This window comes from Micromonospora sp. WMMD736 (assembly GCF_049179015.1).
Classification (GTDB): Bacteria; Actinomycetota; Actinomycetes; order Mycobacteriales; family Micromonosporaceae; genus Micromonospora.
This window is the reverse complement of the sequence record NZ_JBMHMI010000001.1, coordinates 5,520,556-5,576,050: the sequence shown is the minus strand read 5'-3', so window position 1 is coordinate 5,576,050 and position 55,495 is coordinate 5,520,556. Positions and strand designations below refer to the sequence as shown.

57 protein-coding genes and 1 pseudogene (2 of these 58 running past the window's edge) are annotated in these 55,495 nt (G+C 71.8%); 29 read left to right on the top strand and 29 right to left on the bottom strand.

The window, feature by feature from the left end:
- Positions 1–375, bottom strand: the start of a protein-coding gene (locus tag ACN269_RS25220; RefSeq protein ID WP_421474741.1) for a sulfotransferase domain-containing protein. The gene continues 519 nt to the left of window position 1, outside the view; 375 of the gene's 894 nt are visible here — the first part of the coding sequence; the start codon lies at positions 373–375; its stop codon lies off the left edge, out of view.
- A 92-nt stretch (positions 376–467) separates the two neighbouring features.
- Between ACN269_RS25220 and ACN269_RS25215 the strand changes: the two genes are divergently transcribed.
- Entirely contained in the window at positions 468–1,538 is a 1,071-nt protein-coding gene (locus ACN269_RS25215) for a beta family protein (protein ID WP_421474740.1), read from the top strand.
- 6 nt (positions 1,539–1,544) lie between these two features.
- Here the strand turns inward: ACN269_RS25215 and ACN269_RS25210 are convergent, their stop codons facing one another.
- Positions 1,545–1,826 (bottom strand): adhesin, encoded by a 282-nt coding sequence (locus ACN269_RS25210; protein WP_421474739.1) that lies wholly within the window; start codon positions 1,824–1,826, stop codon positions 1,545–1,547.
- 275 nt (positions 1,827–2,101) lie between these two features.
- On the opposite strand from ACN269_RS25210, the gene ACN269_RS25205 reads away from it, so the two are divergent.
- A complete protein-coding gene (locus ACN269_RS25205) occupies positions 2,102–2,836 on the top strand; it encodes an MIP/aquaporin family protein (RefSeq protein ID WP_421474738.1) in 735 nt (244 codons plus the stop codon).
- 16 nt (positions 2,837–2,852) lie between these two features.
- On the opposite strand, the gene ACN269_RS25200 is transcribed toward ACN269_RS25205, so the two are convergent.
- The 3 genes from ACN269_RS25200 to ACN269_RS25190 form a co-directional block, all read right to left on the bottom strand.
- Positions 2,853–3,176, bottom strand: coding sequence for a hypothetical protein (locus tag ACN269_RS25200; protein ID WP_421474737.1), 324 nt, complete (start codon positions 3,174–3,176; stop codon positions 2,853–2,855).
- Positions 3,177–3,262: 86 nt separating this feature from the next.
- Positions 3,263–4,228 carry a hypothetical protein gene (locus ACN269_RS25195; protein WP_421474736.1) on the bottom strand — a complete coding sequence of 322 codons (966 nt, stop codon included), beginning with the start codon at positions 4,226–4,228 and terminating at the stop codon, positions 3,263–3,265.
- Positions 4,229–4,393: 165 nt separating this feature from the next.
- Complete coding sequence (locus ACN269_RS25190) at positions 4,394–4,987, bottom strand: pentapeptide repeat-containing protein (protein ID WP_421474735.1); 594 nt, start codon at positions 4,985–4,987, stop codon at positions 4,394–4,396.
- Positions 4,988–5,070: 83 nt separating this feature from the next.
- On the opposite strand from ACN269_RS25190, the gene ACN269_RS25185 reads away from it, so the two are divergent.
- Positions 5,071–6,303 (top strand): serine hydrolase domain-containing protein, encoded by a 1,233-nt coding sequence (locus tag ACN269_RS25185; RefSeq protein ID WP_421474734.1) that lies wholly within the window; start codon positions 5,071–5,073, stop codon positions 6,301–6,303.
- Between the two features lie 38 nt (positions 6,304–6,341).
- On the opposite strand, the gene ACN269_RS25180 is transcribed toward ACN269_RS25185, so the two are convergent.
- A complete protein-coding gene (locus ACN269_RS25180) occupies positions 6,342–7,388 on the bottom strand; it encodes a hypothetical protein (RefSeq protein ID WP_421474733.1) in 1,047 nt (348 codons plus the stop codon).
- 138 nt (positions 7,389–7,526) lie between these two features.
- Here ACN269_RS25180 and ACN269_RS25175 point away from each other — a divergent pair, with 138 nt between their 5' ends.
- Positions 7,527–8,168 carry an NAD(P)-dependent oxidoreductase gene (locus tag ACN269_RS25175; RefSeq protein ID WP_421474732.1) on the top strand — a complete coding sequence of 214 codons (642 nt, stop codon included), beginning with the start codon at positions 7,527–7,529 and terminating at the stop codon, positions 8,166–8,168.
- Between the two features lie 391 nt (positions 8,169–8,559).
- Here ACN269_RS25175 and ACN269_RS25170 read toward each other — a convergent pair whose 3' ends face one another.
- Both ACN269_RS25170 and ACN269_RS25165 read right to left on the bottom strand, forming a co-directional pair.
- The gene (locus tag ACN269_RS25170; RefSeq protein ID WP_421474731.1) at positions 8,560–9,024 is read right to left on the bottom strand and encodes a PPOX class F420-dependent oxidoreductase; all 465 of its coding nucleotides are present in this window, start codon (positions 9,022–9,024) and stop codon (positions 8,560–8,562) included.
- Between the two features lie 45 nt (positions 9,025–9,069).
- Positions 9,070–9,708, bottom strand: a complete 639-nt coding sequence (locus ACN269_RS25165) for a DUF6642 family protein (protein WP_007456059.1) — start codon at positions 9,706–9,708, stop codon at positions 9,070–9,072.
- Between the two features lie 304 nt (positions 9,709–10,012).
- On the opposite strand from ACN269_RS25165, the gene ACN269_RS25160 reads away from it, so the two are divergent.
- Positions 10,013–10,801, top strand: a complete 789-nt coding sequence (locus tag ACN269_RS25160; RefSeq protein WP_421474730.1) for a D-Ala-D-Ala carboxypeptidase family metallohydrolase — start codon at positions 10,013–10,015, stop codon at positions 10,799–10,801.
- A 103-nt stretch (positions 10,802–10,904) separates the two neighbouring features.
- Here ACN269_RS25160 and ACN269_RS25155 read toward each other — a convergent pair whose 3' ends face one another.
- From ACN269_RS25155 to ACN269_RS25145, 3 genes are all read right to left on the bottom strand, one after another.
- Positions 10,905–11,393 (bottom strand): hypothetical protein, encoded by a 489-nt coding sequence (locus tag ACN269_RS25155; protein WP_421474729.1) that lies wholly within the window; start codon positions 11,391–11,393, stop codon positions 10,905–10,907.
- 144 nt (positions 11,394–11,537) lie between these two features.
- A complete protein-coding gene (locus tag ACN269_RS25150) occupies positions 11,538–12,302 on the bottom strand; it encodes a response regulator transcription factor (RefSeq protein ID WP_421476556.1) in 765 nt (254 codons plus the stop codon).
- Positions 12,281–13,534 (bottom strand): sensor histidine kinase, encoded by a 1,254-nt coding sequence (locus tag ACN269_RS25145; RefSeq protein ID WP_421474728.1) that lies wholly within the window; start codon positions 13,532–13,534, stop codon positions 12,281–12,283. Before ACN269_RS25145 ends, ACN269_RS25150 begins: the two co-directional genes overlap by 22 nt.
- Positions 13,535–13,667: 133 nt before the next feature.
- On the opposite strand from ACN269_RS25145, the gene ACN269_RS25140 reads away from it, so the two are divergent.
- From ACN269_RS25140 to ACN269_RS25115, 6 genes are all read left to right on the top strand, one after another.
- Positions 13,668–14,564: an ABC transporter ATP-binding protein gene (locus ACN269_RS25140; protein WP_421474727.1), complete on the top strand. Its 897-nt coding sequence runs from the start codon at positions 13,668–13,670 to the stop codon at positions 14,562–14,564.
- Positions 14,561–15,358: an ABC transporter permease gene (locus ACN269_RS25135; RefSeq protein WP_421474726.1), complete on the top strand. Its 798-nt coding sequence runs from the start codon at positions 14,561–14,563 to the stop codon at positions 15,356–15,358. Before ACN269_RS25140 ends, ACN269_RS25135 begins: the two co-directional genes overlap by 4 nt.
- Before the next feature lie 2 nt (positions 15,359–15,360).
- Complete coding sequence (locus ACN269_RS25130; RefSeq protein ID WP_421474725.1) at positions 15,361–16,098, top strand: YqeB family protein; 738 nt, start codon at positions 15,361–15,363, stop codon at positions 16,096–16,098.
- A gap of 31 nt (positions 16,099–16,129) precedes the next feature.
- Entirely contained in the window at positions 16,130–16,693 is a 564-nt protein-coding gene (locus tag ACN269_RS25125; RefSeq protein ID WP_421474724.1) for an SOUL family heme-binding protein, read from the top strand.
- 88 nt (positions 16,694–16,781) lie between these two features.
- Positions 16,782–17,321, top strand: a complete 540-nt coding sequence (locus ACN269_RS25120; protein WP_421474723.1) for a DUF1697 domain-containing protein — start codon at positions 16,782–16,784, stop codon at positions 17,319–17,321.
- Between the two features lie 110 nt (positions 17,322–17,431).
- Positions 17,432–18,283: an aldo/keto reductase gene (locus tag ACN269_RS25115; RefSeq protein WP_421474722.1), complete on the top strand. Its 852-nt coding sequence runs from the start codon at positions 17,432–17,434 to the stop codon at positions 18,281–18,283.
- Between the two features lie 60 nt (positions 18,284–18,343).
- Here ACN269_RS25115 and ACN269_RS25110 read toward each other — a convergent pair whose 3' ends face one another.
- On the bottom strand, positions 18,344–19,186 hold the full coding sequence (locus ACN269_RS25110; protein ID WP_421474721.1) for a helix-turn-helix transcriptional regulator: 843 nt from the start codon (positions 19,184–19,186) through the stop codon (positions 18,344–18,346).
- A 103-nt stretch (positions 19,187–19,289) separates the two neighbouring features.
- Here ACN269_RS25110 and ACN269_RS25105 point away from each other — a divergent pair, with 103 nt between their 5' ends.
- Positions 19,290–20,042, top strand: a complete 753-nt coding sequence (locus ACN269_RS25105) for an SDR family oxidoreductase (protein WP_421474720.1) — start codon at positions 19,290–19,292, stop codon at positions 20,040–20,042.
- A gap of 24 nt (positions 20,043–20,066) precedes the next feature.
- On the opposite strand, the gene ACN269_RS25100 is transcribed toward ACN269_RS25105, so the two are convergent.
- Entirely contained in the window at positions 20,067–20,582 is a 516-nt protein-coding gene (locus ACN269_RS25100) for a GNAT family N-acetyltransferase (RefSeq protein ID WP_421474719.1), read from the bottom strand.
- 174 nt (positions 20,583–20,756) lie between these two features.
- On the opposite strand from ACN269_RS25100, the gene ACN269_RS25095 reads away from it, so the two are divergent.
- Both ACN269_RS25095 and ACN269_RS25090 read left to right on the top strand, forming a co-directional pair.
- A complete protein-coding gene (locus ACN269_RS25095; protein WP_421474718.1) occupies positions 20,757–21,770 on the top strand; it encodes an ATP-binding cassette domain-containing protein in 1,014 nt (337 codons plus the stop codon).
- Positions 21,767–22,630 carry an ABC transporter permease gene (locus ACN269_RS25090; RefSeq protein ID WP_421474717.1) on the top strand — a complete coding sequence of 288 codons (864 nt, stop codon included), beginning with the start codon at positions 21,767–21,769 and terminating at the stop codon, positions 22,628–22,630. Before ACN269_RS25095 ends, ACN269_RS25090 begins: the two co-directional genes overlap by 4 nt.
- A gap of 168 nt (positions 22,631–22,798) precedes the next feature.
- Here the strand turns inward: ACN269_RS25090 and ACN269_RS25085 are convergent, their stop codons facing one another.
- Complete coding sequence (locus ACN269_RS25085; protein WP_421474716.1) at positions 22,799–26,047, bottom strand: ATP-binding protein; 3,249 nt, start codon at positions 26,045–26,047, stop codon at positions 22,799–22,801.
- A 100-nt stretch (positions 26,048–26,147) separates the two neighbouring features.
- Between ACN269_RS25085 and ACN269_RS25080 the strand changes: the two genes are divergently transcribed.
- Together ACN269_RS25080 and ACN269_RS25075 are read left to right on the top strand one after the other, a co-directional pair.
- Positions 26,148–26,612, top strand: a complete 465-nt coding sequence (locus ACN269_RS25080; protein WP_421474715.1) for a helix-turn-helix domain-containing protein — start codon at positions 26,148–26,150, stop codon at positions 26,610–26,612.
- Complete coding sequence (locus ACN269_RS25075; protein WP_421474714.1) at positions 26,605–26,973, top strand: DUF4180 domain-containing protein; 369 nt, start codon at positions 26,605–26,607, stop codon at positions 26,971–26,973. The genes ACN269_RS25080 and ACN269_RS25075 overlap by 8 nt, the downstream gene beginning before the upstream one ends.
- 5 nt (positions 26,974–26,978) lie before the next feature.
- Here the strand turns inward: ACN269_RS25075 and ACN269_RS25070 are convergent, their stop codons facing one another.
- On the bottom strand, positions 26,979–27,593 hold the full coding sequence (locus tag ACN269_RS25070; RefSeq protein ID WP_421474713.1) for a hypothetical protein: 615 nt from the start codon (positions 27,591–27,593) through the stop codon (positions 26,979–26,981).
- Positions 27,594–27,950: 357 nt separating this feature from the next.
- Here ACN269_RS25070 and ACN269_RS25065 point away from each other — a divergent pair, with 357 nt between their 5' ends.
- The 6 genes from ACN269_RS25065 (at position 27,951) to ACN269_RS25040 (ending at position 34,172) form a co-directional block, all read left to right on the top strand.
- Entirely contained in the window at positions 27,951–28,394 is a 444-nt protein-coding gene (locus tag ACN269_RS25065; RefSeq protein WP_421474712.1) for a hypothetical protein, read from the top strand.
- A 206-nt stretch (positions 28,395–28,600) separates the two neighbouring features.
- On the top strand, positions 28,601–29,461 hold the full coding sequence (locus ACN269_RS25060) for a cellulose binding domain-containing protein (RefSeq protein WP_421474711.1): 861 nt from the start codon (positions 28,601–28,603) through the stop codon (positions 29,459–29,461).
- 177 nt (positions 29,462–29,638) lie between these two features.
- Positions 29,639–30,157, top strand: a complete 519-nt coding sequence (locus ACN269_RS25055; RefSeq protein ID WP_421474710.1) for a flavoprotein — start codon at positions 29,639–29,641, stop codon at positions 30,155–30,157.
- 67 nt (positions 30,158–30,224) lie between these two features.
- Positions 30,225–33,311, top strand: a complete 3,087-nt coding sequence (locus tag ACN269_RS25050; RefSeq protein ID WP_421474709.1) for a DUF3427 domain-containing protein — start codon at positions 30,225–30,227, stop codon at positions 33,309–33,311.
- Between the two features lie 27 nt (positions 33,312–33,338).
- Positions 33,339–33,776 carry a VOC family protein gene (locus ACN269_RS25045; RefSeq protein ID WP_421474708.1) on the top strand — a complete coding sequence of 146 codons (438 nt, stop codon included), beginning with the start codon at positions 33,339–33,341 and terminating at the stop codon, positions 33,774–33,776.
- A 138-nt stretch (positions 33,777–33,914) separates the two neighbouring features.
- A complete protein-coding gene (locus tag ACN269_RS25040) occupies positions 33,915–34,172 on the top strand; it encodes a hypothetical protein (protein WP_421474707.1) in 258 nt (85 codons plus the stop codon).
- A gap of 74 nt (positions 34,173–34,246) precedes the next feature.
- Here ACN269_RS25040 and ACN269_RS25035 read toward each other — a convergent pair whose 3' ends face one another.
- The 3 genes from ACN269_RS25035 to ACN269_RS25025 form a co-directional block, all read right to left on the bottom strand.
- Complete coding sequence (locus tag ACN269_RS25035) at positions 34,247–35,455, bottom strand: hypothetical protein (protein ID WP_421474706.1); 1,209 nt, start codon at positions 35,453–35,455, stop codon at positions 34,247–34,249.
- A gap of 94 nt (positions 35,456–35,549) precedes the next feature.
- Positions 35,550–36,095: a WapI family immunity protein gene (locus ACN269_RS25030; RefSeq protein ID WP_421474705.1), complete on the bottom strand. Its 546-nt coding sequence runs from the start codon at positions 36,093–36,095 to the stop codon at positions 35,550–35,552.
- A gap of 45 nt (positions 36,096–36,140) precedes the next feature.
- Positions 36,141–37,277 (bottom strand): hypothetical protein, encoded by a 1,137-nt coding sequence (locus tag ACN269_RS25025; RefSeq protein WP_421474704.1) that lies wholly within the window; start codon positions 37,275–37,277, stop codon positions 36,141–36,143.
- 138 nt (positions 37,278–37,415) lie between these two features.
- Between ACN269_RS25025 and ACN269_RS25020 the strand changes: the two genes are divergently transcribed.
- Both ACN269_RS25020 and ACN269_RS25015 read left to right on the top strand, forming a co-directional pair.
- The gene (locus tag ACN269_RS25020; protein WP_421474703.1) at positions 37,416–38,975 is read left to right on the top strand and encodes a gluconokinase; all 1,560 of its coding nucleotides are present in this window, start codon (positions 37,416–37,418) and stop codon (positions 38,973–38,975) included.
- A 187-nt stretch (positions 38,976–39,162) separates the two neighbouring features.
- Positions 39,163–40,524: a serine hydrolase gene (locus ACN269_RS25015; RefSeq protein WP_421474702.1), complete on the top strand. Its 1,362-nt coding sequence runs from the start codon at positions 39,163–39,165 to the stop codon at positions 40,522–40,524.
- A gap of 6 nt (positions 40,525–40,530) precedes the next feature.
- Here the strand turns inward: ACN269_RS25015 and ACN269_RS25010 are convergent, their stop codons facing one another.
- The 4 genes from ACN269_RS25010 to ACN269_RS24995 form a co-directional block, all read right to left on the bottom strand.
- Positions 40,531–41,289: a MerR family transcriptional regulator gene (locus ACN269_RS25010; protein ID WP_421474701.1), complete on the bottom strand. Its 759-nt coding sequence runs from the start codon at positions 41,287–41,289 to the stop codon at positions 40,531–40,533.
- A gap of 50 nt (positions 41,290–41,339) precedes the next feature.
- Entirely contained in the window at positions 41,340–43,595 is a 2,256-nt protein-coding gene (locus tag ACN269_RS25005) for a putative bifunctional diguanylate cyclase/phosphodiesterase (RefSeq protein ID WP_421474700.1), read from the bottom strand.
- A gap of 169 nt (positions 43,596–43,764) precedes the next feature.
- A complete protein-coding gene (locus ACN269_RS25000; RefSeq protein WP_421474699.1) occupies positions 43,765–43,938 on the bottom strand; it encodes a hypothetical protein in 174 nt (57 codons plus the stop codon).
- Positions 43,938–44,171: a zinc-ribbon domain-containing protein gene (locus ACN269_RS24995; protein ID WP_421474698.1), complete on the bottom strand. Its 234-nt coding sequence runs from the start codon at positions 44,169–44,171 to the stop codon at positions 43,938–43,940. The genes ACN269_RS25000 and ACN269_RS24995 overlap by 1 nt, the downstream gene beginning before the upstream one ends.
- Positions 44,172–44,273: 102 nt before the next feature.
- Between ACN269_RS24995 and ACN269_RS24990 the strand changes: the two are divergent.
- Both ACN269_RS24990 and ACN269_RS24985 read left to right on the top strand, forming a co-directional pair.
- A pseudogene (locus ACN269_RS24990) lies at positions 44,274–44,624 on the top strand (type II toxin-antitoxin system RelE/ParE family toxin); the annotation flags it as partial.
- 10 nt (positions 44,625–44,634) lie between these two features.
- The gene (locus tag ACN269_RS24985; protein ID WP_421474697.1) at positions 44,635–44,952 is read left to right on the top strand and encodes a helix-turn-helix domain-containing protein; all 318 of its coding nucleotides are present in this window, start codon (positions 44,635–44,637) and stop codon (positions 44,950–44,952) included.
- A 111-nt stretch (positions 44,953–45,063) separates the two neighbouring features.
- On the opposite strand, the gene ACN269_RS24980 is transcribed toward ACN269_RS24985, so the two are convergent.
- The 4 genes from ACN269_RS24980 to ACN269_RS24965 form a co-directional block, all read right to left on the bottom strand.
- Positions 45,064–45,933 carry an SRPBCC family protein gene (locus ACN269_RS24980; RefSeq protein ID WP_421474696.1) on the bottom strand — a complete coding sequence of 290 codons (870 nt, stop codon included), beginning with the start codon at positions 45,931–45,933 and terminating at the stop codon, positions 45,064–45,066.
- Positions 45,926–46,483, bottom strand: coding sequence for a helix-turn-helix domain-containing protein (locus tag ACN269_RS24975; protein WP_421474695.1), 558 nt, complete (start codon positions 46,481–46,483; stop codon positions 45,926–45,928). The genes ACN269_RS24980 and ACN269_RS24975 overlap by 8 nt, the downstream gene beginning before the upstream one ends.
- A gap of 102 nt (positions 46,484–46,585) precedes the next feature.
- Positions 46,586–47,932, bottom strand: a complete 1,347-nt coding sequence (locus ACN269_RS24970) for a class I SAM-dependent methyltransferase (protein ID WP_421474694.1) — start codon at positions 47,930–47,932, stop codon at positions 46,586–46,588.
- Positions 47,929–49,326, bottom strand: coding sequence for an FAD-binding oxidoreductase (locus ACN269_RS24965; protein WP_421474693.1), 1,398 nt, complete (start codon positions 49,324–49,326; stop codon positions 47,929–47,931). The genes ACN269_RS24970 and ACN269_RS24965 overlap by 4 nt, the downstream gene beginning before the upstream one ends.
- A 93-nt stretch (positions 49,327–49,419) precedes the next feature.
- On the opposite strand from ACN269_RS24965, the gene ACN269_RS24960 reads away from it, so the two are divergent.
- On the top strand, positions 49,420–49,890 hold the full coding sequence (locus ACN269_RS24960; protein ID WP_421474692.1) for an aminoacyl-tRNA deacylase: 471 nt from the start codon (positions 49,420–49,422) through the stop codon (positions 49,888–49,890).
- A gap of 61 nt (positions 49,891–49,951) precedes the next feature.
- On the top strand, positions 49,952–50,662 hold the full coding sequence (locus ACN269_RS24955) for an RICIN domain-containing protein (RefSeq protein ID WP_421474691.1): 711 nt from the start codon (positions 49,952–49,954) through the stop codon (positions 50,660–50,662).
- Here ACN269_RS24955 and ACN269_RS24950 read toward each other — a convergent pair.
- The gene (locus tag ACN269_RS24950; protein ID WP_421474690.1) at positions 50,659–52,014 is read right to left on the bottom strand and encodes an MFS transporter; all 1,356 of its coding nucleotides are present in this window, start codon (positions 52,012–52,014) and stop codon (positions 50,659–50,661) included. The genes ACN269_RS24955 and ACN269_RS24950 overlap by 4 nt on opposite strands.
- A gap of 19 nt (positions 52,015–52,033) precedes the next feature.
- Here ACN269_RS24950 and ACN269_RS24945 point away from each other — a divergent pair, with 19 nt between their 5' ends.
- Positions 52,034–53,023 (top strand): GlxA family transcriptional regulator, encoded by a 990-nt coding sequence (locus tag ACN269_RS24945; protein WP_421474689.1) that lies wholly within the window; start codon positions 52,034–52,036, stop codon positions 53,021–53,023.
- Between the two features lie 99 nt (positions 53,024–53,122).
- On the opposite strand, the gene ACN269_RS24940 is transcribed toward ACN269_RS24945, so the two are convergent.
- Both ACN269_RS24940 and ACN269_RS24935 read right to left on the bottom strand, forming a co-directional pair.
- Positions 53,123–53,590 carry a hypothetical protein gene (locus ACN269_RS24940; protein ID WP_421474688.1) on the bottom strand — a complete coding sequence of 156 codons (468 nt, stop codon included), beginning with the start codon at positions 53,588–53,590 and terminating at the stop codon, positions 53,123–53,125.
- Between the two features lie 123 nt (positions 53,591–53,713).
- Positions 53,714–55,495 carry the 3' portion of a vWA domain-containing protein gene (locus ACN269_RS24935; protein ID WP_421474687.1) on the bottom strand. Its footprint extends 171 nt past the window's final position, so only the last 1,782 of its 1,953 coding nucleotides appear in the window; its start codon lies beyond the right edge, outside the window; its stop codon occupies positions 53,714–53,716.

Below are 55,495 nucleotides of genomic sequence, written 5' to 3'. Positions count from 1 at the left end.
TCCCGCCTGGTGGTAGAGGGAGACGGCCATGTCCAGTGGGTGCCGCGCCACCACCACGTAGTGCGCCCGGCGATCGAGCGGTACCCCGTCCAGCGGGGTGTGCGTCTTGATGAACCGGCGGTGCGGCTGCGCGGCCAACCGCTCGTACACCACGTCCCGCGGCTCGCCCAACCAGTCCAGCCAGGGCGACAACTCGGACAGCGGCGCCGGCAGCTCCGGAGTGCCCAGCACCAGCAGCGCGCAGATCATCTGCATCCAGGTGGTGCCGCTCTTGGAGCGGGTGCTGATCACGATGTCGCCGTCGCGGAATCCGAAGCCGACCCAGCGGGCGCTGTCCTCGTCTGCGGAGCGGTAACGGTACGGCGACGTGGACATCGCGCGAGCGTAGTCGCCGAACCGACAGCCAGACAGCGGATTTTCGGTACCGGAAAGTGTGGAGGCATGCGAATGCCTGACTAGATTGAAGTATGGTGCCCGCCCACGGGGGCCGGGCAGTGGCGCCGGTCTACCGCCCCATCCTCGCCAGCCACCGACGCGGTGAACTGGAAGCCCTGACCCACCTCGATCCCGCGGCTGCCCCGCTCGTCGCGCCGATCCTGGAGGTCAACGCCGTCGACCGCGCCACGAGGGACGCGCTGCGCCGACTACCGGTCGGCCTGCTGCCGGCCGTCGACGTGACCGCCCACCCCGATTCGGTCGACACGGAGCTGGTTCGGTGGGGCGTACCGCTGATGCCCGTCATCGGCCTCGCGGAGAGTGAGCGGCGGCTCGTCGCGCACGGCGCGGCGGCCCGGTCGTACGCCCGGCGGGCGCTGGTCCGGGTGCGGGCCGCGCACGACCGGGCGGGCCCGGACGCCGACACGACCGCCGTCGAGCGGATCTGGCGGTACACCGGCCTCGCGCCGGAGGAGTGCGAACTGCTGGTGGACGCGGGCGACGTCTGCTGCCCGGCGGACGTGCGGGTGGCGGAGCCCCGGGTACGGCGACTGCTGGACTGGGCCCGTCGCCACGCCTGGCGCTCGGCGACGGTGGCGGCGGGCGGTATGCCGCCGACGTTGTCCCGGTTGCCCACCGACGAGCCGGTACGACTGGAACGCTGGGACTGGCAGCTCTGGCAGCGGCTGGCCGACGTCGGGGTCGACTACGGCGACTACGGCGTCGGTTCGGCGCTGCCCGACTCGGGAGATCCCGGCGACCGGCTACCCACCGTGCGGTACACGGCCGACGACGGCTGGTGGGTCTACCGCTGGTCGCGCCGGGGCGGCCGGGGCGACGACCGCTTCGCCGACCTGTGCCGGATGCTGGTGGCGGCACCGCACTTTTCGAGCGTGGGCGCGGCGTTCTCCTGGGGTGACCACGAGCTGCTGCGCCGCGCACGTCGAGGGGCCGGCGCCGGGTCGGCCGCCAACTGGACGGCGTGGAGCACGTCGCACCATCTGGCGCACGTGCTCGCCGCGCTGCTGCGACCCGACGACCCCGGCCGGTCGGGGTGGGGCACCCGGCCGGGCCCGCCGCAGCGGGGGCGATCGCCCCGGTGAGAGCCCTTACTGCTTCTCGGTGAAGCCGAACTGGATGATGCCCTCGTCGTCGACGGTGGCGTCCACCGAGGCGTCGCCGAGCAGTTCGGCGGCGTCCGGGTCGAGGAAGATCCGCGCGCCCTGGTTGTCGACGACCTGGTCACCCTGCTCCGGCTCGGGCACCAGCTCCACGGTGAGCGATCCGGCGTCGGTGTCGGCGGCGATCCGCACGCCACCGTCCTGGGCCATGTCCTGCTGGTTCGCGAGGTCACGGATGACGAGCACGGCGTTGTCGGTCATGGTGAGCATGTGTGGAACTCCTCGTGGTTTCTCGGCTCGCGGTCGGTGGTCGCGCAGAGGCGGACGATCGGCCCGCGCACGAGCACGCGTGGGAGGCGACGGGAGAAACGGACGGTCATCGCCGTCGCGTCGAATCGGGGCGGCTGACCGGCCCCTTCCCAGCCCACGGTGCCCGCTACCGAGCGATACGTCAAATAGAGCCGGATCAGTACCGCACTCGCTTGTGCGCTGGTCACGGCCCTGATTTGCCCACCAGCGAGCGGAACTATCCTTACGCTGAGTAAATGATGGATGACGCCCGTCGCGCGGCGGCCGAATTTCTCGGCACCCTGTTGCTGGTCTTCTTCGGCGTGGGCGCCGCCGTCGCCGCGCGGGTCCAGGGCGGCGTGGTGGTCGTCGCGCTGGCCTTCGGGTTCGTCATGCTGGCCCTCGTCTACACGATCGGCCCGCTCTCGGGCAGTCACGTCAACCCGGCGGTGACGCTAGGCGTCCTGCTCTCCGGCAAGATCTCGGTGATCGGCGCTGTCGCCTACTGGATCGCGCAGTTCGCCGGGGCGACCGTGGCCGGTTTCCTGCTCTGGGCACTGACCCGATGGGGTGACGTCGCGGACCAGACCGGGGCGCTGGGCTCGAACGGGTACGGCGCGCACATCAACCGGGGCGGCGCGGCCGTACTGGAGATCGTGCTGACCTTCCTCTTCGTCCTGGTCGTGCTCGTGGTGACCAGTCGCAGCGAGAACCCCGGCATCGCGGGCGTGGCCATCGGCCTGGCCCTGGCCACCACCCAGCTCGTCGGGGTGACGCTGACCGGCGCGGCGGTCAACCCGGCCCGCGCCTTCGGTCCGGCGGTCTTCGAGGGCGGAGTGGCGCTCCGTCAACTCTGGGTGTTCATCGTCTTCCCGCTGCTCGGCGGGGCGCTCGCCGCGTTGGTGGCCCCGCTGGTGATGGGCGGGCAACGGCACTACTGGGGCGGGCACGAACGAGCGCTCGGCCGACCGGGACACCGCGAAGGGCAATGACCGATCGGCCCGCGGATCAGGCGGGGCGTTTCGGTGTGGGGGGCACCGCCGTGGGATCGCCGCGCTCGATGAGCGCGGCGATCTCGGCGGCGTGCAGGCCGCGGAGCGTCAACACCCGGGTGCCCCACCGGTGCAGCCGGCAGGGGTGCGGGCTGGCGTCGTTGCGACAGACCACCCCACCGGACCAGCGCCGGGGTGCGTGTACCACCACCGCGCGCACCGCGAACTGGGCATCCTCGCCCGTCACGTACGGCGGGAGGGGGATGTCACGGAGCACCTCCGGCTCGTCGATGCCGGAAGAGACGGCAGGACGGACGCGGTGGGCGGTACTGCTGCTCATCTGCGCTGCCTCCACAGTGGAAGGTGAACGGGGACAGCAGAAAGTTACGTCGTCACCGACGGAGGGCGACGGACAAACTGTCCCGCTCAGTGCAGCGCGACGGCTTGGAGGCCGACGTTCCCACAGTGCTCGGTGTAGACCTTCTCGACCGTCCAGCTCACCATCAGCCGGGCGTCCTTCGGCGCCGCGAACCGGATGACGAACTGGGCGCTCTGACTGGTGTACGGGTCCTCCAGACGCAGGGTGCTGACCGGCCCGCCCGTCGACAACCGCACGTCGAGCCGACCGCGCGCCATCCAGATGCCGGCGTACACCTGGACCGTGCGAGGAGCGCCACTGCCCACGACCGCCAGGCTGAACCCGTTGCCCACGCCGCAGGTGTAGACACCCTCGGAGCTGCCCCGGTCCCACCGGTCGGGCGCGCCGTCGGACCAGCGGACGACCTCCTGGTTGCCGTCCCAGCCGACCCGGCGGCCCTTTCCGCCCCCGTCGACGATCTCCCCGGAGCCGGACTGCTTGCGGACCGTCGAGCTGCCGCCGCGCGGTCCCCAGTGCATCCAGTCCCGGGTGCCCACCGCCGTCAGGTCGACCTCGGCGGGCACCTCGGCGCGGGTCACCGACAGCAGTGGCCCGGCCGGCTTCGCCGACTCAGGGGCAGGTGGGCTGGTCGACGGGGTCGGTTCGGGTGAGGGTGGCCGCTGGCGGGGTCGCAGACCCGGCAGCGCCGGGCCGGTGTCGCCGGTACGTCCGTCCGCGCCCGGTAGGCCCGTCGGACGGGCGGCGCCGGCGGGCACGCCGCCCGGGTCGCCGACCGTCGCGTCGCCCGAATCCGGGCCGGATCGCGTGCCGAGGTACGCCACGAGCACCACGAGGCAGACGACCGCGCCGACCCCCTCCAGTGCCCAACGCCGCCGTTGCCGGGCGCGGGCGAGCCGGCGCAGCGCCCGGTGACCCAGTCCGGCCACGGCGGAGCGCGGCCGGTGCGACGCGGGTCGCGCGGCCGGCTCGTCCCCGGCCCGCGAACCATCCTGCGTACGGTCCTCGTCCGCCACCGACCCCTCCACGTTGCCGCCCGACCGCCACCGCACGTGACGGATCGACCGTCCACTGTGGGTCGTTCACGATTGCACCGGCGTGGTCGACACGCTAAATCGGGACAGCATGACGTGTCCAGTCCGGATCGGGACGGTATGGGACAGCGGTTGGCCGACCGGGAGTCAGCCGATCCGGAAGCCGAGCGCCTGCGCGATGACGACAGCCTGCTCGACGTCCACGAGCGCGCCGGCCCGCTCGACCGACGTCGGGTCGAGCGCGGTGAGATCACTGCGCCGCAGGTCGGCACCGCCGAGGCGGCAGCGCTGAAGTTGCGCTCCGGAGAGGTCGACGCCGGTCACGGTGGCGCCGGTGAGGTTGGCGCCGGTCAGGTCGGCCTCGCGCATCCGCACGTCGCTGAGCCGGACGCCGCGCAGGTCCGCGCCGGGCAGCGCGACGAACGACCAGTCGCCGCCGTCGACGCGCAACGGGCGCAGCTCGCACTGGACGAAGGTGCTGCCCACCAGCTTGCAGCCGGTGAACTCGGCCTCGAAGAAGTTGCAGCGTGTGAAGACACAGCGGGTGAACGCCGAGTCGAGGTGCCGGGACGCGTTGAACCGCACGTTGCCGAACGTGCAACCGGTGAAGACCGCACCCCGGGTGACCGCCTCGGTCAGGTCCACGTCGAAGAACTCGCAGGCCACGAAGTGGCGGTCGGCCAGCTCCTCGCCGTACCAGTCCTCGTCGCGGAAGGTCACGTCCTCGGTCAACGTCGGCATCCGGCCAGGCTAGTGCCGCCGACCGACGGCACCGGGGAGCCGCCCCTTCCGGCGGCGGCATACCGGCGAGTAGTTTCGGCGGCGTGAGTGTGGCGCGGAGCAAGGACCCGGATGAGATCGGCTTCGACCCGGCGCGGCTGGCCCGGATCGACGAGCACTTCGGCAGGTACGTCGACGACGGCCGGCTCGCCGGCTGGCAGGTGGTGGTCACCCGCCGCGGCGAGGTGGCGCACTCCTCGACGTACGGCCTGCGGGACCGGGAGTCGGGTGCGCCGGTCGAGGCGGACACGCTCTGGCGGATCTACTCGATGACCAAGCCGGTCACCTCGGTCGCGGCGATGATGCTGTGGGAGGAGGGCCGCTTCGAGCTGACCGACGAGATCAGTCGCTGGCTGCCCGAGTTCGCCGACCTGCGGGTCTACTCCAAGGGCTCGACGCTCAAGCCGTACACGGTGCCGGCGACCGAGCCGATCCGGGTCTGGCACCTGCTCACCCACACGGCCGGCCTGACGTACGGCTTCATGCAGACGTCGGTGGTCGACGGGCTCTACCGGGCCGCTGGCTACGACCTGTACCCGCCCGCGGACGTCGACCTGGCCACCGCCTGCGCGGCCTTCGGCGAACTGCCGCTGCTGTTCCAGCCCGGCTCGGCCTGGGGTTACTCGGTCGCCACCGACGTGCTCGGTCGGCTGGTCGAGGTGGTCTCCGGGCAGAGCCTCGACGCCTTCTTCGCCGACCGGATCTTCGCTCCGCTGGGCATGACGGACACCCGCTGGTGGGTCGAGGGCGACGAGGCCGAGCGCCTGGCCGCGCTGTACGCGCCGGACCCGCGCAGCGGGCAGGCCGTCCGCTACGACCGACTCGGCGCTCTCGCGCACCACAAGCCCGGCCTGCTCTCCGGCGGCGGCGGCCTGATCTCCAGCGCCGCCGACTACCACCGCTTCACCCAGCTGCTGCTGCGCGGCGGCGAGTTGGACGGCGTACGCCTGCTCGGGCCACGAACGGTGCGTTTCATGGCCCGCAACCACCTCCCGGGCGGGCAGGACCTGGGCACTCTGTCCACGGGCGGCTTCGCCGAGAGCACCCTGGACGGGATCGGCTTCGGCCTCGGCTTCGCGGTCGTCGAGGACCCGATCCCGAGCCGGGTGCCGAGCAGCGTCGGCGAGTACTACTGGGGCGGGGTCGCCAGCACCGCCTTCTGGGTGGACCCGACCGAGGAGGTCACCGCGCTGCTGTTCACCCAGCTCCTGCCGTCGAGCACCTACCCCCTCCGCTCCCAGCTGCGCCAACTCGTCTACGCCGCCCTGGTCGACTGAGGGTGTGGGTCCGTCGCCGACGGACCCACACCCGCAGCTCAGCCGAGCTGCTGCGGCTGGATCGCGCGGATCCTCGCCGGCTTGGTGACGGAGAGGTTCGAGATCAGGTACGCCTGCACGCTGCCGTCGGGGAACACCGCCCACAGGTCGGCCACACCGTCGGCGTTCATGTCGGCGGCGAGGAGACTGCTGACTGCCACGCCGGTGTTCCAGCCCGAGGCGAGCCGGTACTGGCTGTAGGCGAGCGCGCCGGTCCCGTCGCCGTTGTCGGTCATCGTCACGCCCTGCCACAGGTACAGGTCGCCGGTCGTGGCGTTGCGCAGGACCAGTGCCACGCCCGAGGGCAACTGGGTGCTGGCCAGGGTCCAGTTCTGCCAGTCACTGCCACCGGTCGGGGTGGCGGTGTTCAACGAGACCCGGAAGTAGAGTCCCGCCGCCCAGACGCTCGGGTAGTAGGACAGTCGGTAACCGTTCGTCGTGTCGCCGACGATTCCGATCAGGTCGGGGATGTAGTCGCCGACGCCGTCCGCCACGTATCCGTTGACGAGCTGGATCGGGGCGTTGCCGTAGTCGTCGAGCATGAGATCACGCATGAGACTGACATTGGCGTTGTAGGGGCTGGACATCGTACCGTCGCCGAGACCCTTGACGATGACGCCGCCACCGGCGTTGTTGCCACTCGGGTAGTAGGCCAGGAAGTCCTGGTTCGCGGTCCCGAAGAACGTGCCGGTGATCATCTGGGCGCCGTCGAAGTCGGCCGGCGAGGGGTTGCCCGTGACGCCGTTGCCGTAGATGCCGATGTTCACCGCCGGGACCTTCACCCGGCCGGTACCGACGCCGGTGGTCGCGTTGATCCGGCCCCGCGCCGTCCAGACGCCGGAGTCGAGGCCCGTCGTGGTGCCGCCGGCGGTCACCAGGTCCGGTACGCCGTCACCGTTGAGGTCCTTGTCGACCGGGCCGGTGACGGCGGTGGTCGGCGTGTTGACCGGCGCGGCCTGCGCCGGCAGGGCCGGGACGACGGCGAGCGCCAGGGTGGCGGGCAGCGTCCAGGCGAGCAGCCGGCGACGGGCGGAGAGGTGCTTCATGGATTCCCCGTTCGTTCAGGTCAATGGATCTTGTTCGGCTCACCGTAGTGGACCCGCGCCAGTCGGCCGGTCCCCCGAACGCCCGACCGGGTTCGTCATAACGGCATCTCCGGAGCGAGCCGGCCCTAGCCTGGGCTGGTGAGCACCATCGTCGTGTTCGGCGCGGGCGGCACCGCCGGATCGCGGGTCGTCGCCGAAGCCGCCGACCGGGGGCACCGGGTGATCGCCGCGGTCCGCCGGCCGGAGGCGACCTCCTACCTGGCGGACGGGGTGCGGACGGTCACCGGCGACGCCACCAGCGAGCGCAGTGTGCGGGAGCTGGCACCGGACGCGGACGCGCTGGTGGTCGCCATCGGCGGCGGTGAGCGCGGGCTCTGGCGTACGGCCGCCGAGACCCTGGTGACCACCCTGCGGTCCATGCCGGCCGCGCCCCGGATCATCCATCTGGGTGGCGGGTCCACCCTGCTCACCCCGCGCGGCACGCGCTTCCTCGACGAACCGGACTTCCCCGAGCAGTACCGCGACTCGGCGCTGGGCCAGGCCGACGCGCTGGACTACTACCGCAGTTCGGCCGACGGGGTGCGCTGGACCTACGTCTCGCCGCCGCCGCTGGAGTTCCACCCCGGCGAGCGCACCGGGCACTACCGCACGGGCACCGACGAGCCGGTCACCGACGACCAGGGCCGGTCGGTGCTCACCTACGAGGATCTCGCGGTAGCGATCGTCGACGAGATCGAGCAGCCCCAGTACGTCGACACCCGCTTCACCGCCGCCTACTGACCGGCCGGGCGGTCGGCGCTCGGGGGTCGGGCGGCCGGCGACGGTCGGGCGGGCGGCGGGCGGGCGGGCGGCGGGCGGGCGGACCTACCCCTCACCCCCCTGTCGAGCTGCTCCAGATATGGGGCAGACGCGGCAAGGCCAGAGAGCACGCTTCGCGGGCAACAGCACGGCACCCGCGCACCGGCACTCGCCGCCTCCCGATCCGCGTCCGCATCCGCATCCTGATGGATTGCACGGCCCCAGACGTCGTCGCCCGCCCCACATCTGGGGCAGCTCGACAGCACGCCACCTCCACACCCCGAACCCACACCGCCATCGCCCGCCCCACATCCGGGGCAGCTCGACAGCGCACCTGCCTGGCGAGGGCGGGCGGGCCGAGGGGAGTGCGTGGTCAGTCGGCGAGGCGCGCCGGGAACCCGCCGGTGGCGATCGGACCCCAGGCGTCGATGGTCACCCGGATCAGGGACTTGCCCTGACGCACCATCGCCGCACGGTAGTCGTCCCAGTCCGGGTGTTCGCCGGAGATGCTGCGGAAGTACTCGACCAACGGCTCCAACGCATCGGGCAGGTCCAGCACCTCGGCCGTGCCGTCGATCTGCACCCACGGGCCGTTCCAGTCGTCGGAGAGGACGCACGCCGAGACCCGGGGGTCGCGGCGGATGTTCGTCACCTTCGCCCGCTCGGGGTACGTGGACACCACCAGCCGACCCGCGCCGTCGATGCCGGCGGAGACCGGGGAGGACTGCGGCCGGCCGTCGGCCCGGGTGGTCATCAGCACGACGCGGTGTCGCGGCCGGAGGAAGTCGAGCAGGGTGTCCCGGTCGACCCGGGTGTTCTTCGCGATGCTGCGCGCCATCACTCGTTCCTACCAGGCCGGCGGCGGGCCCGTGGGCGGTGGGGGTCAGCGGGGGTCGGCGGCGGCGCGGTGCACCGCCTGGGTGGGCACGCGGGGCCGGCCGGCCGGGCGCCATGCCCGGCCGTTGGCATAGATCACCCGAAAGCCGAGGTACGAGGCGAGTGGCGCCCAGTGCGCCGAGCCCATCCGCAGTTCCGCGGCGTTGTGCCGCTGCCCGTTGGCCAGCACGTCGAGCAGGACGGTTTCGAAGGCAGCCGATTCAACCCAGTCGACGTCCCGGGTGAAACCGCAGATCAGGGCGGCTCCCGTGACCTCCAGGAACTCGCGCAGCACCGCGTCCGACGCGCGCAGCACCGAGCAGCTGCCGAAGTAGAGCCGCCGCCCCTCGCAGCGGCCGGCCATCAACTCGGCCACCTCGTTCAACTCCACCGACTGCCAGTCGGTGAGGCACAGCCGGCTCGGCTCGCCGTGCATGGCGAAGAAGCCGACGCGGTGGTCGGCGTACTGCTTGAGCAGCCAGCGGTCCAGGAAGTAGAACAGCTCGTCGCGGGTCGCGGCGTCCTTGTGGATGAAGCGGATCTTGCCGAGTCGCTCCAGCAGTTCGAGGGTGGGCAGCACGGAGCCGCGTTCGTTGAGGTCACGGTGCCACTGACCCTCGACACAGAAGACGCCACCGCGTGCCACGCGCACCTCCGCCAGTTCGCCGCCCGAGCCTGACGTTACCGGCCGCCCAGCGGGAAGGAACATCACCCTGGGTGCGACCGAATGCGACGTTCGGTGCCGTTTTCGCGCTCCCGGGCCGATCGGGGGGAATGGCTGTTTCGCAAATCAGCCGAATTCACAGGTAGCGCCCAGGAACAGGCGAATCATGAGGACAATTCTCGTTATTGCCGCCAAGCGCACTGATCAGTGCGAGGGTGGAAATCGCGGGACGTCTCGGTCGATGTCCCAGAGCCACCCCATTCGCTCTCCTATCGGGAGGACTTCTGTGCGCGTAAACACCTTGAAGCGAGTTGCTGTCGCTTTCGCCCTGGCATTGCCCGGGGCAGCGATCGCCTCGGTGGTCGCCGCGCCGGCAGCGTACGCGGACGGCTGTTACACCTGGAACCGCAACCTCTACCAGGGGCGCTCGGGCGACGACGTCCGTCAGCTGCAGATCCGGGTCGCCGGTTGGGCCGGCTACCGGGACATCGTCGAGAACGACGGCCGCTACGGACCGAAGACCGCCGCCGCGGTGAAACGGTTCCAGCAGGCGTACGGGTTGCGTGCCGACGGCATCGCCGGCCCGCAGACGTACGCCAAGCTGTACCAACTCCAGGACAACGACTGCACGCCCGCGCACTTCAGCTACAGCGAGCTGGACAACGGGTGCGGGGGCAGCGGGTGGAGCGGCGGTCCGCTGTCGGCGGCCCAGACCAAGCAGAACGCGCTGCGCACCATGTGGAAGTTGGAGGCATTGCGCAAGAGCCTGGGCGACAAGCCGCTGAACGTGACGAGCGGTTTCCGCAGCCGTGCCTGTAACAACCAGGTCGGCGGCGCGTCGGACAGCCAGCACCTGTACGGCCACGCGGCCGACGTCACCTCACGGACGTCGTCCCTGTGCACGGTCGCGCGGGACGCCCGTAACCACGGCTTCAGCGGGATCTACGGGCCCGGCTACCCCGACCACGACGACCACGTGCACGTCGACTCGCGGCGCGAGAACAACAGCGACAACAGCTCGAACACGACGAGCTGGTCCGCGCCGGACTGCGGGATCGGCGCTGGCAACGACTGAGGCGGTCGGTCGGCGGGAACGTCGGCCCGACGCGGTGGGAAAACCGTCGCGTCGGGCCGACGCCCTGTCGCCCCGGGCAGAGCGGGCCGTGGGGTGACGCCGCTCAGCTCGCCCGGGGCCAGCGCGGCGCGGCGACACCGGGACTCACCGGGCGGCCGGCAGGCGCGGGTCGTACCCCCGTGGGGGTGGCACGCGCGGCCTGGTGTCGCGCGGGTAGTCCGGCCCGGCCGGGCGGCGGCGCCGGATAGCCGGCGGACGCGGCCGGACGCGCGGCGGGACGCCCGGACGACGGCCCCGTCGCGGTGAACGGGAAGGGCACGTGCACGAACGGATTGCCGTGCCGGATCAGCGCCTCGATCTGCCGCTCGTTGAGGCCGTGCTCCGTCAGGACCCGACGCCCCCAGCGGTGCAGCCGGCACGGGTAGGACGCGCCGTCGTTGCGGCACAGCGGTCCGGTCGGCCACTCCTCGGCGGTGTGTACGACCACCGCCCGGACCGCCAGCCGGACATCCTCGGGGGTCAGGGGTGCCGGTACCGGCACCTCACCCAGCACCTGGTCGATGGGATCCGTCGACTGCTCACCAACACGCACGGCAGGCCTCCCGCAGCTCGGCAGCGGTACGGCGGACCCACCGCACCGACATCCTCGGGCATTGGTACGGCCGGCATCGGCCGAAGGTTCAATTCCGGTACGCGGTAAGCAGATCCTCCGGCGACAGCACGCCGACGGTCGGGCTCAGACGAGGTCGGCGTCGTGCACGAGCAGGGCCACCTGGACCCGGTTGTTGAGGTCGAGTCGGGTCAGCAGCCGGGAGACGTACGCCTTCACCGTCGCGACGCTCATGAACAGCTCCCCCGCGATCTCCGCGTTGGTGCAACCCCGACCCAGGGCGATCGCGACCTGCCGTTCCCGCTCGCTGAGCGCGGCGAGCAGCCGCAGCGCCCGTTCGCGTCGCGGATCGGGACCGGGCTGACCCGGGTTGGCGACGGTCACGTGGTTGATCAGCGTGCGGGTCACCGACGGGGAGAGCATCGCCTCGCCCGCGGCGACCCGGCGTATCGCGTGCACGATGTCTGCCGGCGGGGTGTCCTTGAGCAGGAAGCCGGCCGCTCCGGCGCGCAACGCCCGCAGCACCTGCTCGTCGGCGTCGAAGGTGGTCAGCACCAGCACCTCGGGCGGGTTCGGTTGCCCGCGCACCGCCTCGGTGGCGGCCAGGCCGTCCACCCGGGGCATCCGGATGTCCATCAGGACCACGTCCGGGGCGTACGCGGCGACCGCGGCGGGCACCTCGCCGCCGTCGGCCACCTCGCCCACCACGCGTAGATCCGGCAGGCCGCCGAGGATCATCGAAAGCCCCGCCCGGACCAGCGCGTCGTCGTCCACGATCAGCACCCGTACCGGCTCCGACCCGCCGGTCGCGCCGGATTCGGCACCGGCGCCGGGAACGTCCGGAGCGCCAGGCCCGCCGGTCGGGGCGGTCACGCCGGCCACGGCAGCCAGGCTGCCAGCCGGAAGTCGCCGGTGTCGTCCCGCCCGTAGGCGAGTCGGCCACCGGCCAGGGTGACCCGTTCGCTGATGCCGACCAGGCCGGTGCCCGCACCCGGGAGCGTGCCGCCGGCCGGAGCGCCCACCGGCCACCGGTTGACGATCGCCACGGTCAGCCCGCTGCCCGGGCCACCGGTCACGTCGACGGTGACGGCAGCGCCGGCCGCGTGCTTGCGGGCGTTGGTCAGACCCTCCTGCACGATCCGGTAGGCCGCCCGTCCCAGCGCCGCCGGCACCTCCTCCGACCGGGCCACACTGTCGCTGACGTTGACCCGCACCCCGGCCGTCCGCGACTCGTCGATCAGGGCCGGCAGGTCGGCGAGGGTGGGCTGGGGTGGCTCGGGCGCGTCGCCGGTGCCGTCGCCCTCGGCCCGGAGTACCCCGATGACCTCCCGCAGATCCTGCAGGGCGGCGTGGGCGCTGCCCCGGATCACCCCGGCCGCGCGGGCCACCTCGTCGGCGGGCGCGTCCGGCCGGAACTCCAGCGCGCCCGCGTGCAGGCTGAGCAGGGAGATCCGGTGGGCCAGCACGTCGTGCATCTCCCGGGCGATGCGGGTGCGTTCGAGGTGGCGGGCCTGGGCGACGCGCAACTGCTGCTCGGCCTCGGCCCGCTCGGCGCGCTCGCGCAGCGAGACGATCAACTGCCGCCGGGCCCGGACGAACATCCCCCAGGCCAGCACGGCCAGGGTGATCACCGCGCCCCAGGACACGGTGAGCCAGTACGGCATGGCCGGATCGGGACGCGCCCAGCTGAAGACCAGGTTGGTGAGCAGGCCGACACCGGTGACCGCCACCGCGACGGCGGTGCGTCGGTGCACCACGACGGTGAAGTACACGATCAGCAGCGGGATCGCGGCGGCCATCGAGAACATGCTCAGCGGCAGGGTGGCCAGCGCCAGCCCGAGCGGCCACCGGCGGCGCAGCCAGAGCAGACCGCAGCAGACCAGCCCGATCAGGGCGTCGGCACCCACCATCCAGTCGTGCGGAAGCGGGACGGCCGCCTCCGGAGTGGGCGAGAGGCCGTCGGCGGTGGCGAACAGCACCCAGAGCAGGCTGATCAGGAACGCCAGGCTGTCCACCACCCAGTCGCGGGTGGTGCGACGCGGACGGGCGCGCTCGGGCTTCGCCGGCACTACCAGCTCCCCCGGCAGCAGCCAGGGGTGCTCGGGGACGGCGATGCTGGTCACGCGCCCATGCTAGGCAGCAACGGGCGTCGACAACCAGCTACCAAAGTCTTGACCCGAGCGTCGACCAAGGTCGACGCTCGGGTCGACCGGTGGCCGCTGCGGATGGCCGGGCGGCGGCGGCAGGCTCGACCGCATGATCACCGTGGAGAACCTCACCAAACGGTACGGGCCGCACCCGGCGGTGGGCGACGTGTCGTTCCAGTGCGAACCGGGCACCGTCACCGGCTTCCTCGGGCCCAACGGCGCCGGCAAGTCGACCACCATGCGCATGATCTGCGGGCTGACCACACCGACCGCCGGCCGCGCCACCGTCTCCGGGCACCCGTACCGGGAGCTGCCCAACCCGGGGCGGGAGGTCGGCGTGCTGCTGGATGCCTCCGCCCAGCACGCGGGTCGCACGGGCCGCGAGGCGTTGACGCTGTCCGCGTACACCATGGGTCTGGACAAGCGCGAGGTCGCCGCGAAGCTCGACCTGGTCGGGTTGAACGCGGTGGCCGCGAAGCGTCGGGTACGGGCGTACTCGCTGGGCATGCGCCAGCGGCTCGGCCTGGCGCAGGCGCTGCTCGGTGACCCCCGGGTGTTGATCCTCGACGAGCCGGCGAACGGCCTGGACCCGGAGGGGATTTTCTGGATGCGCGGGCTGCTGCGCGACTTCGCCGACCGGGGCGGCACGGTGCTGCTCTCCTCCCACCTGCTACGCGAGGTGGAGGCGGTCGCGGACCGGCTGGTGGTGATCGGGGGTGGCCGGATCGTGGCCCAGGGCGACAAGGGCGAGTTGCTGGCCGGTGCCGGGACGGTGGTGCGGGCGCGCGACGGCGCGGCGCTGCGCCGAGCTCTGGACGCGGCCCGCCTGACGGCCACCGACAGTGCCGACGGCCTGCTCGTGCAGGCCGACGCCGAGGCGGTCGGCCAGGCCGCGGCCGATGCCGGCGTCGCGCTGACCGAGCTGCGCCCGGCCGGCAGCGGCGGCTTGGAACAGCTCTTCCTCACCCTGACCGCCGGCGAATCCACCCGGGAGGCCGTCCGATGACCACCACCACCGCGCCCGCCGCCGACGCCGTCGCGCCCCGGCAGCATTCCGGGGTACGCCGACCGTCGCTGCTCCGGCTCACCGCGGTCGAGCTGCGCAAGCTCGTCGACACCCGGGCCGGCCGCTGGATGCTGATCACCATCGGTCTGATCGTCGTCGCGGTCGTCACCCTGCTGCTGATCTACGCCGAGGACGCCGAGCAGACCTTCTTCACGTTCTTCGCCACCTCGCTGCTGCCCGTCAACGTGCTGCTGCCGGTGCTGGGCATCCTGTCGATCACCAGCGAGTGGTCCCAGCGCACGGCCCTCACCACGTACGCGCTGGTGCCCCGCCGGGAGCGGGTGGTGACCGCGAAGCTGCTCGCGATGGTGCTGGCCGCGCTCGCCTCCCTGCTGGTCACCGTGGCCGTCGGGGCCGTCGGGACGCTCGTCGCGTCGGCCACGGGCGGTGCGGGCACCTGGCAGGTCGACGCGACGCTGATCCTCAACGGGGCGCTCGTCCAGGTGACCGGAGTGCTGATGGGTGCCGCCTTCGGTCTGCTGCTGCTCAACCCGCCGCTGGCGATCGTCGGCTACCTGCTGCTACCGACCCTCTGGTCGGTGCTCGGCGGGATGGTCCGGCCCCTGCGCGGCCCGGCCGAGTGGCTGGACACCAGCCGGACCATGGAACCGCTGTTCGGCAACGATGCGCTCACCGGCGAGCAGTGGGGACGGCTGGCGGTGTCCCTGCTGGCCTGGATGGTCCTTCCGCTGGCCGCCGGCCTGGTCCGGACGCTACGCCGCGAGGTGTCCTGACCATGGACGCGGCCGGCTACCGTCCCCGCACCGTGGTCAGCGGCGGTCCGCTGGAGCTGGTGGTCCTCTGGGGTGGCTTCCCGCTGCTCGGCGCGGGGGCGGGCTGGCTCCTCGCCGCGTCGACAGGATGGCTGACCCGGTTGTCCTGGGTGCCGTTCGGCGACCTCGTCAGGTGGTTGGACCGGCTGCCGGAGCCGCAGGCGACCCTCGGCGCGGCGGCCGTGGGCGTCCTGGGCGGCCTGTTCGTCGCCGGAGTCGGCACGGCCGAACGACTGATCGTCACCGTGGACACCACGCAGGTCCGGCTGCGCCGCGCCGACCAGGTCCACACCGTCGCACGGGCCGACACCCGGGTCGCCTTCCTGGTCGACAAGCACCTGGTGCTGCTCGACGGCGACGGCGCGGAACTCGTCCGGGAGTCGACCGACCTGCCGGCGACCCACCTGGCGGCGGCGTTCCGCGCGCACGGCTGGGCTTGGACGGACGACGACCCACACCGCTCGGCGTACCGGCTGTGGGTGCCCGACCTGCCCGGGCTGCCGATCGGCGCGGACGCGCTGCTGCGCGCCCGCGCGCGGGCACTCGAACGGGACCGCCGCGACGACGCACGGGAGCTGCGCCGGGAACTTGGCCGGCTCGGCGTGGTGCTGCGCGACGAGGGCAGCCGCCAGTACTGGCGGACCGTCGTTCCCCGGGCGGGACAGCCGACTTCGACCGAGCGGGAGCCCAAGGGGCGGTAGCGTCAGTCCCAGAAGATCCTGGGAGCGCGCGATGACCGAGCAGCAGCCGTACCGGGTGGTGTCCCGACACCCCGGCTTCGAGCTGCGCCGCTACCCGGCTCACCTGGTGGCCGAGATGCGGGTCCAGGCCTCGTTCACCCGGGCGCCGATGGAGGCGTTCCGGCCGCTGGCCGCGTACGTCGGGGGCGCCAACCGGGCCCGGCAGCCGGTCGGGTCGGCGGTGCCGATGATGTCGACGGCCGACGGCGCGGCGAAGATCCCGATGACGCTGCCGGTCGTCCAGGTCGAGGGTGAGCGGCCGGGCGCGTACCTCATCCAGTTCGTCCTGCCGGCCACCGTCACCGCCGCGACGGTGCCCGAGCCGGTGGACGCCCGGGTACGGATCCACGAGGTCGCGGCCCAACTGGCGGCGGCGATGCGCTTCTCCGGCCGGTGGACCGAGCGGGCGTTCGGCCAGCGGGCCACCATGCTCGGCCGCGCGGTGACCGCCGCCGGGCTGCAACCCGGCGGCGCGATCCGGTACGCGCGTTTCGACCCACCGTGGAAGCCGTGGTTCCTGCGCCGCAACGAGGTCGTGCTGCCGGTCGCGGAGTAGCTGGCGAAAGGGGCCCGATCGGTCCCGGCGGGGCGGGGGCCTACCGGCTTAAGCTGGCCGGATCGCCCGCGCGTCCGATGGAGGAGCCATGACCCGGTACGTCGCCCTGCTGCGCGGGGTCAACGTCGGCAGCACCCGCCTCGCGATGGCCGATCTGCGCCGGATCGTCACCGACCTCGGCCACGACGACGTCACGACGTACCTGCAGAGCGGCAACGTGGCCTTCGGCAGCTCCGTACGGGACGCGGAGAAGCTCGCCGCCGGCATCGAGCGGGCGCTCACCGACGAGCTGGGGCTCACCGTGCCGGTGCTGGTGCGCAGCGGCCGGGAGCTGGCGGCGGTGGCGGGCGGCAACCCGTACGCCGAGATCGACGACGACCCGAAACGGTTGCTGGTGGCCTTCCTCGCGACCGCTCCGAAGCAGTCGGCGGTCGACGCGCTCACCGTGCCCGGTGGCGAGAACGTGGCGTTCACGGTGACCGGCCGCGAGGTCTTCCTGCACTTCCCCGACGGCGGCTACGGGCGGACGAAGTTCACCAACGCGTACCTGGAGAAGCAGCTCGGCGTGGTGGGCACCACCCGCAACTGGAAGTCGGTGCGCGCCCTGGCGGAGCTGGCCGCCGGCTGACCCGACCGGGTGAACCGAATCGCCGTTGCGCTCGTCACCTCGCTTTGGGCGGTGAATCGTCCATCCGCCCGGGTATGGATGACGGGTAACGAAGACGCGAAGGAGCCGCAGTGGCATTCACGATTCCTGACATCAGCCTGAATGACGGCACCACGATTCCGCAGCTCGGCTTCGGGGTGTTCCAGATCGAGCCGAAGGACACCGCCGCGGCGGTGAGCACGGCGCTCGAGGTGGGCTACCGGCACATCGACACCGCCGAGATGTACGGCAACGAGGCCGAGGTCGGCGAGGCCGTCCGCACGTCCGGCCTGGACCGCGGCTCGGTGTACATCACCAGCAAGCTGAGCAACGGCTTCCACCGCCCGGACGACGCCCGCAAGGCGTTCGACTCGACGCTGTCGGCGTTGAAGATGGACTACATCGACCTGTTCCTGATCCACTGGCCGCTGCCGACCCTGTACGACGGCGACTACGTCTCGACCTGGAAGGTGCTGGAGGAGTTCCAGCGCGACGGCCGCGCCCGCTCGATCGGCGTGTCGAACTTCCAGGTGCCGCACCTGCGGCGGCTGGCCGACGAGGCGAGCGTGGTGCCGGCGGTCAACCAGATCGAGGCGCACCCGTACTTCACCAACGACGAGGTCCGCGCCTACGGCCGGCAGCACAACATCCTCACCGAGGCGTGGTCGCCGATCGCGCAGGGCAAGGTGCTGGACGACCCGACGGTCGTCGACATCGCCGAGCAGGTCGGCCGTACGCCGGCACAGGTGGTACTGCGGTGGCACGTGCAGCGCGGCGACATCATCTTCCCGAAGTCGACCACGCCGAAGCGGATCGAGGAGAACACCGGGATCTTCGACTTCGAGCTGGACGACACGGCGATGGAGCGGATCACCGGCCTGGACAAGGGCGAGGCCGGCCGGCAGGGCCCCAACCCGGACACCTTCGCCTACGTACCCCGCTGACCTGTGGGTAGTGCTGCCCCGGAGTGGTGACTCCGGGGCAGCACGCTGTTCGCGGTCGGGTCAGCTGTCGACACGCTCGGCGAGTCGGCGGAACACCGCCTGGGTCGGCGAGTCGGGCGTGGCGACGTAGACGATCAGCCGTTGCTCGGTCTCCGGCACCAGCAGCACCCGGCACTCGAACTCCAGCGGCCCCAGCTCGGGATGGGCGACCCGCTTCACCACGGGACGGCGCTCCCCGACCTCGTGCTCGGCCCACAGCTGGGCGAAGCGCGGCGAGACGCCGAGCAGTTCGGTGACCAGCTCGCGGATCGCCGGGTCGGCTGGGTAGCGGCCGTAGGCGGCCCGCAGGTCCGCGACCGTGGTGTGCAGAAACCGGCGCGCGTCGTCATCGGACCAGTGCGCGTCGGAGATCGACTGCCGGAAGGTCCAGCGGATCATGTTGCGTTCCGCGTGTGGCACGGCTGCGAGGTCCCCCACGAAGTGCGTGGCCAGTCGATTCCACGCCAACACGTGGTACGCGGCGTCGACGAGGTACGCCGGGGTCTCCGTCATGGCGTCGAGCAGGTGCCGCAGCCCGGGCGGCACCTCGCGGCTCGGGCCGACGGCCGAGGGCGGGTTCTCCCCGGCGATACGGAACAGGTACTCCCGCTCGTCGCGATTGAGCAGCAGCGCCCGCGCCAGCGCGGCCAGCACCTGCCGCGACGGGTGCGGTCCCCGGCCCTGCTCCAACCGGATGTAGTAGTCGATCGACATACCGGCGAGCTGGGCGACCTCCTGCCGACGCAGTCCGGGCGTTCGCCGCCGTACCCCGTCGGGAAGGCCGACCTCGGCGGGCCGCAGGCGGGCGCGGCGGGCGCGCAGAAACGCCGCCAGTTCCTCACGACGCAGGCCGCTGCTCGTCATGCCCCCCAGCATGCCGCCTACCGGGTCGGCCAGGGTGGTACCGCCGGTCCCAGCCTCGCGGCGTCTCTCCCCACCGGCCGTCCTCGGGCACAGGCTCGACGGCATGACGAACATGATCGCCCTGGTCACCGGGGCCAACAAGGGAATCGGTCTCGCCACCGCCCGGCAGCTCGGCGCTCTCGGGATGACCGTGCTGCTCGGCGCGCGGGACGCCGAGCGGGGCCGCGCCGCGGAGCGGGAGTTGCGCGACGGCGGCGCCGACGCGGTGTTCGTGCCGCTGGACGTCACCGACGCGACGTCGGTGGCCGCCGCCGCGACGTTCGTCGGAGCCGAGTACGACCGGCTCGACGTGCTGGTCAACAACGCCGGCATCGTGCTCGCGGACGGTACCCGCGGGCTGCCCAGCGAGACGACCCTGGCGACGATGCGCCGGCTGTACGAGACGAACGTCTTCGGCCCGGTGGCGGTCACCAACGCGCTGCTTCCGCTGCTGCGCCAAGCACCGGCGGCGCGGATCGTCAACGTCTCCAGCGAGGTCGGCTCGATCGCCGTGATGACCGACCCGGACGGCGCGCTGTTCGCGCTGACCTCCGTGCCGTACCCGTCGTCGAAGGCGGCGCTGAACATGCTCACCGCCATGTACGCCAAGGAGCTGCGGGACACCCCGATCAAGGTGAACGCCGCGAACCCCGGCTACTGCGCCACCGACCTGAACGGCAACAGCGGCTTCCGTACGCCGGAGCAGGGCGCCGAGGTGAGCGTGCACCTGGCGACGCTGCCGGCCGACGGGCCGAGCGGTCTGCTCTGGGGCTTCCAGATGGACGCCGGTGGCGGGTACGGCGTACTCCCCTGGTGAGCCGCGCCGGCCGCCCCGCCGACCTCAGCCGCCGGTAGGCGGGGCGGTCAGGTCGAGCTGCCAGTCGTTGACACGCATGAGCTGCCCGGGCGGGTACTCGAAGTCCGTCTCTCCCCGCAACGTGAAGCCCGCCTTGCGGCAGACCGCGTTCGAGGCGGGGTTGTCGACTGACGGGTAGGCGTGCGCGAAACGCCGGTCCCGTCGGGCGCGAGCCACGTCGAGAGCCGCGCGGACCGCGGCGGTGGCCAGGCCCTGCCCCCGGTACGCGGGCAGCACCGCCCAGCCCAACTCGTACACCGGCTGGTCGCGCCACTCGCGGGCCCAGTAGCCGACGCTGCCCGCCCGCGCGCCGTCCGGCAGCACCACCGTGAACATGCACCCCTGCCCGCCCTCGGCGAAGCGCACGTACCGGTCGTGCCGGGCGAGCACCTGCTCGTCGGTCTCCGGGCCGCCGGTGTGTTGGCGCGTCTCCGGTGAGTTGAGCTGCCGCAGCAGATGGAGATCATCCTCGTGCCACGGTTCGATGCGTACCTGCGTCATTCCGTCCCCTTCGTCGACCCCAGTCAAGCCGATGCCACCGACATTCCGTCCCGGAAAGCCGCCCGCTAGTTCCGATCTAGCGGGCGGCGGTCGTCACCTCGCGCCTGTAGGACGGCGGGGTCGTTGGTCACACCGACCACGGCGTCGCCGGCCATCGGACGAGAGGTATGAATGATGAACAGACGCGCCACCGGCCTGGCCATCGAGGCCGAAGGACTCACCCGCACGTTCGGGGAGACCCGGGCGCTGGCCGGCATGGACCTGCGGGTACCCGCCGGCACCGTCTTTGGCCTGCTCGGCCCGAACGGGGCGGGCAAGACCACGGCGGTCCGGGTGTTGGCGACGCTGCTGCGTCCCGACGGCGGCACCGCGCGGGTCTTCGGGCACGACGTGGTCACCGAGGCCGACAAGGTCCGCAGCCGGGTCAGCCTCACCGGTCAGTACGCCTCGGTCGACGAGGACCTGACCGGCACGGAGAACCTGGTGCTGCTGGCCCGCCTGCTGGGCCTGCGCAAGCCGGCCGCCCGGGACCGCGCGGCGGCGCTGCTGGCCGCGTTCGGTCTGACCGAGGCGAGCGATCGCCAGGTGAAGAAGTACTCGGGTGGCATGCGACGACGCATCGACATCGCCGCGAGCATCCTGAACACTCCCGACCTGCTCTTCCTGGACGAGCCGACGACGGGCCTCGACCCGCGCAGCCGCAACCAGGTGTGGGAGATCGTCCGAGCGGTGGTGTCCCACGGCACGACCGTGCTGCTGACCACCCAGTACCTCGACGAGGCCGACCAGCTGGCCGGGCGGATCGCGGTCGTCGACCACGGCCGGGTGATCGCGGAGGGCACCCCGGGTGAGCTGAAGTCGTCGGTCGGCTCCGGCACCGTCCACCTGCGACTGCGCGACCCCGGTCAGCGGCCCCAAGCCGAACAGGTGCTCCGGGAGGCGCTGAATGTGCCGGTGCAGCTCGCCGCCGACCCGGTGGCCTTGACCGCCCGCGTCGGCGAGGCCGGCACCGACCTGGACGCCAGCGCACAGGCGGCGCGCGCGCTCGGTGACCTGGCCCGCGCCGGCATCGTCGTGGACGACTTCTCCCTCGGCCAGCCCAGCCTGGACGAGGTCTTCCTGGCCTTGACCGACCATCCGGCCGTGTCGGCCGACGAGCGCGACGACGAGCTGGAGGCAGCCCGATGAGTGACACGACCACGACCGCCGGCACGGCCGAGCGGGCGCCGTCGGTCTACGTACCGTCCGCCGAGGCGCTGGCGACCGTCCTCGCGCCGGGCGACCGACCGACCCGGCCGAGCGCGTTGGGTGCGTCGCTCACCTTCGGCTGGCGGGCCCTACTGAAGATCAAGCACGTGCCGGAGCAGCTCTTCGACGTGACCGCGTTCCCGATCATCATGGTGCTGATGTTCACGTACCTGTTCGGTGGCGCCCTCGCCGACAGTCCGCGTGACTACCTGCAGTTCTTCCTGCCCGGCATCATGGTGACGAGCGTCGTGATGATCACCATGTACACCGGGATCGGGCTCAACACCGACATCGAGAAGGGCATCTTCGACCGCTTCCGGACGCTGCCCGTCTGGCGGCCCGCCGCGCTGGTCGGCATGATCTTCGGCGACGTGCTGCGCTACATCCTCGCCGCCGTGGTCATCCTCGGCGTCGGGCTGGCGCTCGGCTTCCGGCCCGGCGGCGGCGTCGCCGGGGTGGCCGCCGGGATCGGGCTGCTGGTGGTCTTCTCGTTCGCCTTCTCCTGGGTGTGGACGTTCTTCGGGCTGATCCTGCGCAGCGAGAAGTCGGTGATGGGGGTCAGCATGATGGTGCTGTTCCCGCTGACGTTCCTCAGCAACGTCTTCGTGGAGCCGAGCACCATGCCCGGCTGGCTCCAGGCGTTCGTGAAGGTGAACCCGGTGACGCAGCTGGTGGCCGCGGTACGCGCCGTCATGTCCGGCGACTCGGACCCGTCCGCCACGATGTGGCTCCTGGTGTGGAGCGCCGGCTTCATCGTCGTCTTCGGCACCCTGACCATGCACCGCTACAACCGCCGCTAACAGCCCCCCTCCCGCCCCCCGGCCCCCGGCCCCCGGCCCCCGGCCCCCGGCCCCCGGCCCCCGTGATCATGAAGTTGTTGTCCCGACACGCCGACGCGGGTGGCAATAACTTCATGATCAACGGGACGAGGCGAGACCGGGCCGGGGCGGGGGGCGGGGCGGGGGGGGTTAGAGGTGCCAGGGTGGGCGGGTTTGGGGGAGGTAGCGGCAGGTGGTGCCGGTGGAGACCGAATCGCGCAGGTGGTTGGCGAGCGCGGGATGGCGGTCGTCGAGCTTGCGGAGCGTGTCGCGGATGCGCGCGGTGACCGTCTTGCGGGCCCGTTCGGCCTCGTCGCCCAGCCGTCGACTCCGGCCGGCCAGCCCCGCCGCGGCGCGCAACTCCTCGAGCAGCGCGCCGCGCTCGGTGTCCAGCGCGCCCACCTTCGCCGTGTCGCCGCGCGCGGCGGCCCGGTCGATCTCGTCGTCGAGGCGTGTCAGGTGCCGCCGGTAGCGGGCCTTCGCCTCGTCGTCGAGGACCGGGTCGCCGCCCATCCTGCGGGCGGCCACCAGCACCGGCCCGGCGGCGGGGTCGAGCAGTTCCACCGCCGGGACGTCACTGCCGGGGCGGCCCAGCAGCAGATGCAGGTCATGTAGGCCCTTGGCGTCGGGCAGGTGCGCCACCACCCCGGCGTAGGCGAGCCGCCAGACCGGCCCGTCGCGCCGAAACGCGTACCCCTCGGTCGTCGGGTCGGACGGCGTCACCTGACGCCGGACCACGGCCTGGCCGCCCCCGACCATCGGGCCTTCCCCCACGGCCTGGCTTGGGTCGGCGAGCCGCAGGAGCACCTGCCGCATGCCGAGGGCGGTGGCTTCCCGGACGGTGGTGGCGCGCAGTACCGCCGCCGTCGCGGCGTCGCCCGGCTGGTCGCGGCCGGCGAGGGCGTCGACCAGCCCGGCGCGGGCGATGAGCGACCAGGGTCGGGAGCCCATCCGGTCGGCGGCGTCACGGGCGGCCGTGAACCCGGTGATCGCCTCGTCCCACCGCTCCTGCGCGGCGTCGACCATGGCGAGCCAGTGGTCGATGGGCCCGCTGATGTCGCAGCCGAACAGCCCCACCGCCCACTGTCCACGGTGCGGGGCGAGCGCGGCCCGCGCGTCGTCGCAGCGCCGCGGATCGCGGGACGCGGCGGCGGCCTGGGCGCGCAGGCGCAGCCACAGCGGTGAGACCGGACGCGGATAGCCGATGCCGGCGGCCTCGATGCCGGCGGTCAACCGCACCGCCTGTTCGTCGTCGCCACGCTCGGCCGCCGTGATGGCCGACAGCAGTTCCCGGTACGGGTAGTCGGTCGGCGCCCACTCGTGCAGCAGCGCGTCGATCTCGTCGAAGCGTCCCTGCAACAGCAGCCGGGCCCAGCGCAGGTGCTGGCCCATGAAGGCGAACTCGGCGTGCCCCGGGTCGGACAGCTCCGCGATGACGGTGAACCGCTCGTCCGCCTCGACGAAGTCGCCCCGGAACGCCGCGATGATCCCACCGTCGACGGCCGCCGCCATCCGCGGACGAGCCAACTCATCCTGCTGCCCCATGCTGACGAAGGCGGTGAACTCCTCCATGAAGAGCGGGTCGCCCAGTTCCAGCAGCGCCACCCAGCGCAGCGACGTGGCCCACAGCTCGGTTTCCTGGTCGCCCGAGCGACGGGCCACGTCCCGGATCTCGGCGGTGAGCGCGGCCCGCGCCGCCGCGGTGCCCAGCCCCCAGGTGGTGTCGTGGCGGGCCCACAGACTGAAGGTGAGCGCCTCGTCGTCGCGACCACGGCGGGCGATGGTCTCCGTCGCGGTGATCAGATCCGCCACCAGGGTGCCCGTCGACGCGGTGGGGGCCGGCGCGCCGATCAACCGCTGGTACGCCTCGCGGACCAGGTCCGTCGTGTCGACCGCGTGGGTGGTGTCCACCTGCCGGGCACGGTGCACGGTGAGTGCGACGCGGGCCAGTGGCAGCGGGTCGTCGAGCGTACGGGCGAGCGTCGCGGCTTCGGCCAGCAGGCGTACGGCGTCGGCTCGGCCGGCGTGGTGGTACTGCACCTCGCCGAAGTCGACGAGCAGCCGAATCCGCTGCGCGGGGTCCTCGACGATCTCCAACGCGCGACGGAAGTGCACCCCCGCCTCGTCGGCGGCGAGCCGGGCGAAGGCGTCCCGGCCGGCGGCGGTCAGCAGCTCGACGGCACGGGTCCGGTCCAGCGCGGCGCCGGCCAGGTATGCGTGGCGGGCCAGGTCGGCCGGGATGAGCCGGTCGGTGAGCGCTGTCGGCGGGTCCACCGCCCGGACCACCGCGGCGTGACGGGCCTGCCGATCGCCGGTGGTGAGCCCGTCGTACAGGGTCTCGCGGACCAGGTCGTGGGCGAAGGTGAACCGGCCGCCACCACGGGCGACCACGAGCCGGGCGGTCACCGCGTCGTCGAGCAGCCGGTCGACAGAGGCCACCGGTACCGCCGCGCTGGCCGCCAGGACCTGTCGGTGGAACTCACGCCCCAGTACCGCGGCGACGGTCAGCGCCTCGACCACCGGGGCGGGCAGCCGGGCGAGCCGCTGTCGCACCGCTTCCCGTACGCCGGGTGGGATCGCGCCGGTGGTGCCGTCGGCGTGCCACAGCCGCGCCGTCTCCTCGACGAAGAACGGGTTGCCGCCGGTGCGGCGGTGCACCTCGTCGGCCAGGTCGGGGGCGGGTTCCCGACCGGCGGTACGCGCCATCAACGCGGCCACCTCGTTGCGGGCCAGGCCGGTGAGGGTGATCGTGGTGGCCTTGGCGGCCAGGGGCAGCAGCAGCGGGCGTAGCGGATGGTCGCCGGCCTCGACCTCCGCGTCACGGTAGGTGCCGATCAGCAGCAGGCGTTCGAACCAGGTGTGCTGGGCGGCGAACCCCAGCAGCCGCAGCGAGGCCGGGTCGGCCCAGTGCAGGTCGTCGAGGACGACCACCACCGGCCGGTGCGCGGAGACGGCGACCAACGCGGCGGTCACGGCGTCGTACAGGGCGAACGCTTCCCGGTCGGCGACGTCCTGGCCGTCACGGGCCGACCAGGCGGCGCTGAGGCCGGGTACGTCACCGGTGCCGCTCTCGCCGAGCAGGGCCGCGAGGGCGGGCTCGGCGTCCGGGCGGGCGAGCGCCCAGTCGTCAACGGAGCGGCGCAGGGCCCGCAGCACCTGCACCCACGGCCAGTAACCGGGGGCGCTGTCGGAGTCCCAGCAGGCCGCGCCGAGCACGAGCGCGCCGCGTCGGCGGGCTTCCCGCGCCGTCGAGGTGACGAGGGTGGTCTTGCCGATGCCCGGTTCACCGGTGACCAGGACGAGACCGCCGTGGCTGGTGGCGGCGCGATCCAGCTCGGCGCGCAGCAGACCTGCGGGATGATCCCGCCCGATGATGGCGTCGCCGCCCCGCGCGTCCATGGTTTCCAGACGCTACTGGACCCCACTGACGGTAAGCGTCATATTTGCGGCCAGGACCTGTCACTCCCCAACCTTCCTCTTGTGGGTAGGATAGGGAGCGATGACGGAAGAAATGTACTCGGTTGAGCAGGTCGCCGGCCGGCTCGGTCTGCACGTGCGCACCGTCCGGGGCTACATCCGCTCCGGCCGGCTGCGTGCCGTGCGGATCGGCAAGCAGTACCGGATCGCCGCCAGCGATCTCGACGCGCTCACCGCGCGACCACCCCTGGACAGGGCATCCACCGCTGACGTCGTCGGTCAGGCCGAGGTGTCGAGCATCGTGCAGGTCGACGGGGTCGACCGGGCCGCCGCCGACCGGCTCGGCACGCTCGTGCTCGCCAGCGCCAACACCGGCCACGACCCGACCCGACCGCTACGCGTGCAGACCGTGTACGACGACCAGCGCCGCCGCCTGAAGATCATCATCATCGGTGATCCCGCCGGTACCGCCGAGTTGCTCCACCTGCTCGACGCCGTCCTCACCGCCGACAACGGCCTGATCGACCGGGAGGTCCACGATGCCTGACGAGATGCAGCAACGCGCCGGCGTGCCGGTGCTGGTGTGCGATCCGGCCGGCCCGCTGATCGCCACCGAACAGGACGCGCTGGACCTGATCGGCGCGGCCTTCCTCGGCGCCCAGGTGGTCGCCGTACCCGCCAACCGGCTCGACGACCGCTTCTTCGCGCTCGGCACCCGCTTCGCCGGCGAGGTGATGCAGAAGTTCGTCAACTACCGGCTGCGACTCGCCGTGGTGGGCGACATCTCGGCGCAGCTCGCGGGAAGTTCGGCGCTGCGCGCTCTCGTACACGAGTCGAACCGGGGCGAGCAGATCTGGTTCGTGCCGGACCTCGACGCCCTCGACGAGCGACTGCGCGCCGCGGCCTGACACCCTCACGGCCCCTGGAAGAGCGCCAACTCCACCGCGTCCGGCTCGACGCCCCGGCGCTGGGCCTGCCCGGCGGCCCAGCGCAGGTAGGCCAGCCACTCGTCCGACGACCAACCGTTGCGCCGAGTCACACCGGCCTCGGCGGGGAGGCGGTCGGCCACCACACGATCCAGGATCAACGGCTGCACACCACCCACCCCGCGTCGGTAACCGGCGAAGTAGAGGACCTTCGTGAAGAAGGCCGGCCCCAACCAGGGCAGGCGGGCCTGGGCGGGATCGCGAAACCGCCGGTACGCCGTCCGCAACGCGACCTCGCCCGGGACCGAAATGTCCTCCAGGGCTGACGTAAGACGTTCACCCGTCGGATCGCCGCCAAGCGACCTGGCCGCGCGCCACGGCCCGTACCCGATGGGCCCGTAACCCCACATCAGTACGGCGGCCAGCAACTGCCGCGCGCTCGCCGACCCGGCCCGGTACGCCTCGGCCACCGCGAACACGTCCTGTCGCCAGACCTCGCCGCTGACCGGAAAGTCGTCCGGCCAGGCATCGGCCGGAAGCCCGGCTCGCCACCGGTCCACCCGAACGACGATCGGACGCTCTCCCGGCAGTGATTGCCGCATGGCCGCCTCCCTCAGGTCGCGGAGCGGCCCGCTGCGCTCGGACCACCTCCCGTGGCCGGCACACTATGGCCGCACTCGCCCCTCCACCGCCCCGCGAACGCCATATCGGGGTATCGATGCCCCAGCACGTCGTCCGTGCGGGCGAAGACCAGCGATCCCGCCGCCGAACGTCGGGCGCACTCGCGTTCGGGACCGTTCGGGACCGTTCAAGGTCGTTGTGAGTATGACCACCCCTACCGATGATGGGTGAGTTCGCGACGAGACAGCGCAAACGAAAAGGCGGAGGTGCACGTGAAGAGAGCATTTGCCATTACGGCCGTAGTTCTCGCCATTCTGCTGGGGGGACAGAGTCCCGCCTTGGCCGTCGATTTCGCGAAGCCATTCGAGGACGACATATCCACCTTCACCTATGAATCCGGCGGCGAGTCCTGTTCGGAGAGCTGGGCGCTCGTTCCGACCGTCGGGTGGGTCATGACCGCGAAGGGCTGCTTCACCAGGTACGGCGACGTCTGGCGGATCCAGGACAGCTTCGCCGACGGCAGCCAGACCTTCATCTACTGGGAGAACTGGCTCAAGGACGGCTCCACGTGGCGGCCATACCGCCACGGCGAGTGCAACAACAATTTGAGCTCTCCGAGCTGGGGCCGGTGCAACAAGGACTACTACGAGTCCGCCAGCACCAACTACTACGGCGACAAGGGCAGCCGGATTCGCTTCCAGACCTGCCGCCGATCCCCCGGTGACAACGTATGCACGCCCTCCACCATCGAGGAGGCGCCCTGGATCCAGAACAACAGCTGATCGCTGAGGTAGCAACGAGTGCCGTACCGCGTGGCCAGACGGAACGGTCGTGCCCCGAGCATGATCTAGAGTCGTCGTGCGGTACGGCGTTCGTTCTACTTCAGTCGCCGCCCCCGTACCTGCTGAGCCGATCCAGCCGCCCTCCACTGTCAGCGGCGCGCAAACAGACATTGATGGCAGCAGATAGTGTCCCTACCATTCGGGACATGAGTGTCCGCCGCGTCTGCACCGTCGTCGCTCTCGCCGCGTCGGTCGGCCTCAGTGCCGCCGCCCCCGCTCGCGCCGACGACCTACCGGCGCTGACCACCCCCGGCAGTCCGACCGTGCTGACCAACGAGCCCCACCAGCTCACCCTGAGTTGGACACCCGCCGCCTGGGCGGGTGCACCGACCAGCGACGGCCCGATCAGCTACGAGGTGCAGGTGCCACTCGGCCCCCATGTGTACCGCCTCCTCGGCACCACCACGGCCACCACCCTCACGCTGACCGACCTGGCACCGGGCACGACGTACCGGATCGCCATCGCGGCCCGCGCGCTCGGCGGCTACTCCGACAGCTCCCCCACGACGACCGTCCGCACCGCCCCCGGCCGCGCCACGGTCAGCTACCGCAACCTGGACTGGTCGCCCACGAACAACCAGATCCAGTACGTCCTCCAGGTCACCAACACCGGCGCCGGGCCACTCGACCTGAGCACCGTGCGGGTGCGCTACCACCTGCGCTTCGAGGGCGGCAACACGTCGCTGGTGACCAACTGCGACTGGGCGGCGCTGGGCTGCGACCAGGTCCGACAGACGGTGCAGTTCTTCGTGCCACCGGGAACGCCGCCCGGCTACCCGGTGCCGGGCACCACGGTTCCGGGCTGGGTCGAGCTGACCTTCGCTGGCGGAACGCTCGCCCCGGGTGCCTCGACCGGCCCGATACAGCTCCGCCACCACCGGCACAGCTGGAGTGACATCGACGAGCGCGACGACCCGAGCTGGCTCGGCAACGGCCAGTGGACCGAGAACGAGCGGATCACACTGGACGTCGACGGCGTACGAGAGTTCGGCGACACGAACAACTGACATGTGCGGGTCGCCGGTTCGCAGACGGCCCGCCGGTCGGCCCCGATCTGATGAGCCCGATGCCTGTGAGTCATCTTGATGCCCCACAGGCATCACCCACTCAGGGACCATGCCGGCCGTTGGCGCGTCGGCCGAAGGTCGTCGAGCTGGTCAAGCGGAGTCGGGCAGACTGCGGGCATGACGGAACGTCCAGTGCTGTATCTGGTCGTCTGCGCCGCCGGCCCTGCGGAGCACATCGACGAGCTGGTCGACCTGCTTCTAGCCGACGGTTGGCGAGTATGCATGATCGTCAGTCCCACGGCCGCGCCGTGGCTCGACCGTCAGGCGTTGCAGGACAAGACCGGTTACCTCGTACGTGTGGAGTGGCGCATGCCCGGCGACCCCGAGCCCCACCCGCCCGCCGATGTGGTGGTGGCCGCGCCGATCACCTTCAACACGGTGACGAAATGGGCACTCGGCATCAACGACACGTTGACGCTCGGTGTCCTCAACGAGTCGCTGGGTGCGGGCCTACCGATCCTCGCTTTCCCCCACGTCAAGGCGGAACTCGCCGCCCATCCGGCGTACGCGGGTTGCCTGGCGGTGCTGCGGGGTGCCGGCGTTGCCGTCGCCGACGGAAGGGCGCTCGACCCGGCGTACGGGCCGAGCCGCTGGGCCGCGGTCATCGAGGCGGCCCGCTCCGCTCGGCGTTCCTGAATCCCGCTGAGTCCGATATGCGCGCTGGACATCCCGGAGTGACCCGTTCTGTGGTTAGGCTGCCGAGGTGACGGATCTTGAGCGGGGCGTCTATGAGCATCTGATCACCCGCGAGCTGGCGATCCGCCTCCGACGCGTTGACCCCGCCCTGATCCAACGCCACAACCTCGACCCCGCGGACGCGCACACCACCCTCGCCCGGCACATCGCCACATTGGCATCCCGCGCCCTGCAAGCCGTCCCCAGCGGCGACGACAAGCTCCACTACCAGGTCGACCTGGCAAACCGGATCGCCGAGGCCATCGCCACGCTGAGTCCAGCGGCGGCAACCGACCAAGACCAGGTCACCGACACCAAGCAGTTGCTCCACGCCATCGCCGCCCCGCCGATTCCACCGGCACAGCTCACCTTCCCGGATCGACCCAGCACTCCCCTGTCCATCGGTGCGCTGCTGGTCAACGGCCGCAAACAGCCGCGTATCGGCCACGAGGTCAACCACGAGATGGCGTCCGCCGAGAGCGTCGACCTGCTCTGCGCGTTCATCAAGTGGTACGGCCTGCGCATCGTCGAGCAGCCCATCCGCGAGCTGATCGCCCGGGGCGGCCGGGTCCGCGTCATCACCACGACCTACCTGGGCGCAACGGATCAGCGAGCGCTCGACCGACTCAGCGAACTCGGCGCTGAGATCAAGGTGTCGTACGAGACGAGGACCACCCGCCTGCACGCCAAGGCGTGGCTGTTCCGCCGCAACAATGGCACCACCACCGCGTACGTCGGCTCGTCGAACCTGTCGAAGACAGCGCTGGTTGACGGCGTCGAGTGGAACGTCCGCATCTCGAACATCGAGCAGCCGCACGTCATCGACACGTTCACGGCGACGTTCGAGGACTACTGGAACGATCCGGCGTTCGAGGCGTACGACGCGAGCAGGGACGCCGAGCGCCTACGACACGCGCTCACCGGGGAGCGGCGAGACTCACCCCCGACCGAGATCTCGAACCTGGACGTGCGTCCGTACCCGTACCAGGCGGAGATCCTGGCCGACCTGGACGCCGAGCGGTTGGTACACGGGCGGTGGCGCAACCTCGTGGTGATGGCGACGGGTACCGGCAAGACCGTCGTCGCCGCCCTCGACTACCGCCGGCTACACCGCGCCAACCGGGCGGACTCGCTGCTCTTCGTCGCGCACCAAGAGCAGATCCTGCGGCAGAGCCTGTCGACGTTCCGGCAGGTCATGGGGGACGGCAGTTTCGGCGAGATCCTGGTGGCGGGCGAGCGGCCGAATGGCTGGAAGCACGTCTTCGCCTCGATCCAGTCGCTGCATCGGCGCGAGGTCGACCCCGAGGCGTACGACATGGTGATCGTGGACGAGTTCCACCACGCCGAAGCGCCCACGTACACGCGGCTGTTGGAGCGGCTGCGTCCGCGCGTACTCCTCGGGCTGACGGCGACCCCCGACCGGGCCGACGGCGGCGATGTCCGCCGGTGGTTCGACGGTCGCACGGCCGTTGAGCTGCATCTGTGGGACGCGTTGGAGCGGCAGTTGTTGGCGCCGTTCCAGTATTTCGGGCTGCACGACGACGTCGACCTGTCGCAGGTCGCCTGGAAACGCGGCCAGGGTTACGACCTTGCCGAACTCACCGCCCTCTACACCGCCGATCATGCCCGGGCGCGGCTGGTGCTGCACGCGGTCCGCGACAAGGTGGACGTCGGACGGATGCGGGCGCTCGGGTTCTGCGTGAGCATCAAACACGCAGAGTTCATGGCCGACTGGTTCAACCAGCATGGTGTGGTGTCGGCGGCCGTGACGTCCCGAGCCGGCACCGACCGGGCTGGGCTGCTGCGGGACTTCAAGGCCGGCAAGCTGCGGGTCCTCTTCACGGTGGACCTGTTCAACGAGGGCGTCGACCTGCCGATGGTCGACACGATCCTCATGCTGCGACCCACCGAGAGCGCCACGATCTTCCTGCAACAGCTCGGCCGTGGTCTGCGCCTCGACGATGGCAAGCCCTGCCTCACGGTGCTCGACTTCATCGGCGGCCAGAACGCGAACTTCCGCTTCGACCTGCGGTGGCGTGCGCTGGCCCGGATGAGACGAAGGGAAGAAATAAGGCAGGCGGTCCGCGACGACTTCCCGCACCTGCCCAGCGGCTGCCACATCGAGCTGGACCGGGTGTCGAAGGACATCGTGCTCGCCAACCTGAAGAACACGCTCCCCACCTCGAAGGCTGGGTTGGTGTCCGAGCTGCGGCACCTCGGGGACGTCAGCCTGGCCACGTTCCTCCGGGAGACCGGCCTGGAGATCGAGGACGTGTACCGGTCGGCCAGCCTCGGTGGCTGGACCGGTCTGCGCCGCCTCGCCGGCATCGAGACGTCCGCACCCGGCGAAGACGACCGCGAGCTGGGCCGCGCCATCGGTCGCATGCTGCACATCGACGACACCGACCGGCTTGAGCTGCTGACCCGGGTCGCGGCCGGACCGCCCGCGCCAGGTCAGCAGGTGTACGCGGGCAACGAACGACTGCTGGACATGCTGCACTTCAGCCTCTGGGGGCCTTCCGCGCCCCTCGCCACGCGCGAAGAGCGGCTGGCGCGACTGTGGAAGGAGCCGGCGCGCTGCGCCGAGCTACGGCAGGTCGCCGAGGTGCTGCATGATCGCATCCCACGGGTCACCCCGGCTGCCGCCTCGGGTGTCGTACCGCTGCGGGTGCACGCCCGGTACAGCCGCAACGAGGCGTGCGCCGCGTTCGGCATGCCCAATCCGGGCTCGCTGCGCGAAGGGGTGAAGTGGCTGCCCGACGCCCAGGCCGACCTGTTCTTCGTCACGCTCGTCAAGTCGGAAGCGCACTACTCCCCCACCACCATGTACGCCGACCGGGCCATCACCGACACGCTGTTCCAGTGGGAGTCGCAGAGCACCACCTCGGCGGCGTCGGCGACCGGTCAGCGCTACACGTCGGGCACCTCGACGGTGCACCTCTTCGTCCGGGAGACCCCGGTTGCCGACCGCGACCTGGGGAGACCGCCGTACCTCTACGCGGGCACGATGACGTACAGGTCGCACACCGGCGACCGACCGATGCGAGTCCTCTGGCGGCTCCAACACGCCCTACCCGCCGACGTCTACGCCACCGCCAAAGCGATCGCGGCCTAGCGACTGCCAGCACGTTAGGTTACGGAGATGGAGCAGCGGATCAGTCTGATCACTCTCGGCGTCGCCGACCTGGCGCGCGCCAAGGCTTTCTACGAGCACCTCGGCTGGCGTGGCCAGGAGGTCGAGGGAACGGTCTTCTTCCAGGCCGGCGGCCTGGCCCTCGTCTTGTGGAGCCGCGACAAGTTGGCCGCCGACGCGGGCGTGCCCAACCCGGACACCGGCGGTTTCGGCGGGCTGACCCTCGCTCAGAACGTGCGCTCACGTACCGAGGTCGACGAGGTGATCGCGACCGCCGCCGAGGCCGGTGCCGAGGTGACCCAGCCGGCGCGGGAGACGTTCTACGGCGGGTACGCCGGTTACTTCACCGACCCGGACGGCCATGTCTGGGAGATCGCCTGGAATCCCGGCTTCACGTTGGGCCCGGACGGCACCCTCACCCTCCCCGACTTCGGCACCGCGACCTGACCCCACCCGCAATCCTCAAATTGCGGACCCGCGCCGACCACCTGGGACCCGTCGACGAGTGGAGCGACTTCGACGCCGGCCTTAGTATCCCGACAGCATGAGATGCGTTCATTGACCCCTCTTGAGAACGGATCGCACATGAAGAAGCTTTTGCGCCGTCCCCGGCTGCGTGCGGCGGCTGTAGCCACCGTGCTGGCCGGTGGTCTGGTCCTGACCAACGCCACGCCCGCCCTGGCCGACTACAACAGCCCGCTCTATCCGACGATGTCGGCCTGCAACGCGGCTCGCCCCACCTACTACTCGTCGTACACCGTGCCACAGGCCTGCCACCCGATGTACAACTGGAACGGCACGCAGGTGGTCGGCTACATGTTCCTGGTGAAGACCCGCTACTGAGGCCCCTGCTGGTGGCGGTCCCGCTCGCTCGAGCGGGGCCGCCACTGCTGAAGTGGTGTGCCGATCCGGCAGGATCAGGGTTCGGCCGGCGGGCAGAGCAGCCGCTCCACAAGGGGCAATGACGGGTCCAGACATACCGTCAGCAGTGTGGGATCGGGCGTCGCGGTGGACGCGGGCGACGGTGACCCGGTCGGCGGGGCCGTCGGCATCGGGTCGGACGATGGTGTGGGAACGCCTGAGGGCACCGGCATCGCCTCGACAGTCGGCGTCGCCGCCGGGATCGCAGCAGCGGTCGGCGACGTCGACGGCTCCGCAGCGGCGACCGGGGATGTCGAGCGCTGGACGGCGGCGGCCGACGACGCGGACGGCACCGCAACCTCTGAGGGGACGGCCACGACCGCGGGCGGCGCGGGACGCGGTGGAACGGCCGCCGGCGGTGTCGCCGGCTCGACCACGAGGGCCGACTCCATCGGGAGGGACGGCGCCGACGGAGCAACAAGCTTGCCCAGCGGAGCACTCAATCCAGCATCCCGCATCGGCCCGGTCGGCGTCGGTCCCACCGCGCCGGGGCCCAGCGTCGCGAACACCACCGTGGCGACGGCGGCGATGGCGAGCGCCCGGCGGTCGGGGCGTACCGCGGTCAGTGGCGCGTCGGCCGGCCCGACCGTCGGTAGCGGCACGGGCGGGGAGGCCCGGTGCGCGGCCAGCAGGGCGTCGAGCTGCGCGGAGAGGGCGGCGCGATCTGCCGTGACGGCGAGGGTGAGGTAGAAGCGGACGTTGACGGCGGCGCTCGCCGGGACCCGCAGCCCGGCGAGTCGACACTTGTCGTGCAGCAGGGTGACGGGCACGTCCGGGTGGTGGGCGACGCCGAGCAGGTCGGCGTACCGCCATTCGCGCCGGTACTCGCCGCCGGCGAAGGCCACCCGTCGGCTGGTCACCACGGCCATGCCGGTGTCGACGGCCCGCAGGCCCGGTGGCAGCGCGGCATCGACCGGGTCGGTGAAGGGACAGCCGCCGGGCGTGGGCAGCCCGAGGACGTGCCGAGCCTCGGCCTCGACAAGTGTGGCGACGGGTACGACCCAGAAGACGAGTTCGTCCTCGTCGAGGTCGACGGGGAGGCCGGTACGGGGCTGCGTACACCCGAGGAAGCCGGCGGCTTCGATCCGCAGCCGGACCAGGTGGTCCTCGCGTCGACGCCAGGCGTCGGTGGCGTCGCGGTACGCGCACCGACGCCGCTCGTTCTCGCGCTCGGCCCAGGCCAGCCGCCAGGGAGAGGTTGCCAAAGCGGTCACATGCGTTACAACCGCTCACGTACGTGACAGGCAACGCTCAGCAGATCGATGCATACCTTTGGTCCGTAAAGGTGAGAATTGCGGGTCAGCCCACGCGTCGGCGGCGCGGCAGGTGGCCGAGCAGCGGGTCGTCGACCGGGAACCGCGATGACGTACGCGGCGGGTACGCCGCACAGTGCCCGGCCCACTGGACGGCCGCAACGGCGAGGGCGTCGGCCGAGACGGTGAGGACCAGCGGGTAGATGGCGGTGGCCGGCCGGCGCAGCCACGGGGGCAGCGACTCGGCGGAGAACTCGACGGTCAGTTCCAGCCGACGCCGACGGATCACTCGGGAGCGCAGCGCCAGGTTGGGTTCGGTGAAGCGGACCATCGCCGGTGGCGGGTTGGGACCGCCGGCCGCCGCCGCCTGGCCGTGCAGCCAACTGCCCAGCGCACGGGCCTCCTCGACGAGCAGGCTCGGATAGTGGTGCGACCAGAGCTGACCGTCGGCGGTGCGGGCGTCCACCTCGATGAGCAGCCAGTCCTGCCAGCCCGGCGCCGCCAGGTCGGGGTCGTCGGGCGGGTCGATGCCGGGCTGGTAGCCGACCGGGCGGATCCGCACCCGGGCGCCGTCGTCGGATCGGATCTCCACTCGATCATTCTGACTGACCTGAACGAGCGTTATGGTGAGAACGCGCTACTTCGTGATGGTCCGCCGGACGCCCCGGTGCTCGGCGCACGCGCCCGCCCGGCCACCCGCGAGGCTGACCGAACCGTCCCGGCACTGCACGAGGTAGCCCCGACCCGCCCAGAACTGCGGCACGCAGTCGAACCAGTCGCACACCTCCGCGGCGGGCCGGCGGATTCGGGTCCCGCCGCAGAAGTCGTACCCCAGAGGATTTTCCGGCGCCCCGCAGCGCGGCCCGGCGGTCGCGCTCGACGACGGGCGTGGCGACGGTTTCCGCTTGGGCGCGGGCGGCGGGACCGCCGGCCGCAGCAGCGCGGGGGGCGCGCTGCTGGTCGGTGCCGGCGTGGCCGCCACGGCGACCTCCGCGCCCCCGGTCGGGTCCGACGGGTTCGATTCGATAAGCGCCGCCGGCACGAGCAGCGCGACGGCCGCCGCCACCGCGATGGACCGGCGACCGCCGGGCACGAGCGCGGAGAGCCGGGCCTGCGCCGGCGTGGCCACCGCCGGCCGGAACGGCTTGAGCTGGTCGTGTTCCGCGATCAGCTCGTCGAGCTGGGCGAGCACCGCGGCACGCTGCTCGATCGAGTCGGCGAAGGCCAGCGTCAGCTTGAACCGGAAGTCCGCCGCCGCGTCGGTGGGGAGCAACAATCCTGAGGTACGCCGCCGGTCCAGCACCTGGATCAGGGTCACCGGCGCCGCCGGGTCGTGGGCCAGGCCGGTGATCCGGCCGTACGCCCAGTCGCGTCGACCGCGCCCGCCCAGCAGCACCAGCCGGCGGCTGGTGATGACGGCCATGCCGGCGTCGGTGACGCGTACGCCGTCGGGTCGGCGTGGGCGCAGCGGCGCGACCGGCACGGTGACCGTCAGGTCCGGCGCGGGCAGCACGGCCGTGTGTCGCACCTCGACCAGTTGCGCGGCGGGCAGCGCCCACAGCACCACCTCGTCGTCGAGGAGTTCGAGTGGAAGGCCCGCGCCGGCCGCGGCGGAACCGTGGAAGTCGGCGGCCAGGGCGCGCAGCCGCCGTAACTCATCGTCGCGTCGGCGCCAGGCCGTCTCCGCGCCGCGGTACGTGCTGATCCGCCGCACGTTCTGCCGCTGCGCCCAGCGGTACCGCCATGTGGAACCCGTCGAATCAGTCTTTGCCACGCCGACTCCTTCGCCGCGTAGGCCACCAATCTGGGGTGCACTCGGATTAACAGTGGTGATGGTCGACCGGGACACGCCAGGAGGGGCGAACTACCCGAACGGCGGATCAACCCGGACGATAGGGCGATACTGACGGTCATGCCGCCAGACACCCCGCCCGGTGTGGTGATCGGGATCGACATCGGCACCACGAGCACCAAGACCATGGCGTACGACACCGACGGGCGGCTGCTCGCCAGCCACGTGACCGGCTACCCCCTGAACGGCCCGCACCCCGGGTACGCCGAGCAGGACCTGGACGTGATCCTCGCCGCCGTCGTCGAGTCGCTCCGGACCGTGGTGGCCGAGGTGGCCGAGGTGGCCGCACCGATCTCCGGGCTAGCGTTCTGCTCCGCCATGCACAGCCTCATCGGCCTCGACGCGGCCGGCAACCCGCTCACCCCGTCGGTGACCTGGGCCGACTCCCGGGCCACCCGGCAGGCGGAGCGGCTGCGGGCGGTGCCGTCCGGGCTGGCGCTGCACCGGCGCACGGGTACGCCCATGCACCCGATGTCGCCCCTGCCCAAGCTGCTCTGGTTCGCCGAGCAGGAGCCCAAGCTCTTCGAACGCGTCGCGCACTGGGTCGGTATCAAGGACTGGGTGCTGCTGCGACTCTGCGGAGAGCTGGTAACCGACCACTCGACAGCCTCGGCCACCGGCCTGATGGACATCCACACCCTCGGGTGGGACGCCGAGGCGCTGACCATCGCCGGCATCAGCGAGGAGCGGTTGCCCCGCTTGGTCGCCACCACCGCCGTCCTGCCCGGCCTCACCGCGCGGGCTGCCGACGCCATCGGCCTGCCGGAGCGCACCCCGGTGGTGGTCGGGGCGGGCGACGGGCCGCTGGCCAACCTGGGCCTGGGCGCGGTGCACCCGGGCATGGTCGCCTGTTCGATCGGCACCAGCGGCGCGATGCGGGTCATGGTCGAGCGTCCCGGCGTCGACCCGCTGGGCGGAGTGTTCTGCTACGCGCTCACCGAGGACCGCTGGGCGGTCGGCGGCGCGATCAACAACGGTGGCATCGTCCTCCAGTGGGCGGGCGCCGCGCTCGCGCCGGAGTTGGGCGAGCACTCCGAGGAGGATCTGGTCGCTCTGGCGGCCCGGGCGCCGGTCGGCTCGGGTGGGCTGATCATGCTGCCCTACCTGCACAGCGAACGCGCTCCACACTGGAGTGCCCTGCCGCGCGGCGCGTACGTGGGGCTGACCCACGGGCACCGCCGCGAACACCTCGTCCGGGCCGCCATGGAGGGGGTCTGCCAGCAGCTCGCACTGGTGCTCAGCTCGGTGCGCGCGGCCGGCAACGAGGTACGCGAGATCCGGGCCGGTGGCGGCTTCGCCCGCAGCGGCCTGTGGCGACAGATGCTCGCCGACGTCCTCGGCATGCCGGTGAGCTTCCCTGCCGGCCGCGAGGGGTCGAGCTTCGGCGCGGCACTGCTCGGCATGCAGGCGTTGGGCCTGATCCCCAGCATCGACGTCGCCGCCGACCTGGTCCGGATCGAGGAGATCATCCGTCCCGACCCGGCCGCCGCCGCCACCTACGCGGCGCTGCTGCCGCTCTTCGCCGAGCTGTACGAGGCACTGGTGCCGGCCTTCACGTCGATGCGCCGCCTGGCGCCCGGCCTGCCCGCCGAGCCGCACCCCCCGGGACCACCGATGTAGCCGGCTCGATCGGCGGGCGGCTCGATCGGCGGGCGCCTGGCTCGGCGGCGGGCTTGCTGTTGAGCGTGATGCCGCTGAGTCGTCTTGATACCGCTGAGGCATCACGCCGAATCGCGCGCGGCCTCCCGGACGGGTGACTCACGCCCCGGCAGCCCCATCCATCGCTGCGGCTTCTTATCGTACAAACGTGAGGAAAAGCGACAAGAAGCGCTCATCTTCCCTGCTCGCGGCGGCAATCGCGCTGGTCGTCGCGGCGACCACCGGCCCGGCCACCGCCGACGGTCCCGGCCCGAACCACCGAACGACCCTGGGGTACGCGTCAGACGGGCTCGCCGCCGACGACGGACCGAACGACGAGGGCGGGCCGAACGACGAGGGCGGGCGGAGCGACGAGCCGGGCGTGGAGCCGGCGCCGGAGCGGGCGCCGACAAGCGAGGTGTCCTGGCTGTCGTTCCCCGGCGGGGCGTTCGCGGTCGACTCGCTCGGGCACACCGTGCGGTACCGGGCCTGCGACGGCGACACCGGCCGGGTCGCCGACCCGGACATGCGGGTCGCCGCCGGGGTGGCCAGCGGTGCGGTCGTCGTCGGGGGGACCGCCTACCGCTACCGGGTGCCGCTGGTCGGGCGCAGCGAGGGCACGCTTGAGGTGATCCAGCGGCACCGCCCACCGACGACGCTCACCGGCGTGGTGGTCACCAGCCCGCAGCCGCCCACCGACCCGGTCGCGGGCGCCCGGCTGTTCCCGCTCAGCAATCAGCTCGCCCGGGTGGTCGCCGACGCCAGCCTCAACCCGGCCGGAGCCACCGTCCGGGACCTGTCCGGCCGGTACGGCGATCAGCAGGTCTCGGTCAACGGCGCGCTGCGCCCGAAGGCCGCGAGCGTCATCAAGCTCTGGATCCTGGTCGAACTCCTGCGCCGGGTCGACTGTGGACAGGTGTCCCTCGACGAGGGCGTACTGGTCACCCCGGCCGACGTGGTGGGCGGCACCGGTCAGCTCCAGTTCGAGACGTTCCCGCAGGTGGTCACGCTGTACCGGCTCGCGCGGTACCTGATCAAGTACAGCGACAACGTCGCGGCCAACGTGCTGATCACCTACCTGGGTGGGTTCGCCCCGGTCAACGCGCTGATCGACTCGATGAACCAGCGCTCCACCATCCTGGCCCGGCGGATGCTCGACAGCGCGGCAGCGCAGCGCGGCGAGGAGAACTACACCAGCCCGGACGACGTCGTGTCGCTGCTCGGCGCGGTCTGGGACGGCGAGATCCTCACTCCGGCCTCCCGGGACCTGATGATCGGCTTCATGCGCGAGCAGACCCTCAACACCAAGATCCCGGCGGCGCTGCCGCCCGGCGTCCCGGTGGCCCACAAGACCGGTGACCTGCCGGACGCCTCCCACGACGTCGGCTACTACCTGATCCCCGGCACGGAGACCGCCGTCGCGTTCCTCACCGCCGGGCCGATGGCGACCGGGGACGAGACCGTCCGCCGGATGGCCAGGACCGTCTACGACTTCCTGGTCACCCCATCCGACGGAGCGGTCGAGGAGTGAGCCGCGTCAGGCCCGGCTGATCGCGTTGGCGTGGATCGCCTCGCTCACGTAGGCGGCCAGGCCGGGGGCGATGTTCTCGTAGTACGCGGTGAACCGCTCGTCGGCCAGGTACATGTCGGCCAACCCGGTGTGCATCTCGTACGGGCACTCGTAGAACCAGCGGCTGATGAGCTGTCGGTGCTCCTCGGCCAGGTCCATCGCCTCCGGGCTGTCCGCCGGCACGCCCGAGGTCAGCAGCGCGACGATCCGCCGGCCCCAGTCCTCGTTCTCCGCCTTGTTCCGGAGCCAGTCCTCCTTGGTGTACCGGGCGACCCGCCGGTTCGACTCCCGGTACGCGTCGGTGTCGCCCCAGCGCTGTTCCACCTCGGCCTCGTACTGCTCCGGCCGGAAGTCACCGAAGACCTCGAACCGCTCCTCGGGCGTCAACTGGATGTTCAACTTGCTCGCCTCCATCGCGAACTCGATCGCCGTGACCATCTCCTGCAACCGTTTGATGCGTACCGTCAGCAGTTCGTGCTGACGACGCAGGTGGGCGGCCGGATCGGCCGCCGGGTCGTCGATGATCGCGGTGATCTCCTCTAGCGGGAAACCCAGCTCGCGGTAGTACAGGACGAGTTGCAGCCGTTGCAGGTCCGCGTCGTCGTAGCGGCGGTAACCGGTCGACGTGCGGCCGCTCGGCGAGAGCAGACCGATCTCGTCGTAGTGGTGCAGCGTCCGCACCGTCACGCCGGCGATCCTGGCCACCTGACCCACCGTGTACGCCATGGTTCCCCTCCCTTCCGGAAACCAGGCTCCTACCTGCCGCTACGTCAGGGTCAAGCCCGATTCTGACCCACCGTGGCGGGGCTGTCCGGCCGCCCGTACAGATAGCCCTGGCCGCGCGGGCAGCCGATGGCGGTGACCGCGTCGTGCTGGCGCTCGGTCTCCACCCCCTCGGCGATCACCGCGAGGTCGTACGCGCCGGCGAGTCGGGTCACCATCTCCACCGTGGCGTACGCCCGCTCGTCAGTGCCGAGGCGGGCCACGAACGAACGGTCGATCTTCAGCTCGGTTGCCGGGATGCGGTGCAGGTAGCTCAGCGACGAGTAGCCGGTGCCGAAGTCGTCGATGGCGATCTGGATGCCCAGTTCCCGGAGCTGGTGCAGCCGTTCCAGCACCGCGTCGGTCCCCTCGATCAAGGCCGACTCGGTCAACTCCAGCGTCAACGCGCGCGGTGCCAGTCCGGCGCCGGCGGTGGCCGCCGTGACCGTGGCGATGAGGTCGGGCCGGCGCAGGTGGGCGGCGGCGATGTTCACCGCGACCGTCGCCTCCGGCATGCGGGCTCGCCAGGTCGCCGCCGCCCGGCACGCCTCGTGGATCACCCAACGGTCGATCGGGAGGATCAGGCCGGTCTCCTCGGCCAGTGGCAGGAACCGCGCCGGGGGCAACATTCCCAGTCGGGGGTGCCGCCAGCGCACCAGCGCCTCGGCGCTGCGTACCGCACCGGTGGCGAGGTCGACGATCGGCTGGAACTCCAGGTGCAGTTGCTCCTCGTCGACGGCCCGGCGCAGGTCCGCGATCAGCTCCGCCCGGGACACGGCCGACTCCCGCAGGGCCGGGGTGCAGGTCCGGTACGCGGACTTGCCGGAGGCCTTCGCCGCGTACATGGCGATGTCGGCGTCACGCAGCAGGTCGGAGTGGGAGGCGTGCTGCGGCCCGTACTCGGCGATGCCGATGCTCGCCGACGGATGCACACCCACGTCCTCCTCCCCCTCGGACGGGCGCAAAGCGTCCAGCAGGCGTTCGGCCAGGTGCTCCGGTGACACCGGCCGATCCCTCTCGATCAGCACCGCGAACTCGTCGCCGCCGAGGCGGGCGATCGTGCCGTCGCCGTCCACGGCGTCCCGCATCCGGGCCGCCAGCCCGGTCAGCAGGGCATCGCCCGTGGCGTGCCCGAACCGGTCGTTGACCTGCTTGAACCCGTCGAGGTCGAGCAGCAGGACGGCCACCGGTCGACCGTCCCGCAGGGCCAGCCGCAGCAGTCGGTTGAACAGCAGCCGGTTCGGCAGGCCGGTGAGCTGGTCACCGTAGGCGAGCCGGCGCAGTCGCGCCACCAGGCGCAGGTTCTCGTTGGCGGCCAGCCCTTGACGGACGGCGAGGGCGGCGAGCAGCGCCATCATGGTCACGAAGACCAACGGCGGGGTCTGGCCGGTCGGCCGGCGGGCCAGCAGCACCGCGATGATCGCCCCGCCGACCGGCAGGTACGGCAGCGCCACCCGCCACCACGGCGGCAGTGGGGACTCGGCGGTCTCGTCGGTGCCGTCGCAGTCCGGTGGCGGACGACTACCGCTGGCCAGCCCGATCAGGAGGTAGCTCAGCGGCCAGCACAGGTCGATGAGGTGACCGGCGGCGTAGTTCCCCCGGGCGACCAGCGAGACGTACACGACGTCGGCCACCACCCGGATGGTCAGGCTCGCCGCGAGCACGCTCATCGGCCGCCACAGGGGTCGCGCCGGACCGGCCACCGCCACCAGGATGGTGAGCTGCATCAGGTCGAACATCGGGTAGAGCAGCCCCAGCGTGCGCGCCGGATCGGCCAGCTCGGCGGAGGCCACCCCCCGGAACACCAGCACCCAGCCGACCGGCACCAGCGCCAGCGCGACGATCACGCCGTCCAGCAGAGTCCGGGCCCGCCCGACCGCCGTGCGTGGCCCGGACGGGGAGCTGAGCAGCGCGGCGGTGCCGGTGAGGATGCCGGCGCTGAAGACCACCCCGATCAGCGCGTTGTGCGGCAGGTCGTCCCCGACGAGTCGCTGCACCGTCCAGATCCCCCGCCCCAGCGCGGCGAGCGCCATGGTGACGGCGAGCAGCGTCCAGAACCTGCGCAACGGGGCCGGATGTCGACGGGCCACGCCGGCACAGGCGATTGTGGCCCAGCCGGCGACCAGGAGCGCGCCCACGTCACTGACCAGCGCGGCGCCCGGCAGCGCAGCGGCCAACCAGCCGGCCTCCACGACCAGGACCACGGTCGCGACGATCGGGCCGATGGGCTTGAGCTGCCCCGCGGCCTGCTTCACGTCCTGTCGCGACACGGTCGCTCCGGCTCTTCGTCGGGTGTGCACAGTCGGGCGGACCGGTCCACGGCAAACCCCGAAAGCCTAGCCAGCGCCCCGGACCGCCGCCAGGGCCGAACATCCAGGTCGGTGCGGTCTCCCCGGGTCGTCATGGCGGCCGATGTCCGGTGTCGGCGGACGGCTCAGGTCAGCGGCCGGCGGAGCGGTTCCACGGTGAGCGGGGCAGGGCGGTGCCGGCCAGCGGGCGGCGTACGGGCCGACGCCGACGACGGCCGGGGGTGCACGGCGGGCGTGCGGCGGTGTGCACGACGGGTCCGGCCGACGACGGTCGGCCGATCAGCCAGCACAGGAAGCGGGCCATCAGCCGACCGGGAGACGCTCGGCGTCGGACCGGGAGATCTCGTACTCCGCGCCGCAGAACGTGCACTGCTGCGCGTACCGGGTGCGGATCGGAATGAGGGGGATGAAGAAGAGGGTGAATTTCGTCGACCGGCGGGTGATCACCTGCGCGGCGTGGTTACCGCAGTGGCGGCAGACCTCCTGCACGATACCGGACCGGTCGACCTTGGTACGCAGACCAAAGATGAAGAACATCGCCCGGCAGTACCCACTCCACCCCGAAAAGTCACCACCCCCGCCGCACGGATCGGTACGACAGCCGCACCCACACGGTATAGCGATTGATATACTTCCCGGATGCCGCAGGATGAGTGGGAGGTCTTCGTCGTCGACGAGGTCCGCGCCTGGATCGACAGCCTGGACGAGGGGACTTTCGTCCGGGTCGTCCAGGCGATCGACGCGCTCGCCGACGTGGGACCCGGCCTGGGCCGCCCTCTGGTCGACACGATCAGCGGGTCGACGCTGGCGAACCTCAAGGAGCTGCGACCCGGCACCGTCCGCATACTCTTCGTCTTCGACCCGTGGCGCGCCAGCATCCTGCTGGTCGCGGGCGACAAGGCGGGCCAGTGCCAGAGCTGGTATCAGCAGGCCATCCCGCTCGCCGAACAACGCTACGAGATCTACTTGAAGGAACGCGCGCAGCAAGAGGGGGCCAGCGATGAGTGGACATGTGCGGTGGTCGGACATTCGGTCGGAGTACGTACAGCGGGCCGGCGGCGAGGAGGCCGTCGAAGCGGGAAAGCAAGAGTTGCTCGCACAGGTCGTCGGGCACCGCCTCGCCGAGGTACGACGGGCTCGCGGCCTCACTCAGCAGCAGGTGGCCGAGCGGATGGGGGTGACCAAGGGGCGGGTCTCCCAGATCGAGCAGGGCCGGATTTCCGGCCAGGAGGTGGTGGCCCGGTATGCCATCGCCCTCGGCGGTCGACTTCACCAGGCCATCTACTTCGACGACGGTGACATCGCCGCCATCGCGTGAGCCGCCGTGGGCAGCCCCCCGCCCACAGATCGTGCTCGATCCAGGATGTAACGGCCTCCGGTGCAGACGAGGCCACTACATCCCTGATCGAGCACGATCACGGCGGGGCGGTCAGAAGGTGGGCTGGGGGTCCAGGCCGGGGACCTCCTCGGCGAGCCAGATCGGCTGCCAGGCGGTCATCTCGTGGAAGCGGCGCAGCTCGAACAGCCCGGCGACCGTGCCGCTCCAGGCGCCGTACGGCGGGTTGGTCTCGTCGAAGCCGCTCTGCACGAAGGTCAGCGTGGTGCGACCGCCGGATTCGGCCAGCTCCCAGTTGGTGACGCCGGTCGGTCCCCAGTCGACGGACATCCGCCGGCCGGGCTCCAGGTCGACGATCTTGGCGGCGTACCCGGCCTCGAAGCCGCCCATGGCGTACCGGCCACCGACCCACGGCTCGATCCCGATGGGGTAGCCGAACCAGGCGCTGGCCTGCTCGGAGTCGGTCAGCGACTCCCACACCTTGTCGGCCGGGGCGGCGATGACCAGCTCGCCACGCAGGTCTGCGGAGGTGAAGTCGGTGCGCGGCAGCAGCGGCTGGCCCTCCAGGTGGGCGGCCAGGTTGGCGATGGACAGTGCCCAGTACGTCTGGAGCACGCCCCGGATGCTGGAGCCGCTCATCGCCTCGGCGAAGTCGAAGTGGCTCTGGGTCAGCGTGAGCACCGTGGCGTCCGGGCCGTCGGCGGCGAGTTGGAAACCGGTGGTGGTCTCGACCCCGTCGAGCAGCCAGCCGAAGCGCAGCGAGTCGTCGTCGGCGTGCAGCAGCCGCTGGTGCGGGGCGTCGCCCTCGGGCGTGTAGCGGCCCCAGAACTCGTACCGCTCGGGCAGCTCGACCTCGGCGTGCTCGGCCAGCCAGACGCGCAGCTCGGCCGGGTCGGTCAGCGCCTGGCGGACGCGCGCCGCGGGCGCGGCGAGGCGGGCCTGCACCTTCAACGGTTCACTCATTGTCGTTCCCTTTCGGATAGCAGGCGACGGCCAGCTTGAAGGCGTCGCCCTCGCTGCCGCCGTAGCGGGTGAACAGGTCCTGAAGTGCGGTTTGCAGGTCGTGCAGGAACTCCTGGCGTCGCTCGGCGGGCACCCGGATCTCGCCGGAGACCCCGATCGAGGGCAGCTCGGGCGCCGCCCGGTCCAGGGCGGCGATGTCGGCCTGGACCTCCTCCATCAGGTCGAGCAGGTAGCCCAGGCTCAGCTCGTCGCGGGCCCGCCGCAGCCCGATGCGGCCGACCAGCCGGGGCGAGAGCCAGTAGGACCGGGCGGCGGCCTGGTAGATGCCCTCGGTGATCCCGCGAACCTTGCGCTCGTTGACCAGCTCGACCAGGCCGGCCGCGACGAGCTGCTTGACGTGGTAGTAGACGCGTTGTGGCGTCTGGTCGAGTCGGGCCGCGACCTCGGTGCAGGTGCGCGGTTCGGCCAGTTGCCGCAGCACCTCCACGCGCTGCGGCTTGAGCAGGACCTCGGCCTGCTCGATCTGCTCCAGGTACAGGACGTCTCTCATGGCAAAATCAGTTTGTACGTACAAAACTAGTTTGTCAATCGCTTCGCGAGAAGCCGCGCCGACTTTTTCCCGGCGCGGCTTCAGGCGACGCTCAGCGGATGATCAGGGCAACCAGTCCGGTCGCAGCGGGTAGCCGTTCGCGCCGTCCGGACCGTTGTGGGTGGCCAGCACCTGGTGCAGTTGGATGCCGTTGCGCTCGAACGCCATCCGCGAGCCGGCCATGTAGAGCCCCCACACCCGGGCCGTCCCCGCGCCGACCTCGGAGACGCAGAAGTCCCAGTGCTCCACCAGGTTGCGACACCAGGCGGCGAGGGTCAGCGCGTAGTGCTGACGCAGGTTCTCCTCGTGGTGCACCTCCAACCCGGCGTCGTGCACCTCGCTGATCAGCCGACCCGGGCCGGCCAGCTCGCCGTCCGGGAAGACGTACCTGTCGATGAACGCGCCCGAGCGGTGCGGCGCCCGGTTGTCGGCGCGGGTGATGGTGTGGTTGAGCAGCCGCCCACCCGTGCGCAGGCGCGACCGCAGCGCCCCGAAGTACGACGGGTAGTTGCGCACGCCGATGTGCTCGGTCAGCCCGATCGAGGAGATGGCGTCGAACTGCTCCGCCGGGGCGTCTCGGTAGTCGAGGTGGCGCACCTCGGCCAGCTCGGTCAGCCCCTCCCGCTCGATGGCGGCCTGCGCCCACTGCGCCTGCGCCTTCGACAGGGTCACCCCGAGCGCCTTGACCCCGTACTCGCGCGCGGCGTGCCGGACCATGCCGCCCCAGCCGCAGCCCACGTCCAGCAGCCGCATGCCCTTCTTCAGCGCCAGCTTGCCGGCGACCAGGTCGTACTTCGCCGCCTGGGCCTGTTCCAGGGTGTCGGTCGGCGACCGGAAGACCGCGCAGGTGTACGTCATGGACGGGCCGAGCACCTTCTCGTAGAAGGCGTTCGAGACGTCGTAGTGGTGCGAGATCGCCGTGCTGTCGCGCACCCGGGAGTGCCGCAGCCCGTTCATCACCCGCTTCCAGCGCGGCTGGGCCTCCTGCGGCGGGGCCGGCGGCGGCAACAGCCGCTCCCAGCCCAGCCCCCGCACCAGCGCGACGCCGTCGGCCACCGACGGCGGGCGCAGCCGCAGTTCGTCCTTGAGCACCCGCAGCGCCTCGTACGGGTCACCGGGGTGCACCCCCTGCAACGCCAGGTCGCCGCTCACGTACGCCCGGGCCATGCCCAGGTCGCCGGGAGCGGTGAGCAGGTACGACAGGCCCCGCTCGGAACGGATCGCCAGGGTGATGCCGGCGTCGGCCGGGCCGACGGCGCTGCCGTCGTACCCGGTGATGCGGATCGGCAGCGGCCCGGCGGTGACCGCGCGGACGACGTCCGCGACGGTCGGACCGGTGCGCCGGCCCCCCGCCGGCGGTGGGGTGGCGGGGACGCTCGCCGCCCCCTGGTCTCGGTCGGTAAGGCTCATGCTCGTGCTACCGCCTTTTCGTACAGTCCCGTCAGCCGGTGGTCCGGGTCGTAGCGGTCTTTCACCGCGCGCCAGGTCTCGCCGCCGTAGAGGCGATCGAAGGCGTCCCGGTCGTAGTACGCGTCGGAGTAGAGCGACTTGTGTCCACCCAACTCCGACACCCTGCGTTCGATCGTGCGGTTGACGTCGCCGTCGGCGGCGCCGGGCGCGATCGGCACGCTCCCCCAGAAACCAATGTTGACGTAGTCCTGCCCCTCGTGGAGCGGATACAGCGGCCACGACCGCGCGGAACCGGGACCCTCCGGCTCACGCAACCGCAGCGGGCAGAGCCACACCGGGGTCATCCCCACGTTGGCCGCGAACCAGCGCAGGAAGTCCGCCGTGCGGTCCAGCGGGATCTCCACGTCCTGCACGACCCGCTCGCGGGCCGGCTGGCCACGCAGCCGGTCGATCCGGGCCGCCACCTGGTGCCGGTGTTCGAGGCGGACCAGTCGGTGGTAGACGTCGCTGCGCCGGTACCGCGCCGGCCAGAGCCGACGGACGACCGGGTGCTGCGCGCCGAACGCCGCCGAGCACCAGAACCAGTCGGTGTCCCAGCGCCAGAGGTAGTCGTACGCGGTCAGCACGTCGCGGGTCCGCTGGCGCAGCGACCGGTAGTAGATCGCCTGGCCGGTGTAGTCGCTGGGCGGGTCGGCCGTGTCGGTGAAGCGCCCCAGCACCAGGTACGCCTCGCCAGGGCTGAACATCACACCGTCCAGCGCGTCGACCTGCTCACCGGCCCAGGACCGGGTGGCGCTGACCTCGGCGATCGCGTCGGTGAGCGCCTCCAGCCGGGTGAACCGGATGTTGCGCAGCGCCACGTACCGGCCGATCGGCTGCAACTCGATGCGCAGCCTCGTCGCGTAGCCAAGGCTGCCCAGCGAGTTGGGGAACGCCCGGAACAGGTCGGCGTGCTCGCCGTCCGGGCGGGCGGTGACGATCGCGCCGGAGCCGGTGAGGATGTCCATCTCGCGGACCGACTCGTGGGGCAGGCCGTTGCGGAAGGACGTCGACTCGATCCCCAGGCCGGTCACCGCGCCGCCCAGGGTGATGGTGCGGAGTTGCGGCACCACCAACGGCATCAATCCGTGCGGCAGGGTGGCGTCGACCAGGTCCTCGTACGTGCACATGCCCTGCACGTCGGCCGTACGCCCGGTCTCGTCGACCGAGAGCACCCCGTTGAGGCCACTCACGTCGAGGCCCGGGGTGCGGGGAGCGGATCGGGGGCGGAACAGGTTGGAGGTGCGTTTGGCCAGCCGGACAGGCTCGCCCGTGGGCACCGCGGCGTACGACCGCCGCAGCGTGTCCACCGCTTGATCATGGTCAATGGGGTGATCCACACGCTCAGCGCGCATGTGATCACCTTACGCCTGCACCCGGGAAATCGTGGGATGTCCTCGCCTGCCGTTTCCCGTCCGACAGCAGGCCCGGCGGTTACCGTGGCGGTCATGCCGTCGCCCGCGATCGCTGCCCTGGACTCCGCCGGACTGCCGTACCGGTTGGTCAGTCACGGCGCGGTCGGCAGCCTCGCGGAGGCCGCCGCCGCCCGTGGTGTGGCCGTACCGGACGTGGTCAAGACGATCGTCGTCCGCCGTGGAGCGGACGACCACCTGTTCGTGCTCACGCCGGGGGACCGGGTCGTCTCCTGGCCCAAGCTGCGCGCCCTGCTCGGGGTGCAGCGGATCTCCATGCCGGACGCGGCGGGCGCGCTGGCCGCCACCGGGTACGAGCGAGGCACCATCACCCCGTTCGGCGCGAGCACGGCGTGGCCGGTGATCGCCGACGAGCGGCTGCGGGGCCGGCAGATCACCCTGGGCGCGGGCGAGCGGGGTCTGGCCGTCGCGCTCGACGCCGACGCCGCGATCGCCGCCCTCGACGCCACTGTGGCCGACGTCACCGATCCGCAGCCGACGCGCTGAACTCCGCCGTCGCCGTCGTCCGGTTGGCTCCGGCACGCCGCCGTGGGTGAGGATGGCGGCTATGCCCGCGCCCGAGGAACGCCCCGACCCCGTCGGCACCGTGTACGGCGGCCGCCGCCACGCCAACTCGGGCCTGCTGGCCGACCCGCTGCTGCGGGTGGCGGTGGCGGTCGGCCTGGTGGGCGTACTCCTCGGTGTGGTCTTCGCCACCGGCCTGCTCGACGGCGACGACGAGCCGGCGGTGCCGGCGGCCGTCGCGACCCCGACCAGCGCGGCCGAGCCGACCACCCCGGCGGCCGAGCCGAGCCCGACGCCCTCGGTCGAGCCGTCGCCGACCCCGTCGGCCACCCCGGCTGTCCCCACCAGCGGCTCCCACGTGCTGCGGTCGCCCTCCGGGCTCTGCCTCGGGCTGGACGGCGACGACGAGAAGGCCGAGGCCGAACTGGCCGCCTGCACCGGCGGCCCGGAGCAGCAGTGGGTCGTCAACCCGGTAGCGACGGGCGCGGTGACGATGACCAACGCCGCCCACGGGCAGTGCCTCGACGTCGAGGGCGGCAGCGGCGACGACGGCGCGCGGTTGCAGCAGTTCCCGTGCCACGGTCAGGCCAACCAGCAGTGGCGGCTGACCCCCACCGGTGCCGGCCCGATCCTGCTGGTGGCGGTGCACAGCGGCAAGTGCGCGCAGGCCGACGACGACGGCGCCGAGGCCGGGGACGACATCCGGCAGCGCCCCTGCGACGGCCGGCCCGCCCAGCAGTGGGCGGTCAGCTAACCCCGGAAGCTCCACGCCCGGGGTGCGGTCGCGGCGACGAGGACGGCCTCCGGCACCGGTCGGCCCGGCCGTCGACGCAGCAGCAGCGACAGCCCCGCCGCGCCGATCGACAGCGCGCCGGCCGCGTACCAGGCCACCGCGTAGTCGCCGAGCTGGTCGCGGACCAGCCCCGCGCCGGTGGCCGCGAGCGCCGCACCGAACTGGTGGGCGGCGAACACCCAACCGAAGACGACCGCGCCCGCACCGCCGAAGTACTCCCGGCACAGCGCCACCGTCGGCGGCACCGTGGCCACCCAGTCCAGGCCGTAGAAGATGATGAACACCAGCATGCTCGGCTCGGCGCTGCCCCCGAACAGGCTGGGCAGCACCAGCAACGACAGCCCGCGCAGCGCGTAGTAGGCGCCGAGCAGCAGCCGACTGTCCACCCGGTCGGTGAGCCAGCCGGAGGCGATCGTGCCGACGATGTCGAAGAGCCCCACCAGCGCGAGCAGCCCCGCCGCCGTCGTCTCGGCCATGCCGTGATCGTGCGCGGCCGGCACGAAGTGCGTACCCACGAGGCCGTTGGTGGTTGCGCCGCAGATCGCGAACCCGCCGGCCAGCAGCCAGAACGGCCGGGTCCGGGCCGCGGCGGCCAGCGCGCCCAGCGCCCGCGTCGCCGCGCCGCCGGTCGGCGGCGGCGCCGCGACGACCTCGGTCGCGCCGTAGGCGGGCAGGCCCAGAACCGCCGGGTGTTCGCGCAGCAGCCACACCACCAGGGGTACGACGGCCAGGGCGGCACCGGCCACCACGAGTGCCGCCGTGCGCCAGCCGTGGTCGCGGACCAGGACGGCGATCAGCGGCAGGAAGATCAGTTGCCCAGCGGCCCCGCCCGCGGTCAGCACGCCGGTGACCAGGCCCCGCCGGTGGACGAACCAGCGCCCGGTGACGGTTGCCACGAAGGCGAGCGCCATCGAGCCGGTGCCCAGGCCGACGAGGACGCCCCAGCACAGCAGCAACTGCCAGCTCGCGGTCATGAACACCGTGAGGCCGCTGCCGGCGGCCACCAGCAGCAGCGCCACCGAGACGACCCGGCGGATGCCGAACCGGTCCATCAGCGCGGCGGCGAACGGAGCGGTGAGCCCGTAGAGGAGCAGGTTCACCGAGACGGCCGCGGAGATCGTGGCGAGCGGCCAGCCGAACTCGGCGTGCAGCGGGTGCAGCAGCACCGACGGGGTGGCGCGGAACCCGGCCGCGCCGACGAGCGCCACGAAGGCGACCCCGGCCACGAGCCAGGCGGGGTGGAGGCGACGATTCTTGCTCACGCGACCAGTCTGGGTCGCGCCTCCGACGGCGACGAGTGGCCGGAAAGCCATCGTGCGCAATAATCGGGCCATGAGCAGTGGCCCGCACCGGATCGCCGTCCTCGCCCTCGACCAGGTCGTCGGCCTCGACCTCGGCACCCCGTCCCAGGTCTTCAGCACCGCCCGTGGTGTCGACGACCAGTACCGCTACGACGTCCGGGTGTGCACCCCGGGCGGCCGACCGGTCCTCAGCACCGCCGGCTTCCAGGTGCTCCCGGACCACGGGTTGGAGCTGCTCGACACCGCCGACACGGTGATCGTCCCGGGCATCCACGACGGCGCGACGCTCACCTCGGGCACCATCGAGCCCGAGGTCGCCGAGGCTCTGCGGTCGGCGTACGCGCGGGGCGCGCGGATCATGTCGATCTGCACCGGAGCGTTCGTGCTGGCCGCCGCCGGCCTGCTCGACGGACGTCGGGCGACCACCCACTGGGCGTACGCCGAGCCCTTCCGCCTCCTGTACCCCCGGGTGGACCTCGACCCGGACGTGCTCTTCATCGTCGACGACCGGGTGCTCACCTCGGCCGGAGTGGCCGCCGGCATCGACCTCTGCCTGCACGTCATCCGTCTCGACCATGGCAGCGAGATCGCCAACCGGGCGGCCCGGCGCTGCGTGATGCCGCCGTGGCGCGACGGCGGCCAGGCGCAGTACATCGAGCAGCCGGTGCCCCGGGCCACCGACGCGAGCACCGCCGCCGCCCGGGAGTGGGCCCGGCAGCGGCTGCACGAGCCGATCGCCCTGCGTGACCTCGCCGAGCAGGCTCGGATGAGCGTGCGCACGTTCACCCGGCGTTTTCGGCTGGAGACGGGACTGAGCCCGGCGCAGTGGCTGCTGCGGCAGCGCACCGACCATGCCCGTCTGCTGCTGGAGACGACCGACCTCACCGTCGACCAGATCGCCCGCCGCTGCGGCTTCGGCACGACGGCCGCCCTCCGCCAACAACTCCACCAGCGCATCGGCGTGGCCCCGTCCACGTACCGCCGCACCTTCCACCCCCGCGAAGAGCTGACCCGCGCCTGACCCCCGCGATCTTGCACTTTGTGTTGTCGAGACGCCCTTCTTGTGCACCTTTGTCGCCGCAGAAAGTGCAAGATCGACGCGGCCCGGGGTGGGCACGGGTCAGGTGCGGAGCAGGTGGAGTTGGGTTTGGTGTTTGGGGAGGTGGACCCGCGCGTGCAGGTCCAGGGTGCGGGACCAGGGCAGCGGCTCGTCGACGATCAGGTCGAAGCCCTCGCGCAGGTGGGTCTCCACCGGCGCCTCCGCCGCCAGGCCGAGCTGGTCGACCAACCCGCACAGCCGGTCGCTGGTGCCGTGCAGCAGCGCCACCAGGCCGCGTAGACCGCCCTGCTCGGCGGCCAACGCGTCGAGCTGCGGGCGGTGGATGTCCTCCTCCAGCTCGTAGTAGGCGAACGGCGACCCGGCGAGCAGCGCCTCGCTGGCCTGGATCATCAGCTCGTCGTTGGCCACCAGGTGCGCCACGATCTGCTCGGCGCTCCACTGCCCCGCAGGGGCAGGCCCGAACGCCGCCCCGTCGATCTCGGCGAACACCCCCTCGTAGGCCCGCCGCAACCCATCATTCTCCGCCACACCCCCACCCCACCCGCCCCACCCCGTCGATCATGGCGTTGTGGTGCCCGGTTCACCCGGACGAGCGGCATGTGCCACCCACCACAACTTCATGATCGACGGAGGGGGCGAGGGCGAGCGGGGTCAGCGGCGGGACTGGCGGGAGCGGAGGTAGTCGGAGACGACGTACTCGCCCAGGTCGTCGGTGTCGGGAGTGAACATGCGGCCACGGCTGCGTCTCGCCACCGCGTCGACGAAACGGCGCAGACCCTCGTCGTCGCCGAGCATGAACAGGTTGAGCGTCGCGCCGTACCGGCTGAGCCGGTCCACCTCGCGGACCGTCGCCTCGATCGTCTCCGGCAGCGGCGGCCAGTGGAACAGCGCCTCCCCGTCGTCCGGATCGAGGTGGGCGGTCGGCTCCCCGTCCGTGACCACCAGCACCACCGGCTCGGCGTCTGGATGGCGGCGCAGGTGCCGAGCAGCCAACCGCAGCGCGTGCTGCAGGTTAGTCCCCTGTTGCAGGTCCGGCTCCACGGCCGCCAACTCCTGCTGGGTGAGCGTCGTCGCCTCCCGACCGAAACCCACGATCTGCAGCGCGTCCTGCGGAAAACGGGTCTCCATCAGGTGCGCCAGCGCCAACGCCGTCTGCTTCATCGGCCCCCAACGACCCTGCGAGATCATCGAGTACGACAGGTCGACGCAGAGCACCACCGCCGCCGAGGCCCGCTTCTCGGTCTCCACCACCTCGAAGTCGTCCGCCTCGAGTTGCAGCGGAACCCTCGGCCCGGCCCGGCGTACCGCCCGGGTGAGCGTGCGGACCACGTCCAGCGGCTGCTCGTCGCCGTACTCCCAGGGGCGGGACGCGCCGCTGACCTCGCCGGCCGCACCCGCCGAGCGCAGGTCGTGCTGACCGCGCGGCCCGGCCGTCAGGTCGGCGAAGACCCTCCGCAGCGCCGTACCGCCCAGCCGGCGCAGGGCCTTCGGGCTGAGCGTGAGCCCGTCCGCGTCCCGGCCCACCCAGCCCTGCCGGCGCAGCTCGCGTTCCAGCTCGCGCAGCCGGCGCACGTCGTCGGCCGCGTCCCGGCCCAGCGTCCGGGCCACCGCGTCGACGTCCACGTCGTCGAGCGTGGCCCCCGGGTGCTCCTGGTCGAGCTGGTCCAGCAGGTCGTCCAGTTCACCGATCTCGCCGAGCGCGCCGGCCGCGTCGGCGTAGTCCAACGGCTGCTCGCCCCGGACGCGCTCGCCGCGCCCCCAGCGCAGATCCGGCCGCAGCGCCCGCAGGTTGGCGTCGAGCGCCGACAGCTCACCGGCGAGCCGGTCGCCGAGTGACTGCTGCATCAGTCCGGCCAACTCGGCGCGCTGCCGCTCGGACAGCGAGTTCATCAGCCGCTCACCGGCCGCCGAACGGCGGGCCAGCACGTCGATCAGCTCGTCGACCGTCTCCGGCTGCTCCGGGAAGAAGTCGCCGTGCCGGCGCATGAACTCGGCGAACGCGTCGGTGGTGTCCTCCGCGCGGCCGTGCCGGGCCAGCAGGTCGTTCAGGTCCCGCATCATCTCGGCGAGACGCTGCTGTGCGGCCGGGTCGGCGGACGCGCGGACCGCGTCCCGCAGGCCCGCGAACCGCTGACCGAGGACGTCGTCCCGGAGCTGGTCGAGGATCTGCTGGTACGAGCGGCGGGCGTCCTCGCTGGCCCACTGGTAGCCGGACAGCTCCTCGACCGCCCGGGCCGTCGAGCGGGGCAGATTGTCCAGCACCGCCTCGGCGAACCGCGCGTTGTCGTCGTCGCGCCCGCGCAGCTCGTCACGTTCGGCAGCGAGAGCCTGGTCGAGCAGGGCCCGTGCACGGGTCACCGCGCCGTCGAGGTCGCCGCGACGAAGCGCCTCGCGGCGCAACCGTCGTGCTCGCGCGGCCAGGTCGTCCAACCC

Coding starts and splice junctions, on each gene's coding strand:
- ACN269_RS25210 (WP_421474739.1), bottom strand. CDS start 1,826: ATGCTCACCATGACCGACAACGCCGTGCTCGTCATCCGTGACCTCGCG.
- ACN269_RS24955 (WP_421474691.1), top strand. CDS start 49,952: ATGCCCGCGCCCGAGGAACGCCCCGACCCCGTCGGCACCGTGTACGGC.
- ACN269_RS24995 (WP_421474698.1), bottom strand. CDS start 44,171: ATGTTCTTCATCTTTGGTCTGCGTACCAAGGTCGACCGGTCCGGTATC.
- ACN269_RS25100 (WP_421474719.1), bottom strand. CDS start 20,582: ATGACGCAGGTACGCATCGAACCGTGGCACGAGGATGATCTCCATCTG.
- ACN269_RS25060 (WP_421474711.1), top strand. CDS start 28,601: ATGAGTGTCCGCCGCGTCTGCACCGTCGTCGCTCTCGCCGCGTCGGTC.
- ACN269_RS25080 (WP_421474715.1), top strand. CDS start 26,148: ATGACGGAAGAAATGTACTCGGTTGAGCAGGTCGCCGGCCGGCTCGGT.
- ACN269_RS25120 (WP_421474723.1), top strand. CDS start 16,782: ATGACCCGGTACGTCGCCCTGCTGCGCGGGGTCAACGTCGGCAGCACC.
- ACN269_RS25000 (WP_421474699.1), bottom strand. CDS start 43,938: ATGGCCCGCTTCCTGTGCTGGCTGATCGGCCGACCGTCGTCGGCCGGA.
- ACN269_RS25020 (WP_421474703.1), top strand. CDS start 37,416: ATGCCGCCAGACACCCCGCCCGGTGTGGTGATCGGGATCGACATCGGC.
- ACN269_RS25070 (WP_421474713.1), bottom strand. CDS start 27,593: ATGCGGCAATCACTGCCGGGAGAGCGTCCGATCGTCGTTCGGGTGGAC.
- ACN269_RS24985 (WP_421474697.1), top strand. CDS start 44,635: ATGAGTGGACATGTGCGGTGGTCGGACATTCGGTCGGAGTACGTACAG.
- ACN269_RS24945 (WP_421474689.1), top strand. CDS start 52,034: ATGAGCAGTGGCCCGCACCGGATCGCCGTCCTCGCCCTCGACCAGGTC.
- ACN269_RS25040 (WP_421474707.1), top strand. CDS start 33,915: ATGAAGAAGCTTTTGCGCCGTCCCCGGCTGCGTGCGGCGGCTGTAGCC.
- ACN269_RS25170 (WP_421474731.1), bottom strand. CDS start 9,024: ATGGCGCGCAGCATCGCGAAGAACACCCGGGTCGACCGGGACACCCTG.
- ACN269_RS25125 (WP_421474724.1), top strand. CDS start 16,130: ATGACCGAGCAGCAGCCGTACCGGGTGGTGTCCCGACACCCCGGCTTC.
- ACN269_RS25085 (WP_421474716.1), bottom strand. CDS start 26,047: ATGGACGCGCGGGGCGGCGACGCCATCATCGGGCGGGATCATCCCGCA.
- ACN269_RS24960 (WP_421474692.1), top strand. CDS start 49,420: ATGCCGTCGCCCGCGATCGCTGCCCTGGACTCCGCCGGACTGCCGTAC.
- ACN269_RS25105 (WP_421474720.1), top strand. CDS start 19,290: ATGACGAACATGATCGCCCTGGTCACCGGGGCCAACAAGGGAATCGGT.
- ACN269_RS25140 (WP_421474727.1), top strand. CDS start 13,668: ATGATCACCGTGGAGAACCTCACCAAACGGTACGGGCCGCACCCGGCG.
- ACN269_RS25110 (WP_421474721.1), bottom strand. CDS start 19,186: ATGACGAGCAGCGGCCTGCGTCGTGAGGAACTGGCGGCGTTTCTGCGC.
- ACN269_RS24965 (WP_421474693.1), bottom strand. CDS start 49,326: ATGCGCGCTGAGCGTGTGGATCACCCCATTGACCATGATCAAGCGGTG.
- ACN269_RS25075 (WP_421474714.1), top strand. CDS start 26,605: ATGCCTGACGAGATGCAGCAACGCGCCGGCGTGCCGGTGCTGGTGTGC.
- ACN269_RS25090 (WP_421474717.1), top strand. CDS start 21,767: ATGAGTGACACGACCACGACCGCCGGCACGGCCGAGCGGGCGCCGTCG.
- ACN269_RS24980 (WP_421474696.1), bottom strand. CDS start 45,933: ATGAGTGAACCGTTGAAGGTGCAGGCCCGCCTCGCCGCGCCCGCGGCG.
- ACN269_RS25190 (WP_421474735.1), bottom strand. CDS start 4,987: ATGCCGACGTTGACCGAGGACGTGACCTTCCGCGACGAGGACTGGTAC.
- ACN269_RS25045 (WP_421474708.1), top strand. CDS start 33,339: ATGGAGCAGCGGATCAGTCTGATCACTCTCGGCGTCGCCGACCTGGCG.
- ACN269_RS25180 (WP_421474733.1), bottom strand. CDS start 7,388: ATGAAGCACCTCTCCGCCCGTCGCCGGCTGCTCGCCTGGACGCTGCCC.
- ACN269_RS25200 (WP_421474737.1), bottom strand. CDS start 3,176: ATGAGCAGCAGTACCGCCCACCGCGTCCGTCCTGCCGTCTCTTCCGGC.
- ACN269_RS24970 (WP_421474694.1), bottom strand. CDS start 47,932: ATGAGCCTTACCGACCGAGACCAGGGGGCGGCGAGCGTCCCCGCCACC.
- ACN269_RS25010 (WP_421474701.1), bottom strand. CDS start 41,289: ATGGCGTACACGGTGGGTCAGGTGGCCAGGATCGCCGGCGTGACGGTG.
- ACN269_RS25135 (WP_421474726.1), top strand. CDS start 14,561: ATGACCACCACCACCGCGCCCGCCGCCGACGCCGTCGCGCCCCGGCAG.
- ACN269_RS25130 (WP_421474725.1), top strand. CDS start 15,361: ATGGACGCGGCCGGCTACCGTCCCCGCACCGTGGTCAGCGGCGGTCCG.
- ACN269_RS24975 (WP_421474695.1), bottom strand. CDS start 46,483: ATGAGAGACGTCCTGTACCTGGAGCAGATCGAGCAGGCCGAGGTCCTG.
- ACN269_RS25215 (WP_421474740.1), top strand. CDS start 468: ATGGTGCCCGCCCACGGGGGCCGGGCAGTGGCGCCGGTCTACCGCCCC.
- ACN269_RS25055 (WP_421474710.1), top strand. CDS start 29,639: ATGACGGAACGTCCAGTGCTGTATCTGGTCGTCTGCGCCGCCGGCCCT.
- ACN269_RS25205 (WP_421474738.1), top strand. CDS start 2,102: ATGATGGATGACGCCCGTCGCGCGGCGGCCGAATTTCTCGGCACCCTG.
- ACN269_RS25095 (WP_421474718.1), top strand. CDS start 20,757: ATGAACAGACGCGCCACCGGCCTGGCCATCGAGGCCGAAGGACTCACC.
- ACN269_RS24950 (WP_421474690.1), bottom strand. CDS start 52,014: ATGGCTTTCCGGCCACTCGTCGCCGTCGGAGGCGCGACCCAGACTGGT.